This window comes from Neglectibacter sp. CSJ-5 (assembly GCF_032490475.1).
Taxonomy (GTDB): domain Bacteria; phylum Bacillota; class Clostridia; order Oscillospirales; family Acutalibacteraceae; genus Hominenteromicrobium; species Hominenteromicrobium mulieris.
Window position 1 is genome coordinate 1 of record NZ_JAVYJC010000002.1, and the last position, 56,736, is coordinate 56,736.

At 51.5% G+C, this 56,736-nt stretch carries 58 protein-coding genes, 1 tRNA gene and 1 riboswitch (1 of these 60 only partly in view); of the genes, 28 read left to right on the forward strand and 31 right to left on the reverse strand.

The annotated features are described in order from the left end of the window. The first annotated feature begins 156 nt into the window (after window positions 1-156). Window positions 157-501, forward strand: a complete 345-nt coding sequence (locus R2K26_RS04030; RefSeq protein ID WP_316518899.1) for an HNH endonuclease — start codon at window positions 157-159, stop codon at window positions 499-501. Between the two features lie 78 nt (window positions 502-579). Here R2K26_RS04030 and R2K26_RS04035 read toward each other — a convergent pair whose 3' ends face one another. Both R2K26_RS04035 and R2K26_RS04040 read right to left on the reverse strand, forming a co-directional pair. Then, window positions 580-1,416 carry a deoxyribonuclease IV gene (locus tag R2K26_RS04035; protein ID WP_308448283.1) on the reverse strand — a complete coding sequence of 279 codons (837 nt, stop codon included), beginning with the start codon at window positions 1,414-1,416 and terminating at the stop codon, window positions 580-582. Between the two features lie 3 nt (window positions 1,417-1,419). Beyond that, window positions 1,420-2,133: a nitroreductase family protein gene (locus R2K26_RS04040; protein ID WP_316518900.1), complete on the reverse strand. Its 714-nt coding sequence runs from the start codon at window positions 2,131-2,133 to the stop codon at window positions 1,420-1,422. A gap of 172 nt (window positions 2,134-2,305) precedes the next feature. Between R2K26_RS04040 and R2K26_RS04045 the strand changes: the two genes are divergently transcribed. The 14 genes from R2K26_RS04045 to R2K26_RS04115 all read left to right on the forward strand — a co-directional run bounded on the left by R2K26_RS04045 (window position 2,306) and on the right by R2K26_RS04115 (window position 13,288). Next, complete coding sequence (locus R2K26_RS04045) at window positions 2,306-2,809, forward strand: MarR family transcriptional regulator (protein ID WP_316518901.1); 504 nt, start codon at window positions 2,306-2,308, stop codon at window positions 2,807-2,809. A gap of 107 nt (window positions 2,810-2,916) precedes the next feature. Continuing rightward, on the forward strand, window positions 2,917-3,828 hold the full coding sequence (locus R2K26_RS04050; protein ID WP_308448286.1) for an AraC family transcriptional regulator: 912 nt from the start codon (window positions 2,917-2,919) through the stop codon (window positions 3,826-3,828). Between the two features lie 15 nt (window positions 3,829-3,843). Further along, the gene (locus R2K26_RS04055) at window positions 3,844-4,896 is read left to right on the forward strand and encodes a Gfo/Idh/MocA family oxidoreductase (RefSeq protein ID WP_308448287.1); all 1,053 of its coding nucleotides are present in this window, start codon (window positions 3,844-3,846) and stop codon (window positions 4,894-4,896) included. A gap of 31 nt (window positions 4,897-4,927) precedes the next feature. Further along, window positions 4,928-5,767 carry a sugar phosphate isomerase/epimerase family protein gene (locus R2K26_RS04060; protein WP_316518902.1) on the forward strand — a complete coding sequence of 280 codons (840 nt, stop codon included), beginning with the start codon at window positions 4,928-4,930 and terminating at the stop codon, window positions 5,765-5,767. A 44-nt stretch (window positions 5,768-5,811) separates the two neighbouring features. Continuing rightward, window positions 5,812-6,075 (forward strand): hypothetical protein, encoded by a 264-nt coding sequence (locus R2K26_RS04065; RefSeq protein WP_316518903.1) that lies wholly within the window; start codon window positions 5,812-5,814, stop codon window positions 6,073-6,075. A 121-nt stretch (window positions 6,076-6,196) separates the two neighbouring features. Next, window positions 6,197-7,081, forward strand: coding sequence for a YitT family protein (locus tag R2K26_RS04070; protein WP_316518904.1), 885 nt, complete (start codon window positions 6,197-6,199; stop codon window positions 7,079-7,081). A gap of 134 nt (window positions 7,082-7,215) precedes the next feature. Then, complete coding sequence (locus tag R2K26_RS15430; protein ID WP_396897221.1) at window positions 7,216-8,031, forward strand: metalloregulator ArsR/SmtB family transcription factor; 816 nt, start codon at window positions 7,216-7,218, stop codon at window positions 8,029-8,031. A gap of 136 nt (window positions 8,032-8,167) precedes the next feature. Further along, entirely contained in the window at window positions 8,168-8,752 is a 585-nt protein-coding gene (locus tag R2K26_RS04085; protein WP_308448290.1) for an HD domain-containing protein, read from the forward strand. Window positions 8,753-8,766: 14 nt separating this feature from the next. Further along, on the forward strand, window positions 8,767-9,696 hold the full coding sequence (locus R2K26_RS04090; protein ID WP_316518905.1) for an ATP-binding cassette domain-containing protein: 930 nt from the start codon (window positions 8,767-8,769) through the stop codon (window positions 9,694-9,696). Next, the gene (locus R2K26_RS04095; protein WP_316518906.1) at window positions 9,677-10,528 is read left to right on the forward strand and encodes an ABC transporter permease subunit; all 852 of its coding nucleotides are present in this window, start codon (window positions 9,677-9,679) and stop codon (window positions 10,526-10,528) included. Before R2K26_RS04090 ends, R2K26_RS04095 begins: the two co-directional genes overlap by 20 nt. Continuing rightward, window positions 10,518-11,339, forward strand: coding sequence for a PHP domain-containing protein (locus R2K26_RS04100; RefSeq protein WP_316518907.1), 822 nt, complete (start codon window positions 10,518-10,520; stop codon window positions 11,337-11,339). The genes R2K26_RS04095 and R2K26_RS04100 overlap by 11 nt, the downstream gene beginning before the upstream one ends. A gap of 14 nt (window positions 11,340-11,353) precedes the next feature. Beyond that, entirely contained in the window at window positions 11,354-11,614 is a 261-nt protein-coding gene (locus tag R2K26_RS04105) for a TIGR03905 family TSCPD domain-containing protein (RefSeq protein WP_316518908.1), read from the forward strand. Between the two features lie 109 nt (window positions 11,615-11,723). After that, window positions 11,724-11,806 (forward strand) — tRNA-Leu (locus R2K26_RS04110). A 249-nt stretch (window positions 11,807-12,055) separates the two neighbouring features. Then, window positions 12,056-13,288 carry a GNAT family N-acetyltransferase gene (locus tag R2K26_RS04115; RefSeq protein ID WP_316518909.1) on the forward strand — a complete coding sequence of 411 codons (1,233 nt, stop codon included), beginning with the start codon at window positions 12,056-12,058 and terminating at the stop codon, window positions 13,286-13,288. A 402-nt stretch (window positions 13,289-13,690) separates the two neighbouring features. Here R2K26_RS04115 and R2K26_RS04120 read toward each other — a convergent pair whose 3' ends face one another. From R2K26_RS04120 to asd, 4 genes are read right to left on the reverse strand one after another with little or no spacing between them, the layout of a single operon-like run. Further along, on the reverse strand, window positions 13,691-14,152 hold the full coding sequence (locus R2K26_RS04120; RefSeq protein ID WP_176820102.1) for an ACT domain-containing protein: 462 nt from the start codon (window positions 14,150-14,152) through the stop codon (window positions 13,691-13,693). 18 nt (window positions 14,153-14,170) lie between these two features. Then, window positions 14,171-14,926, reverse strand: a complete 756-nt coding sequence (dapB, locus tag R2K26_RS04125; RefSeq protein WP_316518910.1) for a 4-hydroxy-tetrahydrodipicolinate reductase — start codon at window positions 14,924-14,926, stop codon at window positions 14,171-14,173. A gap of 22 nt (window positions 14,927-14,948) precedes the next feature. Then, the gene (gene dapA, locus R2K26_RS04130) at window positions 14,949-15,839 is read right to left on the reverse strand and encodes a 4-hydroxy-tetrahydrodipicolinate synthase (protein ID WP_316518911.1); all 891 of its coding nucleotides are present in this window, start codon (window positions 15,837-15,839) and stop codon (window positions 14,949-14,951) included. A gap of 24 nt (window positions 15,840-15,863) precedes the next feature. After that, window positions 15,864-16,943: an aspartate-semialdehyde dehydrogenase gene (asd, locus tag R2K26_RS04135; RefSeq protein ID WP_316518913.1), complete on the reverse strand. Its 1,080-nt coding sequence runs from the start codon at window positions 16,941-16,943 to the stop codon at window positions 15,864-15,866. A 174-nt stretch (window positions 16,944-17,117) separates the two neighbouring features. Then, a riboswitch (Lysine riboswitch) is annotated at window positions 17,118-17,297 on the reverse strand. Between the two features lie 110 nt (window positions 17,298-17,407). On the opposite strand from asd, the gene queA reads away from it, so the two are divergent. From queA to R2K26_RS04175, 8 genes are all read left to right on the forward strand, one after another. Beyond that, window positions 17,408-18,454 (forward strand): tRNA preQ1(34) S-adenosylmethionine ribosyltransferase-isomerase QueA, encoded by a 1,047-nt coding sequence (gene queA / locus R2K26_RS04140; RefSeq protein WP_316518914.1) that lies wholly within the window; start codon window positions 17,408-17,410, stop codon window positions 18,452-18,454. 22 nt (window positions 18,455-18,476) lie between these two features. Then, window positions 18,477-19,607, forward strand: coding sequence for a tRNA guanosine(34) transglycosylase Tgt (tgt, locus tag R2K26_RS04145; protein WP_316518915.1), 1,131 nt, complete (start codon window positions 18,477-18,479; stop codon window positions 19,605-19,607). A 117-nt stretch (window positions 19,608-19,724) separates the two neighbouring features. Beyond that, window positions 19,725-20,060 carry a preprotein translocase subunit YajC gene (gene yajC, locus R2K26_RS04150; protein ID WP_176820096.1) on the forward strand — a complete coding sequence of 112 codons (336 nt, stop codon included), beginning with the start codon at window positions 19,725-19,727 and terminating at the stop codon, window positions 20,058-20,060. 81 nt (window positions 20,061-20,141) lie between these two features. Further along, window positions 20,142-20,522, forward strand: coding sequence for a TIGR04086 family membrane protein (locus R2K26_RS04155; RefSeq protein ID WP_316518916.1), 381 nt, complete (start codon window positions 20,142-20,144; stop codon window positions 20,520-20,522). Window positions 20,523-20,730: 208 nt separating this feature from the next. Then, a complete protein-coding gene (proC, locus tag R2K26_RS04160) occupies window positions 20,731-21,549 on the forward strand; it encodes a pyrroline-5-carboxylate reductase (protein WP_316518917.1) in 819 nt (272 codons plus the stop codon). A gap of 314 nt (window positions 21,550-21,863) precedes the next feature. Beyond that, a complete protein-coding gene (locus tag R2K26_RS04165; RefSeq protein ID WP_316518918.1) occupies window positions 21,864-22,202 on the forward strand; it encodes a hypothetical protein in 339 nt (112 codons plus the stop codon). 27 nt (window positions 22,203-22,229) lie between these two features. Further along, entirely contained in the window at window positions 22,230-23,138 is a 909-nt protein-coding gene (locus tag R2K26_RS04170) for a tyrosine recombinase (protein WP_316518919.1), read from the forward strand. 21 nt (window positions 23,139-23,159) lie between these two features. Next, on the forward strand, window positions 23,160-24,176 hold the full coding sequence (locus R2K26_RS04175) for a YesL family protein (RefSeq protein WP_316518920.1): 1,017 nt from the start codon (window positions 23,160-23,162) through the stop codon (window positions 24,174-24,176). A gap of 68 nt (window positions 24,177-24,244) precedes the next feature. Here R2K26_RS04175 and R2K26_RS04180 read toward each other — a convergent pair whose 3' ends face one another. The 15 genes from R2K26_RS04180 to R2K26_RS04250 all read right to left on the reverse strand — a co-directional run bounded on the left by R2K26_RS04180 (window position 24,245) and on the right by R2K26_RS04250 (window position 40,185). Then, window positions 24,245-25,234 (reverse strand): tyrosine recombinase XerC, encoded by a 990-nt coding sequence (locus tag R2K26_RS04180; RefSeq protein WP_316518921.1) that lies wholly within the window; start codon window positions 25,232-25,234, stop codon window positions 24,245-24,247. 534 nt (window positions 25,235-25,768) lie between these two features. Then, window positions 25,769-26,536, reverse strand: coding sequence for a DUF6873 family GME fold protein (locus R2K26_RS04185; RefSeq protein ID WP_316518923.1), 768 nt, complete (start codon window positions 26,534-26,536; stop codon window positions 25,769-25,771). Beyond that, window positions 26,524-27,909 carry a DNA repair protein RadA gene (gene radA / locus R2K26_RS04190; RefSeq protein WP_316518924.1) on the reverse strand — a complete coding sequence of 462 codons (1,386 nt, stop codon included), beginning with the start codon at window positions 27,907-27,909 and terminating at the stop codon, window positions 26,524-26,526. Before radA ends, R2K26_RS04185 begins: the two co-directional genes overlap by 13 nt. A 69-nt stretch (window positions 27,910-27,978) precedes the next feature. Next, a complete protein-coding gene (locus tag R2K26_RS04195; RefSeq protein WP_316518925.1) occupies window positions 27,979-28,689 on the reverse strand; it encodes an N-acetylmuramoyl-L-alanine amidase in 711 nt (236 codons plus the stop codon). 115 nt (window positions 28,690-28,804) lie between these two features. Next, window positions 28,805-29,344, reverse strand: coding sequence for a phosphoribosyltransferase family protein (locus R2K26_RS04200; protein ID WP_308448311.1), 540 nt, complete (start codon window positions 29,342-29,344; stop codon window positions 28,805-28,807). A gap of 49 nt (window positions 29,345-29,393) precedes the next feature. Then, on the reverse strand, window positions 29,394-29,732 hold the full coding sequence (locus R2K26_RS04205) for a histidine triad nucleotide-binding protein (RefSeq protein ID WP_176820086.1): 339 nt from the start codon (window positions 29,730-29,732) through the stop codon (window positions 29,394-29,396). 48 nt (window positions 29,733-29,780) lie between these two features. Further along, the gene (alaS, locus tag R2K26_RS04210; RefSeq protein WP_316519332.1) at window positions 29,781-32,414 is read right to left on the reverse strand and encodes an alanine--tRNA ligase; all 2,634 of its coding nucleotides are present in this window, start codon (window positions 32,412-32,414) and stop codon (window positions 29,781-29,783) included. A gap of 55 nt (window positions 32,415-32,469) precedes the next feature. Continuing rightward, window positions 32,470-33,492 (reverse strand): M42 family metallopeptidase, encoded by a 1,023-nt coding sequence (locus R2K26_RS04215; protein ID WP_316518926.1) that lies wholly within the window; start codon window positions 33,490-33,492, stop codon window positions 32,470-32,472. A 278-nt stretch (window positions 33,493-33,770) separates the two neighbouring features. Continuing rightward, the gene (locus tag R2K26_RS04220; RefSeq protein ID WP_316518927.1) at window positions 33,771-34,097 is read right to left on the reverse strand and encodes a MazG nucleotide pyrophosphohydrolase domain-containing protein; all 327 of its coding nucleotides are present in this window, start codon (window positions 34,095-34,097) and stop codon (window positions 33,771-33,773) included. Window positions 34,098-34,146: 49 nt separating this feature from the next. Next, the gene (locus tag R2K26_RS04225) at window positions 34,147-35,745 is read right to left on the reverse strand and encodes a penicillin-binding protein 2 (RefSeq protein ID WP_316518928.1); all 1,599 of its coding nucleotides are present in this window, start codon (window positions 35,743-35,745) and stop codon (window positions 34,147-34,149) included. A gap of 49 nt (window positions 35,746-35,794) precedes the next feature. After that, the gene (locus R2K26_RS04230) at window positions 35,795-37,015 is read right to left on the reverse strand and encodes a U32 family peptidase (protein ID WP_316518930.1); all 1,221 of its coding nucleotides are present in this window, start codon (window positions 37,013-37,015) and stop codon (window positions 35,795-35,797) included. A 90-nt stretch (window positions 37,016-37,105) separates the two neighbouring features. Continuing rightward, window positions 37,106-38,404, reverse strand: a complete 1,299-nt coding sequence (gene mltG / locus R2K26_RS04235; protein ID WP_316518931.1) for an endolytic transglycosylase MltG — start codon at window positions 38,402-38,404, stop codon at window positions 37,106-37,108. A 4-nt stretch (window positions 38,405-38,408) separates the two neighbouring features. Continuing rightward, complete coding sequence (locus R2K26_RS04240) at window positions 38,409-38,990, reverse strand: 5-formyltetrahydrofolate cyclo-ligase (protein ID WP_316518932.1); 582 nt, start codon at window positions 38,988-38,990, stop codon at window positions 38,409-38,411. After that, a complete protein-coding gene (locus R2K26_RS04245; protein ID WP_176820078.1) occupies window positions 38,990-39,532 on the reverse strand; it encodes a DJ-1 family glyoxalase III in 543 nt (180 codons plus the stop codon). Before R2K26_RS04245 ends, R2K26_RS04240 begins: the two co-directional genes overlap by 1 nt. Continuing rightward, window positions 39,529-40,185: a deoxynucleoside kinase gene (locus tag R2K26_RS04250; RefSeq protein WP_316518933.1), complete on the reverse strand. Its 657-nt coding sequence runs from the start codon at window positions 40,183-40,185 to the stop codon at window positions 39,529-39,531. Before R2K26_RS04250 ends, R2K26_RS04245 begins: the two co-directional genes overlap by 4 nt. A gap of 218 nt (window positions 40,186-40,403) precedes the next feature. Between R2K26_RS04250 and R2K26_RS04255 the strand changes: the two genes are divergently transcribed. After that, window positions 40,404-41,207: a hypothetical protein gene (locus tag R2K26_RS04255; protein WP_308448319.1), complete on the forward strand. Its 804-nt coding sequence runs from the start codon at window positions 40,404-40,406 to the stop codon at window positions 41,205-41,207. Between the two features lie 59 nt (window positions 41,208-41,266). Here the strand turns inward: R2K26_RS04255 and R2K26_RS04260 are convergent, their stop codons facing one another. Beyond that, window positions 41,267-43,657 carry a UvrD-helicase domain-containing protein gene (locus R2K26_RS04260; protein WP_316518934.1) on the reverse strand — a complete coding sequence of 797 codons (2,391 nt, stop codon included), beginning with the start codon at window positions 43,655-43,657 and terminating at the stop codon, window positions 41,267-41,269. Window positions 43,658-43,853: 196 nt separating this feature from the next. Further along, window positions 43,854-44,444, reverse strand: coding sequence for a TetR/AcrR family transcriptional regulator (locus R2K26_RS04265; protein ID WP_308448321.1), 591 nt, complete (start codon window positions 44,442-44,444; stop codon window positions 43,854-43,856). A gap of 246 nt (window positions 44,445-44,690) precedes the next feature. Here R2K26_RS04265 and R2K26_RS04270 point away from each other — a divergent pair, with 246 nt between their 5' ends. The 4 genes from R2K26_RS04270 to R2K26_RS04285 all read left to right on the forward strand — a co-directional run bounded on the left by R2K26_RS04270 (window position 44,691) and on the right by R2K26_RS04285 (window position 50,475). Then, window positions 44,691-46,781: an MMPL family transporter gene (locus tag R2K26_RS04270; RefSeq protein ID WP_316518935.1), complete on the forward strand. Its 2,091-nt coding sequence runs from the start codon at window positions 44,691-44,693 to the stop codon at window positions 46,779-46,781. Window positions 46,782-46,809: 28 nt separating this feature from the next. Then, window positions 46,810-49,206 carry a hypothetical protein gene (locus tag R2K26_RS04275; RefSeq protein WP_316518936.1) on the forward strand — a complete coding sequence of 799 codons (2,397 nt, stop codon included), beginning with the start codon at window positions 46,810-46,812 and terminating at the stop codon, window positions 49,204-49,206. A gap of 124 nt (window positions 49,207-49,330) precedes the next feature. Next, entirely contained in the window at window positions 49,331-49,906 is a 576-nt protein-coding gene (locus R2K26_RS04280) for a chromate transporter (protein ID WP_308448324.1), read from the forward strand. After that, the gene (locus R2K26_RS04285; RefSeq protein ID WP_308448325.1) at window positions 49,903-50,475 is read left to right on the forward strand and encodes a chromate transporter; all 573 of its coding nucleotides are present in this window, start codon (window positions 49,903-49,905) and stop codon (window positions 50,473-50,475) included. Before R2K26_RS04280 ends, R2K26_RS04285 begins: the two co-directional genes overlap by 4 nt. A 76-nt stretch (window positions 50,476-50,551) precedes the next feature. Here the strand turns inward: R2K26_RS04285 and R2K26_RS04290 are convergent, their stop codons facing one another. The 8 genes from R2K26_RS04290 to R2K26_RS04325 form a co-directional block, all read right to left on the reverse strand. Beyond that, a complete protein-coding gene (locus R2K26_RS04290) occupies window positions 50,552-51,028 on the reverse strand; it encodes an LURP-one-related family protein (protein WP_308448326.1) in 477 nt (158 codons plus the stop codon). A 10-nt stretch (window positions 51,029-51,038) separates the two neighbouring features. Then, window positions 51,039-51,206, reverse strand: a complete 168-nt coding sequence (locus R2K26_RS04295) for a hypothetical protein (RefSeq protein WP_176820918.1) — start codon at window positions 51,204-51,206, stop codon at window positions 51,039-51,041. Between the two features lie 400 nt (window positions 51,207-51,606). After that, a complete protein-coding gene (locus R2K26_RS04300; RefSeq protein WP_316518937.1) occupies window positions 51,607-51,927 on the reverse strand; it encodes a hypothetical protein in 321 nt (106 codons plus the stop codon). Between the two features lie 31 nt (window positions 51,928-51,958). Further along, on the reverse strand, window positions 51,959-53,191 hold the full coding sequence (locus tag R2K26_RS04305; RefSeq protein ID WP_316518938.1) for a hypothetical protein: 1,233 nt from the start codon (window positions 53,189-53,191) through the stop codon (window positions 51,959-51,961). An 11-nt stretch (window positions 53,192-53,202) separates the two neighbouring features. After that, window positions 53,203-53,994 (reverse strand): TPM domain-containing protein, encoded by a 792-nt coding sequence (locus R2K26_RS04310; protein WP_316518939.1) that lies wholly within the window; start codon window positions 53,992-53,994, stop codon window positions 53,203-53,205. Window positions 53,995-54,007: 13 nt separating this feature from the next. Continuing rightward, window positions 54,008-55,168, reverse strand: coding sequence for a hypothetical protein (locus tag R2K26_RS04315; RefSeq protein ID WP_316518940.1), 1,161 nt, complete (start codon window positions 55,166-55,168; stop codon window positions 54,008-54,010). Between the two features lie 98 nt (window positions 55,169-55,266). Continuing rightward, window positions 55,267-56,121: a hypothetical protein gene (locus tag R2K26_RS04320; RefSeq protein ID WP_316518941.1), complete on the reverse strand. Its 855-nt coding sequence runs from the start codon at window positions 56,119-56,121 to the stop codon at window positions 55,267-55,269. Window positions 56,122-56,189: 68 nt separating this feature from the next. After that, a protein-coding gene (locus tag R2K26_RS04325) for a DUF5067 domain-containing protein (protein WP_316518942.1) crosses the window boundary here: on the reverse strand, window positions 56,190-56,736 show its end. Its footprint extends 1,307 nt past the window's final position; 547 of the gene's 1,854 nt are visible here — the last part of the coding sequence; its start codon lies beyond the right edge, outside the window; its stop codon occupies window positions 56,190-56,192.

Here is a 56,736-nt window from a genome sequence, read left to right on the forward strand (position 1 = left end):
ATTATTGTCCGTGTCCACTTTTGAAAAAACAACTTCTGCAAAAATATTCCTCATGTCTACTTTTGAAAAAGCAAATCAAAAATAAATATTTTTCGTGTCTACTTTTCTTGACTACTACAGGTTAGAGATCAAACAAGATACAGACAGCAAAATTACGTGAAGACATCCTATAAAGTGTCCATGCTTGATTCTGAAATAGCTGTTGATTGGGACTGGCTTGTACAACGTCATAGAAAATTAGAGAGAATAGGGTTTGAAGCGACACTGAAAGAATACCACAGTCGAGATCAGCGGCGACAGATGACAAAAGAGTTACGCCAACAGATCATGAAACGGGATCACTATACATGTCAAAATTGCGGAAAGTACATGCCGGATGGAGTAGGACTCCAAATCGACCATATTATTCCGATTTCAAAAGGCGGAAAAACGGTTGCTTCTAATTTGCAGGTGCTGTGTTCAAAATGTAATGGCAGAAAAGGGAATAGAAGAACGACATAAAGAAAGAACACAAATCGTGAGCAGTTAGTTTAAAACGATTTGTGTTCTTTTTGCTTTTAAATTAAAATATAAGCTTTTTTAGCTCTCCTCAACCATCGCTCTCAAAAGTTCAATTTCGGCTTTGTAACCGGGGAGTTCGTTTGGAGTTTCGAGATAAAAGGGGAGGCGACGCAGGACAGGGTGGTTGATGATGCGGCGGAACGCTTCCGTGCCAATCTTGCCCTCGCCGATCTTTGCGTGGCGGTCTTTGTGAGAGGAAAGCCCGAAGATGCTGTCGTTAATGTGTACCGCTTTCAGGCGGTTAAGCCCGATCACGCGGTCAAACTCCGTCAACACACCGTCGAGGTCGTTTACAATGTCATACCCGGCATCGAACACGTGGCAGGTATCGAGGCACACGCCCATGAGGTCGGAGAGCGTTACGCGGTCCAGAATTTCACGGAGTTCCTCAAAATGAGAGCCGACTTCCGTGCCCTTGCCTGCCATGGTCTCGAGTAAAACCGTGGTGGTCTGTTCGGGAGATAAAATGGCGTTCAGCGTTTCGCTGATCTGTGTGACGCCGGTCTCGATGCCTTGTCCAACGTGGCTGCCGGGGTGGAAGTTATAGAGATTGTGCGGTGTGGCTTCCAGACGCTTCAAATCATCCTGCATCGTTTCGCGGGCGAATGTGCGGGTGTCTTCGTTTGCGGAGCAGGGATTGATCGTATACGGCGCGTGGGCGAGCAACACGGCAAAGTGATTTTCCGCCGCCAACTCGTTTAACTTCTGTGCGTCGTTCAGATCAAGCGGCTTTGCGCGGCTGCCGCGCGGGTTTCGCGTGAAGAACTGGAACGTATCCGCGCCGATGGAAAGTGCCGTTTTGCCCATGGCGTAGTAGCCCTTAGAGGCAGAAAGATGACAACCGATGTGCAGCATGGCTTATTCCTTGGAATTCCAGTTTTTGTAGATCTCTTTTGTGGAACGCACCATTTCCTGCGCAAAATCGGAAATATATTTGCGGTTATAGAACGCTTTTGTGCGGTTGTTTGGCATCATTTCGAGCAGCTCTTCTTCAGAAAGCTCACGATACCGGTTCTCAAACACGATGGAGCTCTTTGCAAAACGAGTTGTCTGCTTCCTTTCCTTTTGCTGCTGGGTGGGATAGCCGAAGACCAGCATGCAAAGCGGTGCGACCTGCGGGGGCAGGTTTAAAAGCTCTTTGTGAATCTCGAAGTTCTCCACAATGTCGCCGATATAGCAGGAACCAATGCCGAGGCTTTCCGCGGCGATGCAGGCTGTGTGTGCGGCGATGACGGCATCTTCCGCTGCAAGCACCATGTTGCTGAGCTCCGGCGCGGGAATGTCTTCGCAGCCCGCCATTTTGAACTTTCTGTACCAACGGTGGTAATCTGCACAGAAAATGAGCACTATTTTCGCCTGTGCAATGAACGGCTGATGATCACAGGTTTCGGCAAGCTTATCCTTAATGGACTGATCCGTCACGTCGATGATGGAGTACGGCATGCAGTTGCCGCCGGTCGGTGCGCGCATGGCAGCGGCAAGGATAATATCTTTGATTTCGGGTGAGATCTCCTTATCCTCAAAAACACGGACGGACTTGCGGTTCATCAAAACCTGAATCGTTTCATTCATTTTTAAAACCCCTTCCAAATTGTTATAATCAAGCTGCTAACAGTATAGCACAATAAAGCATCTGTGTAAAGAAAAATATAGAGCCGAAGTGCACGGGAAAACGGTACTATGGGTTGACAAATTTAACAGCGGGGTTATAATAATATCAAAGAGGCGTATGAGGAGTGCGGCTATGGAATTGCATGAACTGATGGGAAAATTACATAAGCTGGAGCTTGTGCAACAGCTTGCGCATCGGCGTGGGGCGCAGGAGCATGGTCTGTATTTCGGCCAGATGCCTGTGCTGGATTTCATTGCGGCAAATCCCGGGTGTACACAGGTGCAGGTGGCAGACCATCTGCGCGTCAGCCCGGCCTCCATTGCGCTCTCTACAAAGCGTTTGCAGAAGGCGGGGTATCTCACAAAAGAAGTGGATGCCGAAAACTTACGCTGCAAGCGGCTTTATATCTCAGAAGAAGGGCAAAGGGCCTGTGCCATGTGCCGCGAGCGGTTAGACCAGATCGACGCGGTGGCGTTTCAGGGATTTTCGGAAGAGGAGCTTGAAGCGTTTTCCTCTTTTTTGGATCGCGTGACGCTCAACATGACGGGCGAGAGCGAGAATGTTGTGAGCGGCGAATTGTTCGGCCATTTGTGCCGGGAGCTCGATGCCATTGAAAAAGAGGCGAAGAAAAGCTGATTTTCTGGTAAAGTTGTGTTTTTTACCATCTGATTTGCAAAAAATATCAAATACATTCCTGCGCTCTTTCATTATAATAAGGGCGTAAACACAGAGGCGATACCACAATGCCGGTCAATCGGGCAAAATTTCACTTCGATAATACATACGCCGGTATGGATATGCTGTACGGGCCATATGTTCTGTATCAGATTGGGGACTTAAGCTGCGAAGCAGGTTACCAGACCTTTGAGCACGAGCAGGCGGTCTATGAGATTACATACGTGCTTTCCGGCACCGGTGCATTTTATGTAGATGATACGGTGTACACCATGCAGAAGGGTGACCTGCTCCTTGTGCGCAAGGGACAGATGCACAACATCATCTCGGCGGAGATCGAACCGCTGCGTTTCTTTTATCTCGGCTTTGATTTTGTAGAGCCGATCGTAAATGAGAAGATTGCACAGCTTAAGAGTTTTTTTGATACGAACGAGCAGGTGCAGTTTCATAACGCGGTCAGCTTACAGGACACGTTCATGCGCGTGCTTTCCGAATTCATTTCGGACGACGTACTCTCGAACCTTTTGATTGAAGCGTACATGCAGGAGATCATCTGCGGCGTATACCGCATTTTCAGCCGAAAGTTCTACAAAAACTACTTACTGAGCGGCAGCAATAATTCCGATGAAAAGCTCGTCTACGATGTCATCAATTACATTGATGTGCACCTTGAGTCCATGGAAAATCTCAGCGCGCTCAGTGCGGAGTTTGGATACAGTTATACCCATATTGCGCAGAAGTTCTCTGCGTTTACGGGCGAAAGCCTGAAATCCTATCACACAAAGCGGCGCTTTGAAAAATCAAACGAGTATCTTCGCCAGGGATATTCCGTTACAAAAGTCGCCGAGTTGATGGGCTTCAAATCGATCCATGCGTTCAGCCGCGCCTACAAAAAATATGTGGGCATGGCGCCGCGTGAATATAAAAAATGGGCCGAGGAGGATAAAAAGAACCTTCCGCAGCCCGCAGAAAATTCTTAAAGGAGTTGTATTCCAATGAAAGTTGCCGTTATTGGTTGCGGTACGATCGCAAATGCAGCGCACATCCCGTCTTACATGAACAACCCGGAGGCAGAAATCAAGTATTTCTGCGACATCATCCCGGAGCGCGCACAGGCTGCCGTTGAAAAGTACGGCTGCGGCACCGCTGTTGTGGATTATCACGATGTTCTGGCAGACCCGGAAGTTGAAGCTGTTTCCGTCTGCACCCCGAACAATGTTCACCCGACCATTTCCATTGACGCATTGCGCGCAGGCAAGAATGTTCTGTGCGAGAAGCCGGCTGCAAGAACCTACAAGGAAGCCCTTGAGATGCAGAAGGTTCAGCATGAGACCGGCAAGGTGCTCAACATCGGCGTTGTCAACCGCTTCAATGACAGCGTTAACCTCATCAAAAAGTATATCGATGACGGCAAGCTCGGCGATATCTACCATGTACATGCCAGCTTCCGTGCACACCGTTCCATTCCGGGCCTCGGCGGCGCGTTCACCACAAAGGCGATTGCAGGCGGCGGTGCGCTGATTGACTGGGGCGTACATTACCTTGACATCGTTATGTACTGCTGCGGCGACCCGAAGGTTAAGACCGTTACGGGTGAAGCCTTCTGCGAGCTCGGCAAGGACATGAAGGGCTACGCATACACCGACATGTGGGCAGGTCCCCCAAAGTACGACGGCACCTACGACGTGGACGACTCCGTTGTCGGCATGATCCGTACCGAAGGCCCGGTCATCTCTCTGCACGGCGCTTGGGCGCAGAACATCGGCGAAAACGAGTGTTACATCGACTTCATGGGCGATAAGGGTGGCATCCGTCTCCAGTACGGCAAGGATTTCACCGTTTACAGCTCCGAGTACGGTGCACTCACGGAGTATAAGCCTGTCTTCAAGATGCGCGACCACTTCCAGAACGAGATTGACGCATTCATCGACTGCATCAAGACCGGCAAGAAGCTGCCGTCTCACATCGACACCGTTATCATCACGGCACAGATGATGCAGGCGATTTATGATTCCTCCGAGCAGCACAAAGAGATCACGCTGGGCTAAGCTCCCTGTGCATTAAGAAAGGAAATTGCTTATGTATCCCTTTTCTATCGGCGTTCTGATGGACGGCTTCCGCACCGATACGCTCACGGCTCTCGATAAAGCTGTTGCAGTCGGCGCGACCGGCATTCAGGTTTACGCAACAAAAGGCGAAATGGCGCCCGAGAATATGAACGCAGAAGCACGCCGCGAATTTTTGAAGCGCGTGAAGGATCACGGCCTGACGATCTCTGCGCTGTGCGGCGACCTCGGCCACGGCTTCAACGACCCGAAGCTGAACCCGGAACTCATTGAAAAGTCCAAACGCATCGTGGACCTTGCAAAGGACCTTGAGACCGATGTGATCACAACGCATATCGGCGTTGTACCGAACGACCCGAGCCACCCGCGCTATGCAATCATGCAGGATGCTTGCGGCCAGCTTGCGGCGTATGCAGACTCCATGCAGGCACACTTCGCCGTGGAGACCGGCCCGGAGATTGCAACGACGCTGAAGGGTTTCCTTGACAGCCTCCATTCCAAGGGCGTTTCCGTCAACCTTGATCCGGCAAACTTTGTTATGGTCACGGGCGACGACCCGGTGCAGGCAGTCTACACGCTGAAGGATTACATTGTGCACACACATGCAAAAGACGGCAAGCGTCTGCGTTATGTCAGCCCGGAGATCCTGTACGGCATGGAGGAATCCGACATGCTGAACGACGCTTCCTTCATTGAGCTTCCGCTCGGCGAAGGCGACGTTGATTTCCCGGCGTACTTCAAAGCGCTGAACGACATCGGCTACAAGGGCTTCCTGACGATCGAACGTGAAGTCGGCGACGACCCCGAGGGCGATATCCGCAAGGCGGCAGATTACATCCGCAGCCTGATCTGATTTTAAAAAGCAAAGAAGGAGAACGGTTTCGGCCGCTCTCCTTTTTGCATCATAACTTTTTGCTGCGTCTGACGCATGGCACAACGGTGTTTTACGTGTATGCCGCAACGGTTGAAAGCGCGGATATCCAAATCACGCTGCAGGCGAATGAAACGATCGATTACAAATTTCTGCCGTATGACAAATTCTGCGATTTCATACAGTCCGAGACGTTTGCCGACTCCATACGGGAGCGTTTTCCGGCGTATCAAAACGCGCTCGAAACGTATGTAAAGCAAGTTTTGAAAGACGCAACTTGCAAAAAATGACGGGTAAAAAATCAATTATTCATTTGTATGCTTTCCTGTTGAATTTTGGTGTTTGCTGTGTTAAAATCTCAAGCGGACTAGAAACAGGCGGCTTGCCTGCAATGAGGAAAGTTGGCGTAGTATGAATAACCCGATCCAAAACGTTAAAGAAAAGCTTACAAAACAGAATTTAAAGACGTTTATGCTCATCACGTTCGGCACCTTTGTTTTTGCCATCGGCACTTATTTCTTTAAATTTCCGAATAATTTTTCCACCGGCGGCGTGAGCGGTATCTCTATTCTGCTCGGTCATATTTTTCCGTCGTTCTCCACAGCGGGTATCATGTGGATTATCAATATCATCTTGCTCATCGTCGGTTTTATCATTTTGGGACGCGATTTCGGTGTGCTTACCGTGTATTGTAGCATGCTGCTTTCGTTTTTGACGTGGCTGCTTGAAAAGCTCGTTCCGCTTTCTAAGCCGCTTACCGACCAGCCGTTCCTCGAGCTGTGCTACGGTATGATGCTGCCGGCGGTAGGCTCGGCGATCCTCTTTAACTGCAACGCTTCGAGCGGCGGCACGGATATTGTTGCGATGATCCTCAAAAAGTACACGAGTCTTGATATCGGCAAAGCGCTGCTCGTCAGCGATACGCTCATCGCGTTTTCCGCGATGTTTGTATTCGATATCCGCACAGGCCTGTTTTCGCTGCTCGGTCTTGCTATCAAGGCGTTCATGGTCGATTCCGTGATTGAAGGTATTAACCTCTGCAAATATTTCTCCATTGTCACCACGCACCCGGAGGAGGTTTGCGATTACATCATTCACAAGATGAACCGCAGCTCGACCATTGTGGATGCCACAGGCGCGTATTCGCATGAGGGCTGCAAGGTCGTCATGGTTGCGTGCAGACGCGGTGAAGCTGTGAAGCTCCGCGCGTATGTCCGTTCCGTCGATAAAAAGGCATTTATGTTCATCACGAATACGAGCGAGATCATCGGCAAGGGCTTCCGTTCTGTTGAATGACCGTACATAAAAGTTTTTGGCAGCGCATCGTTTCGGTGTGCTGCCTTTTTACAGGCGAAAATTTAATTTAGTATTGACTTAATTAAAATTCGTGCTATAATTTAATTTAGCAAATACTTAATCAGGAGGACGCTATGGGTTCAACGGCTATGATGTTCAAAGCACTGGCAGATGAAAACCGCCTTTTGCTGCTGCGCCTTTTGCTGCGCCGCAACTGTTGCGTGCGCGCACTGGCAAGACAGCTGGATATTTCGGAAGCGGCGGTTTCACAGCATTTAAAAGTTCTGCGTGAAGCGGGGCTCATTTTCGGCGAAAAGTGCGGTTATTTCATGCACTACACCGTCAATCGCGCGGCGCTTAAAGAACTCAGCAGCCAGCTCTCTCGCATGGCGTTTTCTGCAGAGCAGTTGCCCTGCACACCGCAGCATGGCGGGTGCAGCCGTGCGGAATATGACAAATGCCGAAACGCGGCACAGCCGCAGACGGAGCATATTCTGCACGTAGCAGAAAATAGGATGTTTGATTTGAAAGGAAGCATGAACATGAAAATCGCGGTAACGTATCAGAACGGACTGGTTTTCCAGCATTTCGGCCATTCCGAAGCATTTAAGATCTATGAGATTGAGAACGGCGAAGTTAAAAATGCAAAGGTCGCGCCCACAAACGGCAGCGGCCACGGTGCACTGGCTGGCTTTTTGAAGCAGCACGGCGTGAATGCGCTCATCTGCGGCGGCATCGGCGGAGGTGCGCGCACGGCGCTTGCAGAAGCGGGCATCGAGTTGTATCCCGGTGTTTCCGGCAGCGCGGACGCGGCGGTCAATTCGCTGCTGAACGGCACACTGCTCTATAACCCGGATACTGTCTGCGCACACCATCACCACGAGGACGGTCATGACTGCGGCAGCCATAGCTGCGGGGAAGATAAGCACGGCTGCGCGGGCAATCATTGATTTACCGGAAGGGTCATCTCGGCATTTGCTGCGATGACCTTTCTTTTTCTTTACAAACCGCGAAACTGTTTGAAAATACGTGATTTCTGTGTTATACTATACGCAGAGTTTGAAATTTATCTACGGGAGGACAAGCATGTCGAATCCGTACAGAGAGGAATTTATCTCCATTTATACACAGAATATCACGCGCGAGGGCTCGCAGAAGCTTTTGGCATGGCTGGATACCACCGATTTTTACACCGCGCCGGCAAGCACAAAGTTCCACTGTGCCTGCGAAAGCGGCCTTGTGATGCACAGCCTGAATGTCTACAAGGCGATGCGCGAGCGTTGGTTTGACGAGGGCGACAGTGAAGAAAGCTTTGCGATATGTGCGCTGCTGCACGACGTGTGCAAATCGCAGTTTTATAAGACCTCCACGCGCAACGTGAAAAATGACGAGACCGGGCAGTGGGAAAAGCGTCCGTTTTACACGGTGGACGATGCATTCCCGTTCGGTCACGGTGAAAAATCCGTTTACCTCATCGAGCGTTTTATGCGTCTAAAGCCCGTGGAGGCCATGGCAATCCGCTGGCACATGGGTGGCTTTGACGACGCGGCGAAGGGCGGCAGCTTTGCCATCAGCCTGGCATTTGACCGCTATCCGCTCGCCGTGAAGCTGCACATGGCTGATTTGGAATCAACCTATCTGCGCGAAAAAGGCACCTCCGATGTGCGCTGAGAGGCGGTGAGCAGATGATCGCGATACAAACTGCAAATTTAACGAAAAAATACGGCGACATCATTGCGATAAATGGCGTGGACCTTGAAGTGGAAGCCGGGGAGATCGTTGGCTGCCTCGGCCCGGAGAGATCCGGCAAAACGACGTTGCTGCGCCTTTTAACGGGTCTTGTGCGCCCGACGCTCGGCGACAGCACAGTGCTGGGACTTTCTTCTGTGAAAGAGAGTCGCAAACTGCGCGCGAAAAGTGGTATCGTTACCGATACGGCGGCCTGCATTGGAAGCATGAGCGCTCTGGAAAACCTGCTGATGTTCGCTTCTATGTATGGCATGCGCAAGGAGCAAGCCCGTACACATGCGGCGCAGCTTTTGAAGAAGCTTGACCTTTGGAACGCGCGCGACCGCAAGGTCTACACGTTTTCCGCAGAGATGTGCCGCCGGTTATCGCTGGCACGTGCGCTTGTGCATCGCCCGCAGATCGTGTTTTCGGACGGTTTGCCCGGCGGCGAGCAAGCGGTATCGGACGCGGTGGTGCTGCGTACACTTTCGGATTACGCAAAGGAAACCGGCGCCACGGTGCTGCTTTGCACCGATCATCTTGAAAGCGCGGAGGAGATCTGCACAAGCTTTGCGGTGCTGGAGCACGGCTTTTTACGGGCGAGCGGCGACCTTTCGATGCTTACGGCCGCTTCTGAATTGACGCCTATGGCGGTAATCCGCGTGAGCGACACGCAGAAGATGCCGGAGGACTTCATACTGCATGATGGCGCGTGGGAAAAGCCAATCGAATCCGAAGCCGATATGCCGGAGCTTATTTCCGGGCTTGTGCGGGAGAATGTCGGCATTTACGAAGCATCCGTGTGTACGCCCACATTGCAGGATGTTTATTACGCGTTTGTGAAAAAGCCGGGAGAGGAGACACCGCATGAAGAAGCTGTTTTATAAGCTGTTTTCCAAAGCGGAACGTGCGCTCATGATGAAGGACCTTTCCGCTTTGTGCCGCCGCAGGCTGATCTTGACGTTGCTCATCGCACTGCCGCTCGTTTTTGCGGTGGCGTTCCCGCTTTTGTTCCTGTTCGTTTCCGCTATGGTCTCACCGAAATCCTCCGGTGTGGAGCAGTTTAAAAACCTGCTCGATAACATTCCGCAGGGGACGGACGAGCGCGCGCAGATGTTCTACATTTTCACGGCGTTTATCTCGCCGATGCTGTTCATGCTCATTCCGCTTTTATCGGCAATCATTACGGCTTCGTACACGTTTGCGGGCGAGCGGGCACACGGCACAATGGAAACGCTTCTGTTTGCGCCGTTCAGCGTGCGCCGCTTTTTGCAGGTGAAGGCGGCAAGCAGTGTTTTGGCTTCCGGGCTTGTCACGGCGGTTTCGTTTATTCTGTTCTTTGTCGTCACGGCTATCGGCGATATGGTTTTGAAAGCGCCGTTTTTCTTTGACCTTTCATGGTTCGTTCTGGTGTTTTTGCTCTCGCCGGCCATCACGGTGCTGGGCGTTACGTTTGCTGCGATGCTGACCGCGAAAGCGCGCTCCACAGCGGAATCCATTCAAATTTCCGGCTATATCGTGCTGCCGACTTTGCTCATTTTCATCGGGCAGATCATGGGTCTGTATCGCTTAAACAGTATTGCACTTTTGATTTTGACAGCGATCATCGTTGGAATCGACCTGTGTTTATTCAATTTCGGGTTCCGGCGCTTCACAGCCGAAAAGCTGCTGACGCGTCCGCCGGAAAAGCCGCGAAAGGAGAAAACCAATGTCTATTGACCTGCACTGCCACACAAGATATTCGGACGGCTCCACGCCGCTTGAGGAGCTTATACAGCTTGCTGCGCTCCGCGGCGTGACGACGTTCGCGCTCACCGACCACGATACCATGGCGGGCTGCGAATGCGCGTTGAAGCTTGGGCGGGAAGCGGGCGTGACGGTGATTCCCGGCGTGGAAATTTCTGCTGCAGACCCGAAGCGACATGGCAAAGCGCATGTTCTGTGCTATAAGCCGAAGAAGCCCGAAGTGTTGCTGCCGCTGCTGCAAAAAACGACGGACAGCCGCCATGCGGCGATGTTACGCTCCGTTGATAAAGTCTGCCGCCTGTATGCGATTCCGCGCGAGATGATTCTGCGCCGCGCGGAGGGCTCGACGAATATCTACAAGCAGCACGTTTTGCAGGCGTTAATGGACGCCGGCTACGCGAGTGAGATGTTCGGCGAGGTTTTTAAGAAGCTCTATGATTCCAAAACGGGCATCGCCTACGAGAAGGTGGATTATCCCGACATCGATACCGTGATGGATGCGGTTGACGCCGCAGAGGGCATCGCGGTCTTGGCGCACCCGAGCGAATACCACAGCATGGATCTTCTGCGCGAGCTGTGCAGAAACCACCGCATTCGCGGCATTGAAGTTTATCACCCGCGCAACACGGAGGAGGATAAAGCGGAAATGTTGCGCTTAGCCGAAAAGTATGATCTTGCCGTCACCGGCGGCACGGATTATCACGGCTTTTACACGACGAAGAAAAATCCGGTCGGCACGTTCACGACGGCCGAATCCGAATTTGATAAATTATTTTCTGAATGAAAGGGAAATGCAAAATGAAGTATGATTTCACACCGAAAGGTGTATGTTCCAGAGGCATTCATGTAGAGCTCGACGGCGACGTTATCCGCTCCGTGAAATTCGACGGCGGCTGTAGCGGCAATACGCAGGGCGTGGCAGCACTTGCGGTCGGCATGACCGTTGACGAATACGTAAAGCGCTGCAAGGGCATCAAGTGCGGCTTTAAGAACACCTCCTGCCCGGATCAGCTCGCGCTCGCACTGGAAGAAGCGCTCGCAGAGCAGAAGAAGGCATAAGTAATTTGCTCAAGAGAAATTACCCGGAGAGAAACTCTTTCCGGGTTTTTCTCTGTTTGGGCTTGATTTTTCCTCAGAATACGGTATAATAGTTTAGTCAACAAAATATGCGGGTATGGCGGAATTGGCAGACGCGCCAGATTTAGGTTCTGGTACTTCGGTGTGCAGGTTCAAGTCCTGTTACCCGCACCATCAAGAGGCTATAAAAAAGATATAGCCGGTGGAAACCCCGATTTTATCGGGGTTTCCACCGTTTTATACGGCAAAATTTTAGCGACCGATTTTGTAGATGTAAATCGGTCGTTTTCCCTTTATATAAGGTTTTGAACTCTCACACAACCGAACACCCGATACGCAGGCAGATAGAATAGAAATCAAAAATCTATAAGTAAAACAACCTTTTTTGCAGCTAAAGCACACAATGAACGGAGGTGAAATACTGTGCAGCTTCTTTATGGCGTACCTGAAGATATTGAAAAATGGATGGACTTAATAACAGAGGTTCGATGGAATTTTCCGGGGCTTGAAACACAGGAAAAGCTAAATGAGCATAAAACCAGCGTCCTGAAATTTATGGATAAGCGGCAGGCTGTTTGTGTAAAAGAAGAATCCAAAATTGCGGGAGTTATATTGTTTTCACGAGCACACAACATGATTTGCTGCCTTGCAGTTGCACCCCAATACCGCCGCCGCGGTGTGGCTACAATGCTTATGGATGAAGCACTTGCCAATTTAGACAAAACAAAAGAAATAACGGTTTCTACATTTCGGGCTGATGATGAAAAAGGAATAGCACCAAGAACATTGTATGAGAAATTCGGTTTTGTTGCAGATGAACTTATAGAGGAATTCGATTACCCAAATCAAAAATTTGTCCTTTTCCCCGTCGGCGCAGAACGAAAAGCCCGACAGATGTCTATTAACGGTATGGTTCGGGAAATCAGCCGTATTCTTGCGGACTGTGACCCTACAATATATTTGTACGGTTCGTCTGCATTGAATGATTTCAGATTGGGTTGGAGCGATATTGATATTTTAGTCCTGACGGAGAAGCAAATATCCGAGTCACAGGCAAATTTGCTTGTAAATCTCCGCCGGACTATGCTCGCAGATGAACCCGATAATCTTTATTACCGTTCTTTTGAGGGCGCTATGCTCACCAGAAGTGCCTTTCTCGCAAACGCTGATGACCGAGTGGTTTATTGGGGTACAAGCGGAGAGAGAATTACCGACAGGTATTTGCTAGATGGCTTTGGCAAAACAGAACTGATTGAGAGCAGCATTCTTTTGTACGGGAAGGATATACGAAAAGAACTGAGATATCCGGATTTACATGAGCTGTATGCCGATGTGAATCGTCACTATAAGACTATAAGAAAGTACGCACAAAGCACCGGAAGAAATTTTTATTCTTTCGGTTGGCTGTTGGATATATCTCGTTGCATATACACACTTCGCACAGGCAAGATTATTTCTAAAACAAAAGCGGCAGAATGGGCGCTTCAAAACAATCTCTGCCCGGATGTGCACGCTCTAACAACCGCATTAAATGTCCGCAAATGCCCGTTAAAGTACCGATATGATAAAGATACATTCGACTATGCTGAAACACTTGGCGAGGCTGTTCAGCATTTTGCAGATGTGTTAGAAAAAGAATTGAAAGCAATTGAATAAGAAAAGGCGAAAAAATCTATTTTATAGCCCTTCCACATAAAAACGAGTGTATTCAGCGGCTTTGGCTTTTGTGTTCACTCGTTTTTTATATGCCATACATATGACACGATCGGCCGAACGGCGAAGCGAAAATCAGAGAATACTATGAAATGGCACCGGGTATCGTTGAAGCTATCAATCAAAAATCGAACGCCCAAGAAATCTGGAACGAGGTATATAAAGATCTCGTTGAGCCGTGTGTGAACATGATTCATCAAAATAAAAACGAAAGTGCTTATACGCTTTACAAATTTTGTTCTCTGAAATTAAATTAATAATACAAAGCATGAAAATCAAAAAACAGAAGGTCAAGCCGGATAAGAGACTTGACCTTCTGTTTTCGCATTTATAGTTGTCTAAAAATTATTTCGCGTTGACCGCTTCTTCGATGGCTTCCAAAACGGTGTCGTAGTCCGCTTCCGTGACGAGGAGGGAAATCTCGACTTCGGAGGTTGTGATGAGGCGGATGTCGGCGTCGCTTGCGGCGATGGCGCTGAACACTCTGGCTGCCATGCCCGGCGTGTTTTTCATCTGCGGGTCGTAGACGGAGATTTTATGGTTCACGCTGCTGACGATAACCTTGATGCCGGTCTCGGTCTTGAGCGTATTCGCAAAAGACAGCACTTCGATGAGGTCTTGGTCAGAAATGGTAAAAGAAAGGCCGGCATTTGCACCGTGGTTCGGGGGCATGGAGATCATATCGATGTTGATATCGAGCTCCGCGATGCGCTCGAATACCTCAGCCATAAAGCCTGTGGTGGCGGGGCTGCCTTGCAGGGTGACCAGTGTGATGTTGCTGACCGTGCTGATTTCGGTTGTGCCCATGATCTGTTCCATCCTTTCTTAAACCAAAGCGGACATGTCGTAAAGGCCGGGGCCTTTGCCGCTCATGAATACCGCTGCGTTTACTGCGCCCACCGCGAACAGCTCTTTGGACTGCGCGGAATGGGAGAGCGTGATGACCTCGTTGTTGCCCGCAAAGATCACCTCATGCTCGCCGACAATGGTGCCGCCGCGCACGGAGTGAATGCCAATCTCGCTCTTTTCACGCTTTTTGCGCTGTGCGTGGCGATCGTACATATACTGCGTTTCACCGTCGCGCACGGAAGCAAGCGCATCGGCAAGCATCAAAGCCGTGCCGCTCGGCGCGTCAATCTTCTGGTTGTGGTGCTTTTCGACGATCTCAATGTCGAACTGGTCGCCGAGCACCTTTGCCGCCTTTTTTGCAAGCTCCAGCATCAGGTTAATGCCGAGTGACATGTTGCGGGAATAGAAGATTGGCTGCGTTTCGGAAGCTTTGGTAAGCTCTGCGGTCTGCTCTGCTGTGTAGCCCGTGGTGCAGAGCACAGCCGGAATGCCGCCCTTTTCCGCCGCGTAGTGCAAAATCGGCGTCAAAAGGGAGGGGTGGGAGAAGTCGATGATAACATCTGCCACTTCCGTCACCTGATCGATGGAGGTGTAAGCGGGATAAGAAGCAGTCTGTGCATTGACGTTCAGATCAACGCCGGCAACAATCTCGCAATCGGTGCGTTCGGAAACAAGCTGCGTGATGAAGTGACCCATTTTGCCGCAGCAGCCACATAAAATAATCCTTGTCATTTTACGTCCGTTCCTTTCTTAATCAGGCGAGCTGCAGATGCTTTGCCATTTCGGCCTTCAGCTTTGCAATCTGCTCATCGGACATATCGGCAAGGGGCAAGCGGCAGTGGCCGCAGTTGAAGCCCATCAGGTTCAATGCCTGCTTTACCGGGATTGGGTTGACGTCCATGAACAGTGCGTTCATGAGGTCGAGATACTTAAACGTGAGTGCCTGCGCCGTCTTGTGGTCGCCCGCAACGGAAGCGGTGGCAAGCTCGTGCATTTCTTTCGGCATGATGTTGGAGAACGTAGAGATGACGCCCTTGCCGCCGAGAGACGCGATCGGCAAAGTCTGCGTGTCTTCACCGGAGTAAACCGTGAGGTCATCACCGCAAAGCTCACGTGTTTTGATGAGCGCGGAGATGTCGTGGTTCGCTTCCTTTGTGGCAACGATGTTCTGCGTCTTCGAGAGCTCGTAGTACGTTTCCGGCAAAATGTTGAGGCCGGTGCGGCTCGGGACATTATACACAATGCACGGAATTTTTACACTGCCCGCAATGCGGTTGAAGCTTGCAACGAGGCCGCGCTGGGAAGTCTTGTTGTAGTACGGCGTGACAAGCAGAAGGCCGTTTGCGCCGAGTGCTTCTGCTTTTTGGGAGAGCTCCACGGCGTAGGCGGTATCATTGCTGCCGGTGCCTGCGATGACCGGCACGCGGCCGGCAACCTTGTTTACGGTGAACTCGATGACCTTCACGTGCTCTTCATCGGTGAGCGTTGCCGCTTCGCCGGTGGTACCGCAGGTGACAATGGCATCGGTGCCGCTTGTGATCTGAAACTCGATGAGCTTTTCAAGCTCCTCGTAGTTTACGGACATATCCGGGTTAAACGGGGTAACAAGTGCCACCGCTGCGCCGGTAAAAATGGTTTCTTTCATCTAAAAAATACCTCCTGAACGGTATCAGTCAAAATAGCCCTTCTTTGCGAGCAGCTCTGCAAGCAGAACACCGCCGCCTGCTGCGCCGCGCAGCGTGTTGTGGGAAAGGCAAACGAACTTGTAGTCATACTGGGTATCCGGGCGCAGTCTGCCGATGGAAACGGCCATACCATGCTCCAGTTCACGGTCGAGTTTTGCCTGCGGACGGTCTGCTTCCGTAAAGTAGTGCAGGAACTGCTTCGGTGCGCTCGGCAGCTCGAGCTCCTGTGCCGGGCCGCGGAACTCTGTCCAGCGGCGGATGATTTCCTCCGGTGAGACCTTCTTTTTCATGGAGACGAACACCGCAGCCGTATGGCCGTCGGAAACCGGCACGCGGAAGCACTGTGCCGTAATGGACGGGGTGGTCGCGTTGACAATCTTATCGCCCTCAATGTGGCCCCACAGCTTCATCGGCTCCTGCTCGGATTTTTCTTCCTCGCCGCCGATATACGGGATGACGTTGTCGAGAATATCGGGATACGTTTCAAAGGTTTTGCCGGCGCCGGAGATGGCCTGATATGTGCAGGCGAGCACCTTCGTGACGCCGAGGTCCATCAGCGGGTGAATAGCCGGAACGTAGCTCTGAAGGGAGCAGTTGGACTTTACGGCGATAAAGCCGCGCTTTGTGCCGAGGCGCTTTCTCTGTGCGTTGATGATTTCAATGTGGTCGGCGTTGATCTCCGGCACAACCATCGGCACATCCTCGACGCCGCGGTTTGCGCTGTTGTTGGAGACGACCGGGCACTCCTTTTTCGCATAAGCTTCTTCAAGGGCGCGGATTTCGTCTTTTTTCATATCGACGGCGCAGAATACGAAATCGACCTTGGAGACGACTTCGTCCATATCAGCAACAGCGTCTAAGATGATCATATCCGCCATACTTGTGGGAATGGGCGTTTTCATAGCCCAGCGTTTTTCAACGACGCTTTTATATGTTTTACCGGCGGAGCGGGAAGATGCCGCAAGCGCGGTCACGTTGAACCACGGATGATTTTCAAGGAGCGTTGCAAAACGCTGACCGACCATGCCTGTGCAGCCAATGATACCGACATTATACTTTTTCATTTCTTTCACCCGTCCTGTTTGCAGGACATCCTTTCAAAAATGATGAAATGTACGCTCAAAAACAAAATTAAGGTCAAATTTCATTTTTGAGCGAAAAAAAACCGGTTGAAATCCGGTCATACATACAATATAATAGAATGTGCACAGGCTTTTACGAAAGTCTCCCTGCGGAAAAGCTCTGATAGCACTCCATCCTATTGCAGATGACAGTTACGGGGCTTTCGCCACAGCAACCAGATCCAAGCGTACCACATGCGCTGAGATCTTCGGCGGTGTGTCCTTTTTCTGCGGGCCGATGCCTGTGGAGGGCCAAAACCCGCGGATACTTTTACAAACCGCGCCTCTATCCTTATTATAATACATGGAATACGGATTGTTGTCAATTTATTTATGAAAAATTCTTAGAATAATCCTGCGTAATTTGGGGGATGCGGCTATTTTAATTCAGATTGGAAGGAATATACTTGGATACGCAAACTTTACAGACAAAAGATTTTGATTTTGAGCTTCCGGAAGAACTTATCGCCCAGACGCCGATTGAACCGCGTGACGCTTCGCGCCTGATGGTGTTGGACAAAACAACCGGTGAGATCGAGCACAGACATTTTCACGACATCACGGAGTATTTGAATGAGGGCGATTGTCTTGTACTCAACAATTCCCGCGTTTTGCCTGCGCGTATTTACGGCATTAAAAACGAGACCGGTGCGCACGTTGAATTTTTGCTTCTGAAAAATTGCGGTGACGACGTATGGGAAGCACTTGCAGGTCCGGGCAAGCGTGCAAAGGTCGGCACATCGTTCACGTTCGAGGGCAGCTCCATGACCTGCGAGGTCATCGAAGTAAAGGACGACGGCAACCGCCTGATCCGCTTTCATTACGATAAGGACACAAACTTCTTCACGGAGCTCGATAAGATTGGCCAGATGCCGCTGCCGCCCTATATTAAAGAAAAGCTCAAGGATAAAGAGCGCTACCAGACGGTGTATTCCAAAGAGGAAGGTTCTGCCGCTGCGCCGACGGCCGGTCTGCACTTTACGCCGGAGTTGCTCGATGCAATTCGCACAAAAGGCGTGAAGGTCGTATTCGTCACGCTGCATGTCGGTCTTGGCACGTTCCGCCCGGTGAGCGTAGATAACATTCTCGACCACAAAATGCATAGCGAGCATTATCACATGCCGAAAGAGACTGCCGACGCCATCAACGAGACGAAGAAAAACGGTGGACGCGTGATCGCTGTCGGCACTACGAGCTGCCGCACGATTGAATCTGTCGCAAAGAAATGCGGCAAAATTTGCGAGGACGATGATTGGACAGATATTTTCATCTATCCGGGCTTTGAATTTAAGGGCCTTGATGCGCTCATCACGAATTTCCACTTGCCGGAAAGTACACTCATCATGCTGGTCTCCGCGCTTGCGGGCCGCGAACACATTTTGAATGCGTATAACACTGCCGTCAAGAAGCGCTACCGCTTCTTCAGCTTCGGCGACGCCATGTTCATCAAATAACTTTGAAAGGAATTTTCTTTACATGTACAAGCTTATCAAAAGAGAAAACCACGCGCGGCGCGGCGAGCTCCAAACCGTGCACGGTACGGTGCAGACACCGGCGTTTATGAACGTCGCGACGGCTGCGGCGATTAAGGGTGCGGTTTCTGCTTACGACCTTAAAAATATTAAATGTCAAGTGATGCTCTCCAACACGTACCACCTGCATCTGCGCCCGGGCGATGACGTGGTGCGCAAAATGGGCGGCGTACGCAAGTTTACCGGCTGGGACGGCCCTGTACTGACGGACAGCGGCGGATTTCAGGTTTTCTCTCTCGCGAAGCTGCGCAATATCAAAGAAGAAGGCGTGACGTTTGCGTCGCACATCGACGGCCATCGCATCTTCATGGGCCCGGAGGAAAGCATGCGTATTCAGTCTAACCTCGGTTCTACCATCGCTATGGCGTTTGACGAATGCGTGGAAAACCCGGCGGAATACGACTACGCGAAAAATTCCTGCGCACGCACAGCACGCTGGCTGCGCCGCTGCAAGGCGGAGATGAACAGACTGAATGCGCTGCCGGATACGATCAACCCGAACCAAATGCTGTTCGGCATCAACCAGGGTTGCACATACATCGACCTGCGCGTGAACCACATGAAGGAGATTGCGGAATTGGGGCTCGATGGTTATGCTATTGGCGGCCTTGCGGTCGGCGAGCCGGCAGAGGTCATGTATGAAGTGATTGAAGCGGTTGAAGAGCATATGCCGCAGGATAAGATCCGCTACCTGATGGGCGTGGGCACGCCGACAAATATTCTGGAAGCGGTGCACCGCGGCGTTGATCTTTTCGACTGTGTGATGCCGAGCCGCAATGCACGCCATGGCCATGCGTTTACAAATGAAGGCGTGCGCAATATGCTCAATGCGAAATACACGCTGGACGATCAACCGATCGACCCGACCTGCGACTGCCCGGTCTGCCGCAAGTTTTCCCGTGCTTATATTCACCACCTTTTCAAAGCGGGGGAGATGCTTGCCATGCGCTTGACGGTTATGCACAATCTTTATTTCTACAACAATTTGATGGAACGCATTCGTAACGCGCTCGATGAAGACCGGTTTGAAGCATTTTATCAGGAGTATTCAGAGAAATTTAACAAAAGAATTTAGAAAATCCTTGCAACCACGAAAGGCTTTTGTTATAATGTATAGAGTTAATTTGGTGACGGGTGTATTGACCGCTTTGCAGTCGAACGGAGCGCACCATGAAAGAAAGGAAAGAAAACCATGAATTTGAGTGTTTTGACAACGACAGGTGCAGCAGCCGGCGGCAACATGTCCAGCATGCTGATCATGCTCCTTGTTTACGGTGCAATCATCGCGGCTATGTACTTCATCTTCTTCCGCCCGCAGAACAAGAAGAAGAAGAAGGAAGCGGAAATGCGCAAGAACGCACAGGTCGGCGACGAGATCACGACCATCGGCGGCATTTGCGGCAGAATCATCGCTGTAAAGGATGAGACCGACAGCGTTATCATCGAGACCGGCAGCGACCGTGCAAGACTGCGCATCAAGCGTTGGGCGATCGGCAGCGTCGATACCATCCACGAGGAAGACGCGTAAGTTTCACTCTGTTTAAAAGCGAATAGTTTTGAGCCCCTTGGAATAAGTATGAAACAAAACTTATTTCAAGGGGCTTTTTCTATGCTGAATTTTAAGAAGCTGTTTTTGGGTCTCCTGTTTTCTGTGCTGTTTTCGGCTGTGTTGATCGCGGTTTGTGCCTTTATGATTTTAAAGCTCGGCTTTTTGCCGTCCGAGCCTATACTCGGTACGGCTGCTGCGGCGATCGGCGGCGTTTCCGTTTTTGCTTCCGCTTTCCTTGCGGCGCGCCTCGCGGGGGAAAAAGGCTTGCTGCACGGCCTTGTGCTTGGCACGCTCTATGCAGTTTTCTATGTTGCGATAAGCGTTATGCTGTATGCAAATATGCGGGCTGTGTCTCTTGTTATACGGAGCGTAATATTTGCAATATGCAGCGTATGCGGTGGAGTAATGGGTGTGAATAGAGATGAAAAAATCAGATTTTAAGCCATAATTTGTAGCTGCTAATCAAGAGCATAAGAACGATTTTGCATATTTATTCACAATAACTTGTAGCAGAGCAGAACCGCATATTCATAAGTTTACATAAGATTATAGACATAAATTTGTGCAGATGCAAAAATATTCACGGAAGCTCTTGCAAATTTGGCTAAAAAGTATTATAGTATATAAGACAGAAGTGAGGTGGCGTATCATGAAAAACGGCAAATTGGGCTTTATCGGCATAGGAAACATGGCGTCCGCGATTATTGGCGGCATCTTATCTTCCGGCACTTTCCCGGTCGGGGATATTTATATGTACAATCCGCACGCGGAAAAAATGCAGCGCTTTACAGAATCCGGCTGCGTAGCCTGTACTTCTGCCGAAGAAGTTGCCGAGCTTTGTGATACGGTGTTCCTTTGCGTAAAGCCACAGATTTTCCCGGAGGTGCTGCGCGTTATTGCGCCGACCGTTGCGAAGAAGAATGCTGACGATGTTGTCATCGTTTCAATCGCTGCGGGCGTAACGTTTAAAAATTTGCAGGACGCGCTCGGCGCAGACCACCGCTACGTGCGTGCCATGCCGAACACGCCGCTGCTGCTCGGTGAGGGCGCTACGGCGCTGTGCCGGACAAGCAATGTGTCGGAAGAGGATTTTGCGCGCGTGCGTTCCGCTTTCTCCTGCTGCGGTGTCACGCAGGAGATTGACGAAGCGCAGATGAATGCGGTGATTGCGGTCAGCGGCAGCTCGCCTGCGTATTTGTATCTGCTTGCAAAGCTCACTTGTGATTATGCAGCGCAGCAGGGCATTGACCCGAAGACCGCGCTTACACTGTTCTGCCAGACCATGAAAGGCAGCGCCGATATGCTTTTAAACAGCGGCAAAGACCCACAGGCGCTTATCGATATGGTCACGTCAAAGGGCGGCACAACATTTGCTTTGCTGAATGTCTTGAAAGAACAGGGTTTTAATGAGGCGATGATCAGCTCGTTTGAAGCCTGCACGCACCGCGCCGAAGAACTTTCCATGTGAGTGTGCAAGGCATAACACGGCGATGCTTCACATATAGATTGACCATCTTTTATAGGTGGTGAACGAAAATGGAAGCAAAGCCGAAATATGCAAAACCACGTAGTTTATCTGTTTTAATGGCTTTGCGCATTTTGTTCCTGCTCGGCTTTTTGTTTGGCTGCTTATTCGCACGGACATCGCAAATAGCTATGGCGCCGGTTTCCGGCTCTGTGTGGTTTAGGGGGCCGTTTGAAACGGGAACGGACTTTCCGTTTGTGTTTTCCGCATTTTTGTTTGATTCGCTTTTTTACGCATTGCCGATTTTTTTATTTGGCATGACGTTTTTAGGTGTGCTTGTGATTCCCGCTGCGATAATCCTGAAGGGCTTCACGCTTGGCACATCGCTTACGGCACTGATCCGGCTTGAGGGTATCGGATTGTATTTTCGGCGGTGCTTTGATTATCTGCCGATGACAATGCTGTGCATCACGGTGCTTTTGCTGCTTGCGGCGGAAGCGCTTTGCACGGCGAGGCGCAGCTGTCGGGTGTTTTTCGGAAACGGAGAACCGCTTTCCGTAAAAAACTGCACCGTGCGGTTTTTGCTTGCGTTTGCGGCGCTGGTTTTCATTTCGATTTTATACGCTGCATTGCACTTTTTGATTTTGCAAGTTTAGATTTTAAAGCAAAGGAGGCCGAAATGAATGAACATGGATAAATACTTCGTGCTGTTTCGCGAGTACATGCTCGTGCAGAAACCGAGTTCCGTAAATACGCGGGATTCTTATCTGCGCGATGTTTCGGCTTTCCTGCGCTATTTAGCGGATGAGAATATAGCATCTCCGCTTGAAGTAGAAACAGAGACGGTGGAAGCGTATGTGCAGCATTTGCATAGTTTAAACCGCACAAATTCCACGATCTCCCGCAATATTGCCTCTGTGCGTTGCTTTTATAAGTTTCTTATCCTGCGCGGGGATATGCAGGTGAACCCGGCGAAATCCGTAAAGCTTGAAAAAGAGCCGAAAAAGCTGCCGCAGACGCTGACAAGCGAGGAGATAGACCTGCTGCTTTCCCAGCCGAATGTCACGGAAGCTAAGGGTTGCCGCGATAAAGCGATGCTGGAGCTTCTTTATGCCACCGGTATTCGCGTCAGTGAGCTCATCAACCTCAACGTGCAGGATATCAACCTGCGCACGGGAAAGCTGTTCTGCCGCGGCACCAAGGGCGTGCGCACCATTCCGATTTATGCGAAAGCAGTCGTTGCTGTATCCGATTATCTTTACCGTATGCGCGATCTGATCGTGGACCCGGACAACAGCGGAGACGCGCTGTTTGTCAATCTGAACGGCTCGCGTTTGACGCGCCAGGGTTTCTGGAAAATTATCAAGGCGTATACGGCGGAGGCCGGCATTACGAAGGAGATTACGCCGCACACGCTGCGTCATTCGTTTGCCATGCACCTTTTGCAGGGCGGTGCTTCCGTAAAAGACATTCAAACCATGATGGGACATGCAGATATTTCGTCCACACAGGTATATGTTCATTTATTAGACCTTGATAATCACGTGAAAAGCGTGTATAATGAGTGTCATCCTCGTGCAAAAACGAGTTAATCTAATTCTGGAGTTGATTTTGTGGCATTTTTAGGACTTTTCGGTAATTATGATAAGCCGGGTCCGGGCGTTGACAAAGATGAACCGAAAAAGGCAGCGCCGGTACGTTTTTTTGAGATCTTATGGCGAAAGCTGTCTAAACTGGTGCAGTTGAATCTGACATTTATGATCCCATTTATTGTGGTCATCGCGTTGATGGTGGGCGTATTTCTTTTACCGATTCCGCACTTTCTTTATGTAACGTCGTTCTTCGGTGTGCTTGACCTGTACATTCTGTATGCGGTTACACTGCCGCTCATCCTGCTTTCGCCGTTCACATGCGGCTTAGCGTATGTAACGCGAAACTTCGCAAGGGAAGAGCATGCGTTCGTTTGGTCGGATTTCTGGGACGCTGTGAAAAATAACTGGAAGCCGGCACTTTTGAACGGCGTGATCGTGTATCTCGCATATGTAATCTTGAGCTTCTCAATCTTCTTTTATTCCACACGTGTATCGGACAACTGGATGTTTATGATTCCGCTTGCAGTTTGCTGCATCCTGTCGATTCTAATGCTGTTTGCGCAGTATTACATTCCGGTTATGATCGTCACGTTTGACTTGAAGCTGCGCCACATTTACAGAAACGCGTTTATTTTCTCTATTATGGGCTTATTGCGCAACCTGATGATTACGGCAATCCTTGCGGGTTTATTCATTGCGTTTTTGTTCTGCCCGGCGGCATTTGCGGTGATCCCGCTGCTGCTCGTAATCATTTTTCTGTGTGCGTTCATCAGCTATCTGACGAGCTTTGCGACGTATTCGTTGCTCGATACGTACCTGATCCAGCCGTTCTACAAAAAGGAAGCGGAAGCGAAGGACGCTGAAATTCGCGTAGCCAAAGACGGTGATACGTTCAATTTCGACAATGATGAGTTGGACGACGATGATGACGATAAGCCGCAGTATGTGTACGTGAACGGCCGCTTGATCGACCGTAAGATCATGGAGCAGGAATCTCTGTTCTCGGATAAAACGGATACTTCCGATCATTTACAGTAATTTAAAACAAACATAAAAGCCTCTATCGAACTGAAATCGATAGAGGCTTTTATGTTGCTCAATTTTAATTATTTCTCATTCTTATCAGCCTTTTCACGCATTTTGGAAAGTGGGTTGGCGTTTACGGCTTCCTCCATTTGCTTGCTGGAGGTGTGCGTGTAGATCTCTGTCGTGCCGAGATTTTCGTGGCCCAGAATATCCTGCAAAACGCGAATATCCACGTTGCCGTATTGGTACATCAGCGTCGCCGCCGTGTGCCGCAGCTTGTGTACGGAGTATCCCGCGCCGCCAAGCCCGATTTTCGTGAGGTATTTATTGACCATGGCCTGTACGGTCTTAGGACTGATGCGTGTGCCGCGGTTACTGATGAACAGCGCGTTTTTATCCTTCACGTCGTCCTTTGGGCGCACACGCACGTAGGCATCGATAGAAGCTAAGCAAGCGTCATTTAAGTATACGATGCGTTCTTTGCTGCCTTTACCGACGATGCGCAGGGTGGAGTTGTTGTGGATCACGTCGCTCATGTTGATGGAAACAAGCTCGGAAAGGCGCATGCCGCAGTTTAAAAACAGCGTCAAAATGCAATAGTCACGCTCTTTATCCGGCCCGTCCACGGCGTTTAAAAGCTCGCGGCTTTGCTCTAACGTGAGGTAGCGGGGGAGGGTTTTGGCTTTTTTCGGCGGGGTCAGATTCTCTGTGGGGTTAGAATTCAAAAGACCTTCGTGCACGGTCAGGTAGTTAAAAAAGCTTTTGAGGCTCGAAGATTTTCGCTGACGCGTGGAGCTCATGTTGCTGCGTCCGTCGGCAGCGTAGTTCATGAATTCAAAAATGTCCATCGTCGTGATGGAACGGATAAATTCAAGGTCAATATCGTCGATTGGGATTTCTTCCATAGGCGTATCTTGTGAAACATATCCGCGAAAATGTTTCATGAAGCGAAAGAATGTCCGCAGGTCAGAGCAGTATTCGTTTACAGTCTTCGGCGCGCGGCCTTTGATGTTGCGGTAATATAAAGCATATTGCCGCACAATCTCCGGCATTTCAGGCAAAATATCCATAACGGGTACACCTCACAAATTTTGAATTTTAAAGCTGCAGCTTGGTGTTCGGCTCCGTTGGCTTCAAAGCTTTCGGGCTTAGCCTAATCGGTGCATGAATTACTCTTGGATCATCATTATAATTCGGAACGAGACGTATAGACATGCCGTGGTACTTAAACAGACAGCTGAATAAACGGAGCCGAGGTAATTAAAAACAATCTAATTGAGAAACGCACGGATTTCCGCAGCCGAGATTTACATAGAATCAACGCACACAATCACGATTCATAATGAATGCGTTTATTTAAGCAAGTTGCAATCGCAAAACATTGAGTTTGGCTGAAAAAGGATGATCTCGCAGGTTTTACGAAAATCCGCTTGAAAAGCCAGCTATTCGTAAAATGCTACTCCCCAAATTATACAAAATATCTATTTTGTATAATTTGGGATTTTTTAGATTCAAGCCCCTTTGTATGCTTCCGTGTGAATCTGTTTTGAAATGTGCGTGTTTGGGTGCTTGTACATGAATACACAGGCGTATAGAATTAAGAATTATGCATCAAGCTCCATCAGCGGTAAAATGCCGCCGATGTCAATCATCTGGTTTTGCGTCAGCTCAATGTACTGTACGCAGTGCTTTTCGAGAAACGCACGAATCTCCACCGCGCACTCTAAAGAATCGAGCTTGCCTGTGAACGCCAACACATTTTTGTCGATCAGGCCACAGCAGCCGCCTAAGAAGCCGTAATCGTAGCCATCCAGAAAAACGTTTTCTTCGTGCACAAGCAGCACGTCGATGCCAAAAAATTGCGCCAGTGCGCGAATGCCGAGATCCATCGTGATGATCGCGTCTTTCGCCACAACAGCCGTCGCACAGCGCGTGTAGCCTTGGTTGACATGCCTCATTTTAAGACCGGCGTCTTCCAGACAGGTGTAAATGTTCGGATCCATAACACCGAGGTTTGCAAGCACCGTGCCGTTCAGGTTTAACATGTTGCAAAGAACATCTTTCGGATATTTCGGCTCCGGAGTCATGGCAGTCTCCGCTACCTGATAGCCGATATCCGTAAGCTGCTTTTTAAGTGTCTCTTCTCCGCGCAGAACAAACGTGCGCCCCTTATCCAAATGAAACATCTGCATATCTGCATGGTACGCGATCGGATCCGGCAGACGCGTATCAAACTCCGTTGTGACGCACCGAATACCATGCGCCTTTAAAGCTTCCAAAATTTCCGGATATGCGCCGGAGACCGCCGCTGTCGTGACCTTGCTTTCCGGCAGATTCGGCTTTTCAACAAATCGTTCTTTTACTGCACACATGCGTCAAACGCCTCCCTCACGTTGTGGACGCCAATGAGCTCCACCCCGCTGAATCTTTTTGAATCAATGCTTTTCATGCTGTGGTACGGCAGTACACAGCGCGTGAATCCCAGTCGATATGCTTCCGAAACGCGGGACTCGATATGACTGACCGACCGCAGCTCGCCTGCAAGGCCAATCTCGCCGAACACGACGGTATCATCGCGGATTGGCGTGTCTTTCAGGCTTGATACGAGTGCCATTGCAACGGCCAGATCGACCGCCGGCTCATCAATGCGCAGGCCGCCGACGACGTTCAAATACGCGTCTAAATTGGAAAAATAGAAACCTGCACGCTTTTCCAGAACGGCCAAAATCAGCGCCATGCGCGCATAATCAAAGCCCGTGGACATGCGGCGCGGCGTACCAAAGCCGCTTGTCGTTGCAAGACCCTGAATCTCCGCGAGCAGCGGACGTGTACCCTCCATTACGGCGGTTACGCATGTGCCGGAAGCGTTCGTCGGGCGGCCGGAAAGCATCGCCTGCGAGGGGTTTTCGATCTGCCGCAGCCCCGCTTCCCCCATATCGAATACGCCAATCTCGTTTGTGGAGCCATAGCGGTTTTTTACGGCGCGCAGAATGCGGTACGTCATCTGGCGGTCGCCCTCGAAGTACAGCACGGCATCCACAATGTGCTCCAACACCTTTGGACCCGCGATGGCGCCGTCTTTGTTGACGTGACCGACGAGAATCGCCGGAATATCGAGCGATTTGGAGCAACGCATAATCGCGTTCGTGCATTCGCGTACCTGTGTGACGCTGCCGGGCGACGAATTGAGATCGGTAAAGTTCATCGTTTGGATGGAGTCGATCATCACGATATCCGGTTTTTCGGTGCGAATGTGCTCCACCACAAGCTGCACGTCCGTTTCCGCCAAAATGCGCAGGTTGGGGCTGGAAACACCGAGACGCCCTGCGCGCAGCTTGATCTGCCGTGCAGATTCTTCGCCGGAAACATATAAAATACGCAGCTTTTGCCCGAGGTATTCGCAGATCTGCAAAAGAATGGTTGATTTGCCGATACCCGGGTCGCCGCTGATGAGCACGAGCGAGCCTTTTACAAGGCCGCCGCCAAGCACGCGGTCAAGCTCCGAAAGTCCGGTGTGATAACGGTGCTCGTCCTCCGTATCGATCTCTGAAATTGCAAGCGGGCGCGTCAGCAGCGTAGAAGCTGAAGAAGTATACCCGGAAGCGGCGGATTTTGCGGAAACAGCCGTTTTGACGGATTCCTCCATGGTGTTCCACTCGCCGCAATCCGGGCACTTTCCTGCCCACTTTGCGGATTCAAACCCGCAGTTTGAGCAGATGTAGACGATTTTATTTTTAGCCGCCATAACGCGCACCGCCCTTATTTTGTATAATTCTAAGCTTATTTTACCACGGAACAGATGTTTTGTAAAGAGTTATTCCGCTTTGCAAAAGGCGATAATGCCATCCGCGATAGCCGCAGCCAATTTCTTTTGGTAGTTTTCGTCGCACAGCTTTTCAGCTTCTTCCGGGTTTGAGAGGAACCCGCATTCCGCAAACACGGCGGGTACGTCTACGTGGCTCAAAATATACACGCGGCTTTCTGCCTGCTTGCAGGCGCGCGTGTTATCCGGCTGCACCTGCTCGATGACTGCACGGCGGATGGTTTCGGCAAGGTCGGCGCTTTTAGCATTATTTGCTGAGTAAAACATCTGTGCGCCGCTGTATTGACTTTGCTCAAAAAAGTTTTGATGGATGCTCACAAAAATACAGTTCTCAGTCTCGGTTACGATCTGTGTGCGGTATAAAATATCAGACCGCTTTCGTTCGTTTAATGTGCTCAGTGTGGTATCGCCGACGGCAGTGTCCGTTTCGCGAATCATTTTCACGGGGTAGCCCGCAGCTTCGAGCTTTTCCCGCACAAACAGTGCAATGGCAAGGTTTACCGTTTTCTCTTCCACACCGTTTACACCTACGGCCCCGCCGTCTTCCCCACCGTGCCCTGCGTCTAGAACGATCACGGGGCGGTTTTCGGTCTGTGCTGCGGCTACAGATACCGCATGTACCGCACCCAAAACAGAGCACACAAAAAATGTCAGAGCACCGAGGAAAAACACCACAGGAATATACGCGATTTTAAAAGACAAATACCGTTTCAAGCCGCATCACCCATAGATTTTTATGCATTGAAGCTGCCGGAAATACCCTATAAAAAGCAAAAAGCTGCCCGCCGAAGCGAACAGCTTTTTAGCTTTTATGAAATTACTTGAAGAACAGCGGGAGCGGCTCCAGATAGATGATATCCGTACGATCCTTTGCATCGCCCTCGGCGAGCACAGCCGCCTTGCCGACGACGTTACCGCCGATCTCATGCACGAGATCTTCCAACGCGCTCAGCGATTCACCGGTGCTGATGACGTCGTCTACGATGAGAATACGCTTACCCTTCAGCATTGCGCAGTCTTCTTCGGAGAGGTACAGCGTCTGGATGTGGTCGGTCGTGATGGATTTCACCTCGACCTTGATCGGGTTCGTCATGTACGCCTTGATGCCCTTACGTGCAACAACGTACTGACGGCAGCCGATACGCGCCATCTCGTAAGCCAGCGGAATGCCCTTAGACTCCGCCGTGATGATGATGTCGTGCTCCGGGCACTTTTCCATCAGCGCTTTTGCGGCCTTCTCGGTGATCTCTACATCGCCGAACATAACAAAACCGGCAATATCCAGCGTATCGCTGATCGGGCAAATCGGCAGCTCGCGTTCGCAGCCGGCGATCGTCATCTTATAAACTTCACCCATTGTAAAAACCTACCTTCAAAAATTATCGATTTTCGTTATATGCGGGGAATCAGCCCGGAGGCCACGCCATAGAGCGTCCGCCGAGCAGGTGGAAATGCAGGTGCTTTACGGTCTGTCCGCCGTCTTCGCCGCAGTTGTTGACGATGCGGTAGCCGTTCGTGAGACCTTCTGCCGCCGCAATCTTCTTTGCGACCGTGAAGATATGTGCGACGATCTGCGCGTTTTCTTCCGTAAGGTCATCTGCGGAAGCGATGTGCTCCTTTGGAATCATCAGAATGTGCACCGGCGCCTGCGGGTCGAGGTCGCGGAATGCGAGCATTTTGTCGTCTTCGTAGACCTTCGTGCTCGGAATCTCGCCGTTGGCAATCTTGCAGAAAATGCAGTCCATTTGCCTTTCTCCTTTCTTGAGATTTTATATAGAACGTATAGAGAGAACTTAGATCTGTTCGCCGAGAATCTTTTCAACGGCTGCAAGGGCTTCGTCGATCTTCGTCTGATCCTTGATGCCTGCCATAGCGAAGTCCGGCTTACCGCCGCCGTTGCCGCCGGTGAGCTGTGCAACTGCCTTTACAAGCACGCCGGCTTTGACACCCTTTGCCTGTGCCGCTTTCGTTGCGGTTGCAGCAAGCGTTGCCTTTCCGTCCAGAACGCCTGCGAGCACGGCTACAATGGCCGTATCGCTCTTTTCGTCGCGGATCTTATCGCACATGGTGCGCAGTGCGTCGCTGCCTGTGCCGGAGAGCATCGCCGTAACGATCTTGACACCCTTAACTTCCACGGCGTTATCCAGAATGGAGCCGAGGTTCATGGATGCAATCTTGGAGCGCATGGATTCGATCTCTCTGTCCTTCTCCTTGAGGTCGGCGTTGACCTGTGCAGCTTTTGCCGGGAGGTCGGACGGGTTATTGACCTTCATCGCAACAGCGGTATCCTTGAGCAGCGTGTTCGTTGCGTAGATCATCTTAATGACGTTGAGACCTGTGACCGCTTCGATACGGCGCACACCGGCTGCAACGGAGGATTCGCTGACGAGCTTGAAGAGACCGAGCTTAGCGGTGGAATCGATATGCGTGCCGCCGCAGAATTCCTTAGAGAATTCGCCTACCGTTACAACGCGCACGACGTCGCCGTATTTTTCGCCGAACAACGCCATAGCACCGAGCTTCTTTGCTTCTTCGATCGGCATTTCGCGGCACTCAACCTTGATGTCTTCGAGAATCTTCTCGTTGACGAGGTTCTCAACCGCGAGCAGCTCTTCATCCGTCAGGGCGGAGAAGTGCGTGAAGTCGAAACGAACGGCATTCTCGTTGACGAGCTGACCGGCCTGCTCAACATGGTCGCCGAGCACGGAGCGCAGAGCAGCCTGCAGGAGGTGAGCTGCCGTGTGGTTGCGCATGATCGCTCTGCGCCTCTCAACATCTACAACAGCCTCAACGGTGTCGCCTTCGCGGAGGAAGCCTTCCTCCACAACAGCCTTGTGGATAAACACACCCGCTGCATTCTTCGTGGTATCCAGAACGCGGATGGTGCAGGAATCGTTCGTGATGACGCCGGTATCGCCGACCTGACCGCCGCTTTCCGCATAGAAAGAGGTGCGGTCGAGTGTGAACACGATGTCGTCACCGGTCTCGACAGCTTCAACGCGTGCGCCGTCTTTCACGATAGCCGTGACCTTTGCGGTTGCTTTCATATCGGTGTAGCCGACAAATTCGGTCTTGGCAATGTCGTCAAGCACAGCGGAGTCGCCTGCCCATGCGTCTGCACCGGCATTCTTGCGGCTTGCGCGAGCCGTCTCACGCTGCTGGAGTACCAGTGCGCGGAAGCGGTCTTCGTCAACGCTCATGCCTTTTTCGGAAAGGATTTCCTTGGTCAGGTCAATCGGGAAGCCGAACGTATCGCTGAGCAGGAACGCGTCTTCGCCGGAAAGCACCTTTGCATCGGTGCGGTCGATGATGTCGTTGAGCAGCGCGAAGCCCTTATCAATGGTCTTATAGAAGTTTTCTTCCTCAAACGCGATGACCTTTTTGATCATAGCGCTCTTTTCACGCAGCTCCGGGTAAGCGCATTCGTTCTCATGAATGACGGTATCTACAACGTCCGCGAGGAACGGGTGGTTGATGCCGAGAAGTCTGCCATGGCGTGCCGCGCGGCGGAGCAGACGGCGGAGCACATAGCCGCGGCCTTCGTTGGACGGCATAACACCATCGCTGATCATAAACGTCGTGCTGCGGATGTGGTCCGTAATGACGCGCAGAGAAACATCGGACTTTTCGTCCGCACCGTACTGCACATTTGCAATGCGGGAGATATGCTTCATGATGTTCTGCACGGTATCGACAAGGAACAGGTTGTCCACGCCTTGCATCACACATGCCAAACGTTCAAGACCCATGCCGGTATCGATGTTCGGGTGGTCAAGCGGCGTGTAGTTGTTGTTGCCGTCGTTCTCAAACTGTGTGAAAACGAGGTTCCAAACCTCAACGTAACGGTCGCAGTCGCAACCCACGCCGCAGGTGGGCTTGCCGCAGCCGTACTTTTCGCCGCGGTCAAAATAAATTTCGGAACACGGACCGCACGGACCGGAGCCATGCTCCCAGAAGTTATCTTCTCTGCCGAGGCGTACCATGTGCGACGGGTCTACGCCGTTTTGCTTTGTCCAGATGTCAAACGCTTCATCGTCGTCCTGATAAATGGAGATATAAAGCCTATCTGCCGGCATCTCGAGAACTTTTGTAAAGAACTCCCAAGCCCAGGCGGTCGCTTCCTTTTTGAAGTAATCGCCAAAGGAGAAGTTGCCAAGCATCTCGAAGAATGTACCGTGGCGTGCCGTGATGCCCACGCGCTCGATATCCGGGGTACGGATGCACTTCTGGCAGGTGGTAACGCGCTTTCTCGGCGGGGTCACTTCACCCGTAAAATACTTTTTCATCGGGGCCATGCCGGAGTTGATCAGAAGAAGGCTATTGTCATCCTTCGGAATCAGCGGGAAGCTCGGCAGGCGCAGATGTCCCTTAGACTCAAAGAAAGAAAGATACTTTTCTCTGAGATCATTTAATCCTGTCCACTGCATTGTATTCACCATTCCTTCTATAATTTGCAGATAGAATAATATAAAAAGCCTAAGCTCAGTCTAAAACGTAAGCCTCAAGCAGCTTTAACGTATTTTCGACGCCTTCAATGTGGGAGCGCTCGTAGCCGTGTGAAGCGTAAACGCCTGCGCCGATGAGGCCGTGACGCACGTCCCAGCCGGAACGCAGCGATGCCTCTACGTCGGAGCCGTAGTGCGGATAAACGTCCACGGCATACTTTGCACCGACGGACTTCGCCGCTTCCACAAGCGCGGTTGTCACGGCATAATTGTACGGGCCGCCGGAATCCTTCGCGCAGATGGAAACTTCGCGCTCCGTGCAGGTGAGTCCGTCGCCCACGCAGCCCATGTCTACGCTGATGAGCTCTTCGGCATCGCTCGGCACGGAAGCGGAAGCACCGTGTCCGACCTCCTCATACACCGTAAAGTGCAGATAGACCTTGCGCTTCAAAGTGCGGTTGTTGTCTTTGATCTCCTTTGCGAGCGCAAGCAGCATGGCGGCGCTGAGCTTATCATCGAGGAAACGGCTCTTGATATAGCCGCTTTCCGTGATGACGGTGCGCGGGTCAAAGCAGACGAAATCGCCCGCTTCAATGCCAAGTGCGCGCACATCATCGGCGGATTTTACCGGCTCGTCGAGCACGACCTCGGTCGTTTCAAATGTGCGCAGCTTTTCACCGTAGGAGCCGTTCACGTGGATCGACGCATTGCAAAGCTGCAAGGTGCCGCTGTAAACGCCGGAGAAGCGCGAGTAAATGCGGCAGTTCTCCGCTTCGCAGTTTTCGGCGCGCAGGCCGCCGATTGGTGTGATCGTGATGCGGCCGTTCGGCTTGATTGTGGAAATCATGCCGCCGAGCGTGTCTACGTGTGCCATCAGCACAAGCGGGCTGCCCTCGCCGCCGAGGCAGCAGAAAACGCCGCCCTTTCTTGTTTTTTCCGGAGCGTAGCCGAGTGCTGCCAGTTCACCGATAAGATAGTCCGCCGCTTTATCCGTAAAGCCGGACGGAGAATCGATGGAAAGCAGGGCTTTGAGCTCGGAAAGGCAATAGTCCATATTCATGTTTTGCCACTCCTTACAAAAAAATAAGAACTGTCCTCCGCAATGGGACGGACAGTTCCGTGGTACCACCCAAATTGTGCATGAAGCTTTTCTTCATACACCACTTTAAACTCCTTAACGCGGAAAACGGCACAGCTCATCACTGTGCGGCAGTCATACGGGTTGGCCTGTACATGGTGTTTTCCGAGGATCTTCCAGCCTGTGGATCCGCTCTCTGTTCGGTACAGCTATGTGCATTTGCCCGTGCCTTTTGCTATAAAACAAATTAAAATCTAAAATCACCAGCGGCTCATGTTGCGCTTGTGCTTTTCGAGATATACGTTCTCGACTTCATTCGGCGTGATGCCGTAGCACAGCAGAACATCGTTTAAATACATGAGCACATCACATATTTCTTCCGTGAAGTGGTGTCTGGTCTCGGGGTCGTTCAAAATCGCATCGTCACCCTTTTTCTTGATGATGTCGGCAACTTCACCGGCTTCGATCATCATCCAAAGGAGCTTATCGCGACCGATTTTCGGAGAAAGGCCTCCCCACTTTTCGAGATATTTAGCTTGCAGTTCTTTTTGAATCTGCTGCATATCTTCAAGATTCAGGCTTGCCATATCTCCACCCCTTATACGTATCTCATTATAATGCTTTTTTACCGGCTTGTCAATTAAAATCGACAAGAGCTTCGCCGATTTTGCGGAAAGCCTGCGGCACATGCATTTCGCCGGCTGTCTCCTCCAACACGACGAGGGTATAAAGCGGCTCTTCCTGTGCATTGCAGATGTAGCCTGCATACCAATAATTCTCGATTTCTTCCCCGTTTTCGTCATATACACCTGTCTGCGCCGTGCCGGTCTTGATGCCGGAAACACAGTTTTGCGGCGCGCCGATCCGTGCTGTACCGAATCGTGCTGTGCTTTCCATATAGGCACGTAAGCGTGCGGCGGTCGTCGGCTCCATGACTTTTTCACCGGTGTTTTCTTCGGTTTCCTGTACGGATAGATTTGTATCGACCGTGCCATATACGAGCCGCGGCGTCATATAAACGCCGTCAGCGGTAATGGCGTTTACGGCAGCGGCCAAATTCAGCGGTGAGACAGTCGTTTCACCCTGGCCGAACGAAAACAGCGCCAGCGCACGGGCGTTTTTAAGGGCTTGCGCGTTCGAAAGCGAGCCTGCGGCCGTTTCTAAATTGTCTGCAAGCGAAACAGATGTACCAAAGCCGAGCTTTTCCGCCATACTTAAAATCTTTTCCGCGCCGAGTTTCTGCGCGAGCTGTATGAAATACCCGTTGCACGAGCTGCGCAACGCCGTGTGGAGATTCACTTCCCCATGTGCTTTGCCGCCGTAGCAAGTGATCGTGAGGCCGTCAACAACAATGCTTCCGGTGCAGGTATACACCTCCTTGTAATCGATGCCGCATTCGAGCGCTGAGGCGGCGCAGATGAGCTTAAAGACCGAACCGGGCGTATACGCGCACAGGGCACGGTTCACAAACGGTGCATCTTCATTTTCCATGCACGCAGCAAGGTCGTTCGGGTCTACGGCCGGGAAGCTTGCGGAAGCCAGAATTTCGCCGGTTTTGCAGTCTAAAATGACGGCGGCGCCTTTTTTGATTTCCGTGCAGGCATTTTCCACACACTGCTGTATGCGCTTATCCAGCGTCAGCATTACGCCACCGTCCGCAATGCGGTATGTGTTTTCCACGTGCATTGTTTCGCCGGAGATGGCATTGCCGAGCGCATCAATGGCGAAGGTAACGTCGATTTCCCCGTGGTTTTCCGCAAGCAGTGCGTCGAAGCTTTTTTCCACACCGTCCGCGCCGTTATAGTCGCTGTCGAGATACCCGAGCAGATTCGCCGCCGGTTGCGGGTTTGCATACCGTTTTGTGACGGAAAATGTCTGGATGCCGTCGTCGCTGACGGGTGTTGTGACTTCGATCAGAAACGGCTTTCCGCTTTCAAGCGCCGTGCGCAGGACTTCGCGTTTTTCTTCCGGTACAGCGCGGTTTAATTTGGCAAGCGTTTCCCGCGAAGGAATTACCGCAGCGACATAAACACGCTCGGCGTTTGTGAGCGGCTGCAAATTGCGGTCGTAGATCGTGCCGCGCGCCTTGGCGGCCGTTAAGGTATATAAACTCTGCCGCCCGGCGGCCTCCGTATAGCTCGTGCCGCCGAAAGCGGCGGTCACGGTGCCGAGCAGTGCGATGACGAGAAAGAACATCACAAACGCATACGTTGCGATGATCCTGCGTGTAGACATAAAAACACCTCCGTATAGGAAAAGTATGGGTCCTAAACGGAGGTGTTATTCAGCCGCGCTTCACTCTTAGAAACGCGCCCTCTTTGATTTTTCGGTCGGTCTTGAGGTAGACCGTCATCGTCGCGTGCGGTGCGGATTCGATTGGCTCCATATCCTCGTTGTAGATTTCACTAAGTGTGAGGTCATACGGCACTTCGCCCGGCTCCAGTACGCTGACAGTCTCGCCGCGAAAGAAGCGGTTGCGCTGTGAAAGGCGCATCATGCCGTTTTCTTCGCCGGTGCACACGGCCGCAACATCCCAGCCGCGGATATATCCGCCGCTGTTTACGGTCTGCCCCGGCTCGTGACCGCTGTAAAACCCGGTGCTGTACGCGCGATGGCTGATCTTCTCTGTCTCGTCCACGACCCACTGCGGAAGCGGCTCACCGTTCATGACAGCATCGATGCCGTGGCGGTACGCATTCGTCACGCAGGCAACGTAATACGCGGACTTTGCGCGGCCCTCAATTTTGAGGCTCGAAATGCCGCATTCGATGAGCTGCGGAATGTGCTCGATCATGCACATATCGCGGGAATTGAAGACATACGTTGATTTCTGATCCTGTTCGATCGTGAACACCTGATCCGGACGCGTGCGCTCGATGAGGTAATAATCCCAGCGGCACGGCTGCGCGCAATCGCCGTGGTTTGCGTCTCTGCCGGTCATGTAGTTTGAAAGCAGGCAGCGGCCTGAGAACGAAACGCACATTGCACCGTGCACAAATGCTTCAATTTCGAGCGCCTTCGGCGTTTTCGCGCGGATCTCCGCGATTTCTTCAAACGAGAGCTCGCGTGCCAGCACGACGCGCTCTGCGCCCATGTTATAAAATGCGTTTGCGGTCTCATAATTCACAACGCCGGCCTGCGTGGAAATGTGTATCGCGACATTCGGCGCGTATTTTTTTGCCATGGACATCACGCCGAGGTCGGTCATGATGAACGCGTCTACACCGATTGTCTGGCAAAACTCGAGAAACGCCGGCAGCGCGGCAAGTTCTGCGTTATGCGGCAGAATATTACAGGTGACATAGACCTTCACGCCCTGCGCGTGGCAGTATTTTACAGCTTCTTCAAGTTCCTCGTTTGTAAAATTGGAAGGCGCAGAGCGCATGCCGAAGGATTTACCGGCAAGATACACCGCGTCCGCACCGTAGCGCACGGCAGAAATAAGGCGCTCCATATCGCCGACCGGCGCCAGAAGCTCCGGCGCGTTATATCGTTTTTGTTCCATGAAATTCATTCCTTTACTGCATTTGTGCCTTCCCGGACAAAATTCGCCGGAAAGGCACAGGTAGCTTTGTTATCGTAAATGTTGTGTCGGTTACAGCAGACCGGCTTCCGCCATGTTCATCAAATGCTCGTCCATTGTGGAAGCATAGTACGGGGTGCCGTCACTGTCATGGCAGAAGAAGTAATACTCGTTGCCCTCTTCGGACGGATAGATTGCCGCCTTAATAGCTTCAAGACCCGGGTTGCAAATCGGGCCTGCCGGCAGTCCGCTGTTGTCATACGTGGAGTACGAGCTTACGAAGCCCTCCGGCGCGTCATTCGCGGTTTTGTACGGATAATAAACTGTGGAGTCGCAGTCCAGCGTGTGGATGTCATGCTCCGCGCCGTTTTCCAGTCGGTTGCGCAAAATAGCGGAGATCATATACATGTCGTCCGTATTTGCGGCTTCTGCCTGAATGATGGAAGCGAGCGTGATGATCTGATCCGTGGTATAGCCGGATTTCGCAATGTCATCGCGCATTTCGTCGGTGAGTTTATTTTCAAAGTTATTGAGGAAGCGGTCAAGGATCGATTCTACCGTATCGTTTTCAAAGAACTGGTACGTATCCGGGAACAGATAGCCCTCGAGCTTATAGTAGCGGTCACTTGTGTTCGTGATGGCTGCAACATCCGAGTAGCTGTCGTAATCCGAAGAGTTGCAGGCTTCAAGGATCTCGTCTGCAGTGTGCAGGCCGTTTTCTTCCAGCAAAGCGGCAAGCTGCTGCACCGTGATGCCCTCACGGAACATGACGGTGATCTCTTCGCCGAGATCCGGGCCGGACTGCAGCGTGTTGACGAGCTGCTTATAATCGTAGTTTGTTTTAATCGTATACGTGCCGGGTTCAAAATACTCCATTTCTGTGGTGAATTTGCAGAAAAGGGAGAAAAACTCCGGCTTATCGATCGCGTGGCTCTTGTAAAGAATGTCTGTCAGCTGCTCCTGCGTCACGTTTTCGGGGATTGTGACCTCCACTTCGGAATCCATGCGGTCTACACCGAGAAAATCGTTGGAGCCGCCAATCAGGTACGAAGCGAGGGTCAGAGAGACCAGAATAACCATGGCAAGCCACGTGAACGCGAAAATGCGCTTGTTTTTTCTGGCCTTTACACGGTTTCTTTTCTTGTGTTCCTTCGCTTCCTTTTTCTGATTGCGTTCCGCGCGGGCGGAGCGTGCACCGGCAGAGCTTTCTTCCACGCGCTGTGGTGCGCGGCTGCCGGCATAGCCCTGCAAGTCCTCCAGTTCGTCTGTGTGATTGAGCTGATCTTCGGAAAGATTCAGCTTGAATTCGCGCGAATTCTGGCTGCGCGGTGTCGCGTCCTTTGGGGCGTAGCGCCTGCCGTTATCACTCATATTTTCATTCCATCCTTTCTTCATCTGCCGTCAAAACGAGCCGCTTGTCGGTCAAAATACCGTCCATGCGCACATCATGCGGCTGCGCCGGCACTTGCGGCACGAGCTGAAAATCGTAGCATAGGCCGAGCTTTAAAACCGGATGCCGTGCAAAAAACGTATCGTAATACCCTTTGCCGTACCCGAGCCGTGCGCCGTCTGCTGAAAACGCCAGTCCCGGCACAAGGCACAGTGCATTTGCCTCATCTTGATATGCCTCTGCTTCTTTCGGCTCCAAAATGCCGTAAGCGCCCGGCGAAAGATCGCGTAAAGCCGAGATGCGGTAAAACACCATGCGGTTCGTGTTTGGTACGCATTTCGGTACGTAAAGCGCTTTGCCGTCTGCAAGTACACGATCGAGAATTCTGAGCGTATCCGCTTCCGTGCCGAAGCTTACGTAGCTCAAAACACACGATGCCTTTTGGTACACCGAAAGTGCCATGAGCCGCTGCAAAAGGCAGTCATCCCGTGTAGCGCGATCCGTGCAGGCTTTGCGTGCCGCACGCATTTTTCGGCGCAGTGCGTTTTTTTCGGTTATATCGGTCATCAATCCGTGCACTGAATGCCGTCGTGGATCTTCTTTTCGACGTCCTTGTCGGTCAGCAGTCCAGCAAGCGTCAAGCCAAATTGCACAGCAACGCCCATGCCTTTTGCCGTGACGATCTTGCCGTCTACGCAGACCGGCTTTTCGGAGATTGTGGCGCCCTTTAATTCGCCTTCAAAGCCCGGGAAGCAGATGGCTTCCTTACCGTTCAGGAGGCCGAGATGGCCGAGAACGCTCGGTGCGGCGCAGATTGCCGCAAGGTAAATGTCGTTCTTTGCGCAGTATTCCGCGCAGGTTGTGACGATCGGCGATTTTTCGAGGTTCAGTGTGCCGGGCATGCCGCCGGGCAGGATCATCAGCTCCATATCGTCCGTTGTAACGTCTTTTTCTTCGATGTCAGCTGTTACGGTGATGCCGTGGGAGCCGGTGATCGTTTTGCCGCCGACGCCGACGGTCTTTACTTCAAGCTCTGCGCGGCGCAGAATATCCACGGGCGCGAGCGCTTCGATCTCTTCAAATCCGTTTGCAAGAAATACATAGATCATAATAAATCCTCCAGCTTTTCCTTGATCTCGTGATGAATATCTTCAATGCTGCGCAAGGTGTCGCCCTCGGCGCAGTTTAATACGGTCCAGTTTAAATGCTCTGCGGCGTACAGTGCACAATCCCTGCAATGTAGCAGATAATGTATGTCGCTTTCGTGAATGTCTTTTTTGGTGGTGTCGCCTGCGTAGCGCTCTGTGAGCAGCCTTTGGGAAATTTTCGGCGGCACATCCAGATAAATCACACGATCCGGCCTCGGCAGCCCGAATTTTTCGTATTCCAGGTCTTCAAGCCACGAAACGAACGCTTTCCACTCCGTTTTTGGCAGCTTACTTAATTGATATACAATGTTGGACGTCACATAGCGGTCGGAGATGATCGGCACACTACTTGCATAATCGTCTTTCCACTTCATGCGGTAGCTTGCAAAACGATCCACAGCGTAAAATGCGCTTGCGGCGTAGGCGTTCACGTCTCCCGCCTCTTTTCCGAAATCGCCTTTCAGATACATTTTTACAAGCGATGAAGACGGAGAGTCATAATCCGGGAACGTTACCTGCCGTGCGCGGCCGCGCGATAAGGCGTAATCATACAAAAGCTTTGCCTGCGTGCCTTTGCCGCTGCCGTCCAAACCTTCAATTACAATCAATGCCATAAGTTTCATTTACTGCTTTCTGCGTAAATTTGCCGGCCTTTGCCGACTTTTTGCACCGCAGCGCGGTACATTCTTATTCATTATAGCAAACTGCGGCGAAATATACAACCGAAAAATTTCTTACAATGCGAAAAAACCGAGCAAAGCGGCGGGACAGGCACAATACCCGCCCTTTTCCGTACAATGGCATTGAGAAACCACAAAGGAGGTTTACAAATATGGCTGAAAATGAGCGGACACCCGATTGCGAAAACGGCGCAGCGTTAAAAGAAGCCGTCTGCATAGATGCCATGCGCATTTACGATTCCTGTTCAGATAAAGACTGCTTAGAGGATTTACGTGTGCTGTTTCCCGCCTCGGTGCAGCCCGTTGTGGACGCTTCCGCTAATGTGCGGGTGCGGGACGTTGATGTAATCTCTGTGTACATTGATATGCAGCCGATCCCCTTTAACCGCGGGTATTATTCCATTGATCTCACGTTTTTCTTTGACGTATCTTTGGAGCTGTACGGCGGCGCGACAGTGGGCTGCGAACGCGTGAGCGGTATTTCAATTTTCAATAAGAAGGTCATTCTCTACGGCAGTGAGGGCAACGTGAAGATGTTTACAAGCGAGAGCTGCCGTGACGAAGCCGATTTACAGGGCAATAAGGTCTTACCCAAGGCGACTGTGCAGGTCGCGCAGCCGGTGGCGCTTTCCGCAAAGCTTTGCGAGCACTGCCGCTGCGGCTGCGAGCCCTGCTGCGTGATCCCGGACTGCATTGCAAGCCGTTACGGCGGCGCGTTTGAAACGGTAGAGCAGAAAAACACCGTATACGTGACGATCGGCCTGTTTACCATCGTGCAGATTGTGCGGAATGTGCAGATGCTCATTCCTGCGTTTGATTTCTGCATTCCGGATAAGGAATGCGTCACCTCCGGCGACAACCCCTGCGAGCTGTTCCGCAAGATTGATTTCCCGACTGACGAATTTTTCCCGCCGAAAGCGAGCGACTGCGGCTGTGGCTGCGGCAGACAAAATTAGAACCGCATTTGAATAATATAAGCCGTGCACTTTGAAAACAGGTGCACGGCTTACTCTTTTTATACTTTTGTCAGTCTTGCGAAGTTTGCAAACAGCTTTTTGGTGCCGACTTTATCAAACGCGACTTCGAGCAGCGTATCGTTCGCCATCGGCGTGGCGGAAACGATGAGACCCGTGCCGAACGCCTTGTGCAGGACAGTATCGCCTACGCGGTATGTACCGGCAGGCGCGGGCTTTACGCGCGGCTTCGGCGTGAATCCGCCGGCTTCCGCAACGGATTTTGTTTTCGGTGTTTTCCCGAACGGCTTCGTGCCGCCGAAGCTTGGCATAGAGACCGGGCGCGCGCTGTAATCGCGGGAGCGGGTGTGCTCGACGAGCGTCTCCGGGATTTCTTCCACAAAGCGCGAAACGCGGTTGCGGTTCGTCATGCCGAAGATCATGCGGGATTCCGCGTGGAAAATGTACAGCTCCTCTTTTGCACGTGTGATGGCAACATACGCTAAACGGCGTTCCTCCTCCACTTCGGACGGTACATATACGCTCGCCATGCCCGGGAAAATGTTTTCCTCCATGCCCGGCAGGAACACCACCGGGAATTCGAGACCTTTTGCGGAGTGCACCGTCATGAGCACGACGGAATCGGCGTTATTATCGTAATTATCGATGTCCGTAATGAGCGAAACTTCTTCGAGAAAATCCGAAAGCGTACCTTCTGGGTTTTCCTCCTCAAAACGGCGCAGGTTGGAAGCAAGCTCCTGCACGTTCGCGGCGCGGTCTTCTGCGGATTCCGGGTCGTCGGTCTTAAGAAAATTCAGGTAATCGATGCGCTCCACAAGCTCGTCATAAAGCTCGCCGAGCGTGACTTTTTCGTCGTTGTTGAGCTCGATGAGTCCCTGCATCTGTGCGGCGAAAAGCGTCATTTTGTTTGCGGCACGAGACAGTGCGGGATAGTCTTTCGCGTGCGAGACGACCTCAAACAGTGTCTCACCCGTCTGCTGACCGATCTGCGCCGCGACTTCGACCGAGCGGTCGCCAATGCTGCGCTTCGGCGTGTTGATGATGCGGCGCAGGCGCATTTCATCACTCGGATTGTTGATAACGCTCAAATATGCGATCATCTCGCGGATCTCACGGCGCTCATAGAAGCGCGTGCCGCCTATAATTCTATGCGGTACGCCGGATTTTGCAAAATTGCGTTCAAATGTCAGCGACTGAGAGTTCATGCGGTACAAAACAGCGTAATCAGAGAATTTCCGCCCCGCAGCAACGCCGTCTAAGATGATCTTCGTGATGCGTTCGGCTTCATCCGTTTCGTTTTCCGCCGTGTGCAGGTGGATCATGGCGCCGGTGCCGTTCTGCGTCCACAGCGTTTTGCCTTTTCGCTCGGTGTTATGCTCAATGACGGCGTTCGCAGCGTCTAGAATATTCTGCGTCGAGCGATAATTCTGCTCCAAACGAATGACCGTCGCATTCTGAAACGTATTTTCAAAGCTCAGAATGTTTTCGATCGTCGCACCGCGGAATTTGTAGATGCTCTGGTCGTCGTCGCCGACCACGCAGAGGTTGCCGCTTTTTTCGGCCAGCATGCGCACAAATGTGTACTGCGCATGGTTTGTGTCCTGATACTCGTCAACCATTAGGTAGCGGAAACGGTTCTGGTAGTATTCCAGAACGTCCGGGCACTTTTTGAAGAGCTCCACTACTTTGTTGATGAGGTCGTCAAAGTCCATAGCATCGGCGTCTTCCAAACGCTTTTGGTACGTTGTATACGCGCGGGAGATAATCTTTAATCTGAAATCGTCGCCGACCGTGAGGGCGTACTCAGCAGGCGAGATTAAAGAATCCTTTGCCCGGGAAATCTCGTTCAAAATCGATTTTGGCGTGATGTTTTTTTCCGAAATATCGAGCTCTTTTAAGATGCTTTTCATCAAGCGGCGCTGGTCGTCGGTATCGTACACCGTAAAGTGTGAGGAATACCCGATGCGTTCGCCGTCGCGGCGCAAAATACGCGCGCAGGTGGAATGGAACGTCGATGCCCAAATGTCGTTGGCGGTCTCGCCCAGCATGGCACACAGACGGTCTTTCAGCTCGCCTGCAGCTTTGTTTGTGAAGGTAATAGCCATGATGCGCCACGGTGCGCATGCGGAAACACTCAAATGCTCCTGTGTTTCCGTTGTGAGCGGCGTGCCGTTTTCAATATAAGCTTTGCACGCAGCAATATCGTTTTCATCGAGATCGTCACGCAGATAGGTGCTGTTGTACGCGTCGCCGTAGCGCAGGATATTCGCGATGCGGTTGATGAGCACCGTTGTTTTTCCGCTGCCTGCGCCTGCCAAAATGAGCAGCGGGCCGTTTACGGTGAACACGGCTTGCTTTTGGCGGTCATTCATGCGCGCAAAGTCTTTTTCCAGCATTGCGCGGCGCAGTGCAAGAATTTCCGATTTATCCATAGGTTCAAATGATCTCCGTTCTGTTGGTTCTGTGTTTTCTCATTTTTCGGTTTCTATTTTACTATATCTTGCGAAAAAGTTCAATCGAACATAGAAAATTCCCGGGGCGATCTTTAAATCAGCCCCGGAGGGGTTATGTGTAAGTTAATATAACTTTACAAAGCAGCTCAACTTTGCAAAGTCGATACGCTTTACATTACGCAAGCATCTTACGTACCATGTCGTAAAGCACGGGTTTCATGTTGTCTATTGTATCCGGCTTATTTTCAATCATCGTGGCAAAGCAAGTGGAACCGATGAGCTCAACCACCAAAAACACGCGCTTATATAAGACATCTTCTGTGCAGCCCACGGCGAGCGAGCTGCTCTCAATGGCAGTGACAAGCTTGTCCCACAACGGGTCTTCTCTTAGATCAAGCTGCTTTTCAATCATCGGCCAAGAGAAATTGCGCTCTAAAAGCCGCAGTGTCAGACGGCTTCTTTTAAAGTATTCCACGATGTAATCGACCATGAGGATGATGTCTTCTACAAAAACGCCGGTCTTATGCTCTTCCGCATATTCATAGGCCTCACTCAAAACACGCGCGGAAATGCGGTATGTGAGCTGCTGCAGAAGCTGGGTTTTATCGTGAAAATACAGATAAAACGTGCCCTTTGCGACGTTCGCTTTCTTTACGATCTCATCGACTGAGGTCTTGTTAACGCCCTTTTCAAGGAAAAGCTGATAGGCCGCCTCGAGCAGCCCCTCCTTTTTCTGTTCTTTTTTTTGTTCAACACCGCCGCGCATGGCTGTGGCCTCCCAACATTCAGATCTAACTGTGTAATCACTTTATTTGTCTTATAGTATAAGACGGATACACCGTAAAAAGCAAGCCAAAAACAACATTTTGTACAGATTTGAATAAAATGACTAATAGTCAATTTATTTTGCCCATACAGTTCGTCGTTTTTAATATTGACTATTGGTCATTTTTGGACTAAACTACATAACGAAATAAACGGGATGGTTCCCGAATGAAAGGAGCGGTGCTAAATGGAGCACTTTGCACGATGGATCGTGAAGCGCAGAAAGCTGATTCTTGTTTTAGCGGTTCTGCTTTTGATCCCCTCGGTGTTCGGTACGCTCGGCACCTACATTAACTACGATATTTTGACCTACCTGCCGAAAGATCTGGATTCCATGATCGGCGAGACGTATTTGGAGGATGACTTCAATATGGCATCGGTTTCCATGATTACGGTTGAAAACATGTCTACGCCTGATACCTTAAAACTGAAAAGCGATCTTGAAGGGGTCGAAGGCGTACAGAAGGTCATGTGGACGAGCGATTTTATCGACGTGACGACGCCGAAGGAAATGCTTCCGAGCGATATTCAGAAGTTCTTCTATAACGATTCCGGTGCAACGATGCTCATCGTTCAGTTCGATGCCCCGAGCGCAGATGCCAGAACGATGAACGCGCAGAAGCAAATCAAGAACATCTTGAATAAAGATTGCTTCATCGGTGGTATGTCGGCTATTTTGGAAGATACCAAGAGCCTCATCAATAAAGAAATGCCCTTGTATATCCTTTGCGCTGTGGGCGCTTCGTTGCTGATTCTGTTCCTCAGCCTGAAAGAAACGATTGTGCCGCTCATCTTTATGCTTGGCATGCTGTTCCCGATTGCCTATAACTTCGGCACGAACATCTTCCTCGGCCAGATCAGCTATATTACGGAAGCATTGGCAACGGTCCTGCAGCTCGGCGTTACGATGGACTTCTCCATCTTCCTGCTGCACCGTTACGAAGAAGAAAAGCTGACGGTGGCATCCGATGAGGACGCCATGGTGGCGGCTATTAAAAAGACGTTTTCCTCTATTACCGGTAGCTCCCTTACAACGATTGCAGGCTTCCTTGCCATGTGCACCATGCAGCTTACGCTCGGCGAAGACATCGGCGTCGTCATGGCAAAGGGTGTTCTGCTCGGCGTTATCTGCACCATCACGGTTTTACCGTCCCTTATCATGACGTTCCGCCGTGCCATTGAAAAGCACACGCATCGCACGTTCATCCCGAAGCTCAAGCGTACCTCGAACTTCGTCGTGAAGCACCGTGTGCCGATTTTGATTGCGTTTATCATAATCTTCATTCCGTTCTTCATTGCACAGTCAAAGACTTCCGTTTACTACACGATCTTTGATGCGCTTCCGCAGGATCTTCCCGGCATTGCGGGTACGAACCGCCTGAAGGAAGACTTCGATATGACAACGTCCCACTTCATCATTGTGGACGATACCCTTTCCGAAAAAAGCCTCTCCGATCTTTCCGATGAGTTGAGCGGCGTGGACGGCATTCACCAGGTTTTGAGCTATGAAAAATTCGTCGGCGGCGCGATCCCGGAAATGTTTATTCCTGACGACGTGCGAGACATCTTCGAGGCCGGCGGCCACAAGATGATCCTTGCAAACTCCTCTTATAAGAGCGGCAGTGACGAGCAAAATAACCAGCTCTCCGAAATGATCGATATTGTGAAAAAGTACGATCCGAACGGCGTCATCACCGGCGAAGGCGCGATGACGAAAGATTTGATCGAGGTTGCGGATGTCGACTTCAATAACGTCAACATCACAAGTATCATCGTCGTGTTCGTCATTATCGCCATCGTGTTCCGCTCCGCTTCTGTTCCGGTGCTGCTCGTTGCGGCGATTGAAAGCGCCATCATGATCAACCTCGGCATTCCGTACTTCACCGGCACGACGCTGCCGTTTATCACAAGCATCGTTATCGGCACCATTCAGCTTGGTGCAACGGTCGACTATGCGATCCTCATGACCACGCGTTTCCGCGAAGAGCGTAACGCGGGTCACACTGCAAAGGAAGCGGCTCAAATTGCCGTTGAACAGTGCAGTCAGAGCATTTTAACAAGCGGTCTCACCTTCTTCGCGGCAACGTTCAGCGTGTCCCTCGTCTCCCGTATGGAGCTCATCGGCGTGTTGTGTAAGCTCATCAGCCGCGGCGCACTCATCAGTATGGCAGTTATCCTGCTTGTGTTGCCGGCACTGCTCGTCATCACGGAGCCAATCCTCAGAAAGACCACGTTCCATTGGCTGAAAAAGCCCGAAATCACCGAGAAAAAGGCATAATCGATTCAGAGAAAGGATCTCGATCAATATGAGTAAGTATCTTACAAAATCCGTTGCGGCTACGATTTCCGCACTTCTCCTCCTCGGCTGCGCTGCCCCGGCCTTCGCGGCGGATGCTACCGTTGAGAAAAAAGAAACCTCTTATCTCATCCTGAACGCAGACGGTTCCGTGCAGGAGCAGATCACCAGCGATTGGCTGCACAGCGATGACGGTTTTGATGCCGTTACCGACGAAAGCGGCCTTTCCGATATCCAGAACCTCAAGAGCGACGTGATGCCGGAACAGTCCGGCAATACGCTCAAGTGGACGACGGACGAAACCGATATTTATTATCAGGGCAAGAACAGCGCACAGGCGCCGGTCGGCGTTTCCATCGAGTATACGCTGGACGGCAAGGCGGTTACGGCCGATGAACTCAAGGGTCAGAGTGGCCACCTTGTCGCAACCGTTAAGCTGACGAACAACACCGGCGAAGAAGTGACTGTAAACGGTAAAAAGCGCACCGTCTATACCCCGTTCTTCACCGTTGCAGCGGCTGTGCTGCCGAGCGAAAACTTCAAGAACATCACGACAGAGCACGGTCTTGTGGAGTCTGATTCCAAAACGCAGGTTGCCTGCTACCTTGCGATGCCGGGCATGAAGGAAGCCGTCAGCGACCTGCTCCCCGACAGCTTTGATAAGCTCGACGACCTGATGCTCGATACCCTTACCCTCGAAGCGGATGTTACGGACTGCACCGTCCCGACGTTTCTCTTCGCCGCGGCTCCGAGCCTTTCCGACCTCGACCTCGATGAGGCTTCCGACGAGCTTGGCGACACGATGGATGAGTTGACCGATGCAATCGATCAGCTGAAGGATGGTTCCGGCGCACTGGATGACGCTGTGGGCACACTTGTCGAAAGCCTTGACACGTTTGCTTCGAGTTACAGCCAGTTCGATGCCGGCGTGGGCAGCGCTTTGAGCGGCACGCAGACGCTTGCAAACGGCACGGAGAATCTGCTTGAAAACGCACAGCTCTTGGCAACAAAGACCGGCGAGCTTTCCCTCGGCGCTATTCAGCTGCAGAACAGTACCGCACAGCTTGCGGGCGTCATGAATCAGCAGCTTGTCCCGGGCCTTGTAGAGGCTTCCGAAAAGAAGACTGCGCTTGAAGACAAAATGACCGAGCTTTCCGGCAAGCTGGAGACCGTTGAAATCCCGGATATGACAGCGCTCAAAGCACAGCTCGGCGCAGGCGCTGAACAGGTTTTCGATGGCGCGGCGAGCGGCGCAGCGAAAGCGGCTTCCGAGGCTGCCGCAAGCAACGCGGCAACAGTTGCTTCTCAGAAGACGGCGGAAGAGATCAAGGGCAACGTGCAGGCGGCTTCTTCCTCTGAAGATGTCACAAATGCAGCCGCAGCCCTTACGACACAGCTTTATCAGGACGGTTATTCCGCAGGTTATCAGGCTTCAAAAACTTGTGTGGAGATGGCTTTAAATGAACTTGGCCTCGATGACGCGCAGAAAAAGGCTATTTTAAATGCTCTTGCACAGGATTCTACCTCTACCCCGAGCGCCGAAGTCATCAGTAACGGAACCGCGCAGGTTTCTGGCATGGTCGAGAAGATTGCTTCCGACATCGATCCCAACGCCATCGCATCGGCCGTCGGCCCGAAGGTTGCTGAACAGGTTGCCCCGGCTGTTACGGAAAAAGTAACGTCTTCCGATGACCTTGCGGCGGCAAAGCAGAGCGCTGTGCAGCAGGTTGCAGCGGCAATTCCGGACATTAACACCGATGAGCTCAAGAGTTTGATGGGTGAATTCAAAGACCTCTCCTCGCAGGCAGGCGAAATGATGGACAGTGTTGATACGCTGACCGGCGCGCTGTATAACGCAGAGAATCCGGCAGATACCAACACGGTTGTCGGTGCGGCCAACGCGATCTCCGACGGTGCTGCAAAGCTTGGCAACGGTGCTTCTCAGCTTGCAACCGGCACCTCTGCATTCGCAACCGGCGTAGGCACGCTCGATGCAGGCACCGACCAACTGCTCAGCGGCATGGAGACGCTCTCTTCCTCCAGCAAGACCGTATCGAATGCGATCGGTCAGTTCCAGTCCGGCGGCGCAGAACTTAAAGACGGCACGTCTGAACTCAGCGACGGCATGACGGAGTTCTCCGATACAATCAATGATAAGCTCGACGGCCTCAGCGAAATTACCGACCCGGATTCCACGCTGGCACGCGTGATGGACATCATGAAGGATCGTGCGGACAGCTTCAAGGGCTCCGGCCGCGCAGACGGTACGGATATGACCGTAAGCTATGTAATGCGCACCGCAACGGACTCGAGCAGCAACAGCACGAGCACCACGGAAGAAACCACGACCGAGACTGAAACCAAAGACAGCTTCTGGAACCGTGTGGCAAACCTCTTCTCTAAGTAATTTAAAATAAAGCAAAGGAAGCAGGAACACATCGAAAGGTGCGCCTGCTTCCTTTTTTATTGCTTTTTTCGGTGAAACGGTGTATGATTATCGTGTTTAAATCTGCAGAAAATGGGGTTGAAAAATGAAAAAACTATGCACGCTGTTCCTCACATTTTTGAAGATCGGCGCTTTCACGTTCGGCGGCGGCTATGCGATGGTTGCCTTGCTGGAAAATGAATTTATCGCAAAGAAAAAGTGGATCGATAAAAAAGAGTTCCTCAACATGATCGCGATTGCGGAGTCTACGCCGGGCCCGATAGCGATTAACAGCGCAACGTATATCGGTTATCACATTGCCGGTGTGCCCGGCGCGGCGACGGCCACGCTTGGGGTGTGTATCCCTTCGTTTGTCATCATCTACCTCATTTCCCTATTCTTTGACCAGTTTTTGAGCTTGAAATTCGTTTCCTGCGCGTTCCGCGGAATTCAGGTGTGCGTTGTGTACCTCATCTTTTCCGCCGGTGTGCGCATGCTGAAAAGTCTTGAAAAGACGGCGTTCAATACCGTGCTTGTCACAGGCGTAGCGGTTTGCATGATAGCGTTTTCCGTTTTCGCTGTTTCGTTTTCGTCCATCTACTTTATTTTGCTTAGCGGTGTGGTTGGTCTTGCGGCCTACTTCATACAGCGCCTGCGTGGAAAAGGCGGTGACGTGAAATGATCTATTTTAAATTATTCCTGACCTTCCTTGAGATTGGCGCAGTGTCGTTCGGTGGCGGCTACGGCATGATCTCCCTCATCCGCGAAGCCGTGCTCTCGAATCACTGGCTCACGGAAAGCGAGTTCATCAACTTCATTGCGGTGTCCGAATCGACCCCCGGCCCACTTGCCGTCAACATGGCGACGTTCATCGGCTCTTCGCAAGGCGGCGTGTTGGGCAGTCTGCTCGCGACTTTGGGCGTGGTGCTCCCCTCGTTCGTCATTATTTTGCTCATTGCGGCAGTGTTGAGTAATCTGCTGAAATACGCCGGTGTGCAGGCATTCCTCTCCGGCGTGCGTCCGTGCGTGGTGGCGCTCATTTTGGCTACGGCGCTGACGATGGGTCTCAGCACGCTATTCGGCTTTACGACCATACGAAGCGCCCCCGAGATCGATCTGCGCGGTGTTGTGATTTTGCTGCTGCTGATTATTCTGCACTTTGGCTATAAGCACTTTAAAAAGAAAGCACCCTCGCCCATTTTGATGATCGTGCTTTCCGCCGGTCTCGGCATTTTGTTCTATGCATTTTAAATTTTGGGAAAAGAAAAGACCTCTGCTCGGGCCAAACAGTCTTGAGCGGAAGTCTTTTCTTTACAGAAAATAGCGTTTAGCCGTTATTTCGGCTGCACTTTTCGGCGTCGATCGCAAGCACGATCATCAAAACGCACAGTGCGTCTGCGGGGTCGTATATGTTCAAAAGGTACGTGTCCGTCCAGTTGAACAGCTCTTTGGAGATGCTTGCCACATCGTGACCGCTTCCGGAAACAACGGTATAATCCCACTCCAAAACGTTGCCCTCCACATTCCAGCCGTTGCATTCTACGTTGTATTTCGGCTTAAAAAGTGCAAATTCGCGGCTGATGCAACCGACATATTGGTTTTTAAAATACATTTCGAATTTCGGCATGAACGTGAAGATGCGTTCTTTTACCGTGCCGACCTCTTCGCCGTAAGCGTCAAAAATTTTCAGGCAGTGTCCCCAGGAGAACTGCCCTTTGACGACATACACCGTGTTGCCGTTCTCATCGTAAATATCGTAGCTGTCGAACCATGAAAAAAAGCGCTGTTTAAACCGTAAAATCATAAAAAACCCCCTACTTCTTGCCACTGTTTTCAATCGTATAGATCACACAGACGAACCCTGCGATGACCGCGAGCAGTATGGAGCCGCTTAACCCGTCGTTCATGGCAGCGCCGAGAAATAGCCCGACTATGGCGGCCAAGATGATTACAACGGCGGAACCGATTGTTTTCATGTTCACGACAAAATCTCCTCCACGTACTTCTTTAAGCCGATTGTACCACGCTGCGTGTCGGTTTGCAATAGACTTCTGCAAAGATAAAAGAAAAGAATACGTTAAAAACAGGTTAAAAACATGAAAAATATCCACGTTTTTTCGAATTTTCTATTGACATTTCCTTTGCGGTTTTATATAATCCAATTGTAAATCTGTCAAGCGCCCCGCGGTCACCCATCCTTCGGCCCGGGGTGCTATTTTTCTGAAAATAAAAAAGGCGCAGAGCTCGCTCGGAAATCCCGGCAGCCCTGCGCCTTTTGCAACTCGGTCTTCCCTGCTTCTTCCGCCGCGTCAAACTTCGCCGCTTTCGCTTTCAGCGTTTCATAGTACGGACATAAAGCAGAAAATATTTGAAAAACATCGTTTATTGATACATTAGCCCCGGCATTTTGACTTTATCTCTTCCGTCTGTGGGCATTTTTAAATCGCCCATGAGGCAGGCGTAAGAGATGGCACTTTTGCCAAAGCGACCACGAATCTCCTCCACAGCATCCTGTACTTTCTCCATTGCCATGCGGTGCTGGACATTATCAAACAGCGTGAGCTGCTCGACGCTGTCTTTGGGCGAGAGTTCAATGGAACGGACGGTGACCGCTCTGACCTTCGTGTTCCAAGAATACCGCTCTTTAAAACTCCGAAATGCGGCAGCGGCGATCTCCGAGGGAAGCTGTGTCTTGAAATGCAAACCTCAAAGCAGTTTGCTTCCTGCAGGCTTTCTATCCTGCGGCCTGTGTCAGCACACATGTTGTTGTGCTTTGCGACATGAACGGCAGACAAACGCCGCTCTCACCTGCGCCGACCAGCAGCTCCGTGCCGCTCGGGCTGATCAGGAGAGGATACGTCTCACACAGATACACCGGGCCGTCCGTGACACCGTAGCTGTTACCGCCCACAAGCGACAAGCTGAGCGTCACATAGCTCGGCCCGTCCGGAATCGTTTGAATCGCCCAGAAACCGCTCCACATCTCCTCCATGTCGTCGCTGTCTTCGTATGTCCACTCCAGATCGACTGTCCCCCCCGTCTCATCCTCGCGATAGAAGCGCAGCGAGAAATAGGCATAGCGGCCGGTTTCCTCTACCATGGTTTCTGTGATCCAGCCCATGCCTGTACTCTGCGATCCGGCAAGGCCAAGCGCGGTCATGCCTGTCCAGCCGTCAGAAAGCCAATCGGAAAATTCGGATGGGATATCATACCAGGCATATTCCGTAAAATCGAACGAAAGATAGTCACCGGCTTCCGATGTACACGGTGCAAGATGGCTCATCGCATCAAGCGAGGGATACCATTGGCAGGTGTTCCCCCTGTTGTCGGTGATAAAGACCTGGGTGTCGGCCTCATGCGCAATGCCGTCAAGATTTGCAAAGAGCAGCACCGGTTCGCCGCTCTCTGACCGGTAGAGAACCTCTGTGACCTCATCGGTCTGTGTTTTTTCGTTCCACTGCACACGGTTGACTGCAACCGTCGCGTTCTCGTCGACCGGCACAATGCAGTACAGATGCCCCGCGCCGCCGATGATGTGCGCATCGTTGATCTCTGTGATAAAGGGGTATTCGAGGAGCATTGCCTCATTGGTTTCCTGCAGCCACGCAGGGAAACCCGCCTCGAAACCCTCATCAAACAGACCGCCGACATAGCCGAGATACGCCGCACCAAACATTGTCGTCGGAAAATCAATTCTGTCGCGCAACCCTCCAAGCGATGTCTCTGCCTCCTGTGAAAACGCGTATTGCACCGGCGGTGTGTCCACGGTCTTATCCTGTGATACAAAATCGTTCCCGTCGCTCTGTAATACAGCTTCCTCCTGTTGGCTTTCCGGAGTTTTTTTGTGGGCAGTATTTATTTTGGGTTCGTCAGGCTCCGTTTGCGTCTTCTGTGTACAGGCGCAGAGCGACAATAACAGAACCAGTGCCAGCAATAGCGCGAACACGCGTCTGGGTGTTGTTTTCATAGCCACTCCTTTCAGAATTTTCCGCTTCGGCCGGAACCGCCTCCGCCGGATTCGCTGTGGCTGCTCCCGCCGCCGGAAGAGCTGCGCTCAATCTTCCGGCTGGAGGTCGTCTTATGGGTAAAATGATCTGTTTGCTCTGTAAGCTGAAGCCCCGCGGAAACATAGGCGTTAGCGGTTGCTTTTTTCGATACATTCTCCATTTTCTGCCATATCACAGTGACGATCACGGCTGCTGCCAGTAGGGAAAGACCGATCACGATAAGGATCGGAATAAACAAACTCGCTCGAACCGGCTTTCCTGAGGCTGCTTTTTCCAGATAGACGCTGCATTCTTTGATGTAATCCTCAAAGCCGCCGTACCAGTCGTTTTCACCGAAGTTATCAAGGAATACCTTTTCCAGTTTCTGCTGACCATAGCTGTTGAACGCATACTCGCAGCGTGAGCCGTAGCAGAACATCGCCCAGTCGCGATCATCCATGCTGAGCAGGAGCATGATCCCGTCGCGGTCCGGTCCTTCGCCCATCGTGTATTCGTGATAGATGGTATAGGTCGCCTTATAGACACCTCCAGAATGGAAGTCACGATAATCCTCCACGGTTACGATATATACACCGATGCCGTATTTTTGGGAGACGGTTTCCGCCATCTTTTCCAGCATCATATTTTCGTTTTCGCTGAGAAGTCCAGCCTCATCCGTCACATAATAAAGCTGTGCACCTGTCTGCTCGGTTGCGGATACATTCACGCAGAATACAAGCGCGATTATAAACGTCAGCAGGAGACAGCGTATTCTCTCTTTCATTTTTCCGCCCTCCCTAGTGTGCCAAAAGCAGCAGCGCAGACACGCCGATGGCAATGAGCGGCGCCGCGATTGCTGCAAACAAACCGACAACCCGCTTCGTGCTGACAGGAAGGTTGCCTACCAGCTTACCTGTCTGACCATTCATGGCAAAAAGGAAATCTTTTCCTTCCCACTTTGTATTCAAAATCCAGACGGGAAGCAACGCGTAATGCACTTTGCCGCGCTTCAAACGGATGTCTCGGCTCGTTTCATTGCAGGTGGTGTAATTCGAAACCGTGCTTTCCAGCGCAGACACCAGCGAACCCGCGCAGCGCTTGTCTGCCCGCTCCCGGCTGTTTTCAACGCTCACATCATATTTGTCTGCCAGAAATCCGGGCAGATATGCCGTGGAAAACGGTTTTAGGTCTGTATAGTCATACGGTTCGATGGAATCCATGTAGTCGTCCGGCATTTTGCTCGACGCATCCACCGGGATTTTCTCAAAGCCAATAGAACCGGCGCGGCGCACGTCATAGTGGCTTGTCTCCGTGATTTCATAATCTCCCGAGGTGTACTTATGTACAGCGGTAGCATGGAACTGCACGCTTCCGCTGGCCGCACCGTCATACATCCAGAAGGGTACATACACGCCTTTGACCTCCTCAAGATGATTGGACTTGGAGAACGTTGACGGCAACAGCGGCTTTTTGCGATAGTGTTTCTTCAGCGCCTTGATGGCATCCTCCTTGCTCAGCTTAAAAGGAAGCACAAAATCAGGTTTCAAAACGCCGACGAACTGACCCGGAAGCACCGACGGATTTCCGCAGTATGGGCAGGACGTAGCCGCAGTCGTTGCGTCGCAGAGCAGCTCCGCACCGCACGACGGGCAGCTGTAAGCCTTCATGTCAGCCGCGTCCGTGCCCCAGTCCTCGTTCAGGCCGGAAGTGTCCCAGTCAGAGCCGCCTGCGGCGGCCTTTTGTTTTTCCGCTTCGGCAGATTTTTGAGCCGCTTCTGTTTCTTCCTGCTTCTGCGCCGCTTCCGCTGCTTTTGTTTCTTTTTCCGCATAGAGCGCTTCAATTTCTGCGACATCGAAGCTTGAGCCGCAGTAATCGCACTCCAGCCTGCCGGATTCTCCTACAAAATGGAGTGGTCCCGTACAGGCGGGACATTGATAATTTGTGATTTGTGTTGCCATCTAAGTTCCTCACTTCCCAGTTGGCGTTACAGCCCGCAAGCGCAGTCCGTAGTGCCGAACACAGTTATAACCGCATTTTCCGGATATGTCCCGCAAACTCACTGTTTGTGATAAATTGCATCCGTGTCCTTTATGACGTTTTCTTCCGAATCGTACAAGATGCGCATATCAGCCGCTGTACGGTCACTGTTGACAAGTATAACGGTAATCAGCTTTTCAGCCTTTTCTGCAATTTCGTCGTAAACGCAATCTGCATCGCAAACAAAGTCAAAGCTCTTTGTCCGGAACGCGGACTCGACAAAAATGCTCCAGCTGTACCATTCTTGTGTCTCGTTGTTCCACCACATAGTACAACAGTTCATACCGCTTTTGTCCTCATTTGCGACAAACTCATATTTTTGCAGGCCGTCCTCCGTAACCCACGTGCCTTCCAGCAACGCAAAGACCTCCTGTGCTTCCTTTTGGCTTTCGGCTTTTCTGTCGGCTTCCGCTTGCAGCTCGGCTGCACTGTAATACGCTTCGCGGTCTCCCGTTTCGCTCCAGCCTTCATCGTACCAGAACACGTCTGCCAGCCATGCAAACTGCGAGGAGTCCAGATAACGCAGACGATAGATGATATCGTGCGCCCTGTCCTCGATTGTCAGCCCGCTGATCTTTTCGGCAAAATCCGCCTGAACGGTCAGAACGCCGTTTCGGAACGTATGGTCAAACTGATCGCCCAAATCCTCAAAATTCGCGTCGTAGCAGCGGATGGGATTGTCTTTGAACTGCCCGCCGCGGTAATAGAGCCTCATCGTCCCTTGGCTGTAAATGGTTTTTGTAACGTGGAAATCGTCAAAAAGGACCGATGTTTCCGGGTACTGATAGGTGCATCCGTCGACCTGACCGCAGGAGGTCAGACCGAGCAGGCTCATACCCAGACCTGCTGCGATGAGGAGCGCTTTGAACTTCACCGCATCACCCCCCGTTTTTTCGCGAATAACCGGATTCTCCCGCTCCAAATTGGAGCGGGAGCCGTTTTTTATTGGAACGTCATATTGTTGAGAATGATATCCGGCATCGTGCCCGGGACGCACTCCAATTTCGTCAGTCCGATGGAAAGGGCGCGGCCGTCGTCAAGCTGCGCGACATACTGGATCCAATTGTAGCCGATGTGCTTGTAGGTGCGGCCGCGGAAGGTGATGCCGCCGATCACGCGGTCTTCGATATCCTTGTAGTTTTCAAAGTCGTCCTTGTAGTAGTCGAAGTCCTCCACATTGGTTCTTACCTCGAATCTGATGGCGCCTGCGCCGAAGGCTGTGGGATCGTCGTTTTCCACCAGGCAGCGCCCACTATCATCGAACGACCAGCCGGATACCGGGATCTTCGTCATGATTTTGACCTTAACATCGTCTTTTGCAAACTGGGCGATTTCCGCGGAGAAGTCCTTCATCTCGGCGTTTGCGGATGCTGCCTTGTTCGCCTCGGCGGCCTCGGCCTTTACGATGTCCAGATACCTTTCTATGGCTTCTGTGCCGGAGAAGCCGCTGGTGTTGTACGCACTCACCGTATAAACGCCCGGAGTCTTT

Excerpts from the sequence above, each read along its gene's own strand:
- R2K26_RS04275 (WP_316518936.1), top strand. The coding sequence starts at position 46,810 with ATGAGTAAGTATCTTACAAAATCCGTTGCGGCTACGATTTCCGCACTT.
- R2K26_RS04215 (WP_316518926.1), bottom strand. The coding sequence starts at position 33,492 with ATGAATATGGACTATTGCCTTTCCGAGCTCAAAGCCCTGCTTTCCATC.
- R2K26_RS04250 (WP_316518933.1), bottom strand. The coding sequence starts at position 40,185 with ATGGCATTGATTGTAATTGAAGGTTTGGACGGCAGCGGCAAAGGCACG.
- R2K26_RS04265 (WP_308448321.1), bottom strand. The coding sequence starts at position 44,444 with ATGCGCGGCGGTGTTGAACAAAAAAAAGAACAGAAAAAGGAGGGGCTG.
- R2K26_RS04260 (WP_316518934.1), bottom strand. The coding sequence starts at position 43,657 with ATGGATAAATCGGAAATTCTTGCACTGCGCCGCGCAATGCTGGAAAAA.
- R2K26_RS04290 (WP_308448326.1), bottom strand. The coding sequence starts at position 51,028 with ATGATTTTACGGTTTAAACAGCGCTTTTTTTCATGGTTCGACAGCTAC.
- R2K26_RS04270 (WP_316518935.1), top strand. The coding sequence starts at position 44,691 with ATGGAGCACTTTGCACGATGGATCGTGAAGCGCAGAAAGCTGATTCTT.
- R2K26_RS04200 (WP_308448311.1), bottom strand. The coding sequence starts at position 29,344 with ATGGGTGAAGTTTATAAGATGACGATCGCCGGCTGCGAACGCGAGCTG.
- R2K26_RS04060 (WP_316518902.1), top strand. The coding sequence starts at position 4,928 with ATGTATCCCTTTTCTATCGGCGTTCTGATGGACGGCTTCCGCACCGAT.
- R2K26_RS04085 (WP_308448290.1), top strand. The coding sequence starts at position 8,168 with ATGTCGAATCCGTACAGAGAGGAATTTATCTCCATTTATACACAGAAT.
- yajC (WP_176820096.1), top strand. The coding sequence starts at position 19,725 with ATGAATTTGAGTGTTTTGACAACGACAGGTGCAGCAGCCGGCGGCAAC.
- R2K26_RS04045 (WP_316518901.1), top strand. The coding sequence starts at position 2,306 with ATGGAATTGCATGAACTGATGGGAAAATTACATAAGCTGGAGCTTGTG.
- R2K26_RS04280 (WP_308448324.1), top strand. The coding sequence starts at position 49,331 with ATGAAAAAACTATGCACGCTGTTCCTCACATTTTTGAAGATCGGCGCT.
- R2K26_RS04050 (WP_308448286.1), top strand. The coding sequence starts at position 2,917 with ATGCCGGTCAATCGGGCAAAATTTCACTTCGATAATACATACGCCGGT.
- R2K26_RS04185 (WP_316518923.1), bottom strand. The coding sequence starts at position 26,536 with ATGTGTGCAGTAAAAGAACGATTTGTTGAAAAGCCGAATCTGCCGGAA.
- R2K26_RS04155 (WP_316518916.1), top strand. The coding sequence starts at position 20,142 with ATGCTGAATTTTAAGAAGCTGTTTTTGGGTCTCCTGTTTTCTGTGCTG.
- R2K26_RS04245 (WP_176820078.1), bottom strand. The coding sequence starts at position 39,532 with ATGATCTATGTATTTCTTGCAAACGGATTTGAAGAGATCGAAGCGCTC.
- asd (WP_316518913.1), bottom strand. The coding sequence starts at position 16,943 with ATGAAAAAGTATAATGTCGGTATCATTGGCTGCACAGGCATGGTCGGT.
- R2K26_RS04305 (WP_316518938.1), bottom strand. The coding sequence starts at position 53,191 with ATGAAAACAACACCCAGACGCGTGTTCGCGCTATTGCTGGCACTGGTT.
- R2K26_RS04310 (WP_316518939.1), bottom strand. The coding sequence starts at position 53,994 with ATGAAAGAGAGAATACGCTGTCTCCTGCTGACGTTTATAATCGCGCTT.
- R2K26_RS04240 (WP_316518932.1), bottom strand. The coding sequence starts at position 38,990 with ATGACCGATATAACCGAAAAAAACGCACTGCGCCGAAAAATGCGTGCG.
- dapA (WP_316518911.1), bottom strand. The coding sequence starts at position 15,839 with ATGAAAGAAACCATTTTTACCGGCGCAGCGGTGGCACTTGTTACCCCG.
- alaS (WP_316519332.1), bottom strand. The coding sequence starts at position 32,414 with ATGCAGTGGACAGGATTAAATGATCTCAGAGAAAAGTATCTTTCTTTC.
- R2K26_RS04105 (WP_316518908.1), top strand. The coding sequence starts at position 11,354 with ATGAAGTATGATTTCACACCGAAAGGTGTATGTTCCAGAGGCATTCAT.
- R2K26_RS04100 (WP_316518907.1), top strand. The coding sequence starts at position 10,518 with ATGTCTATTGACCTGCACTGCCACACAAGATATTCGGACGGCTCCACG.
- dapB (WP_316518910.1), bottom strand. The coding sequence starts at position 14,926 with ATGACAAGGATTATTTTATGTGGCTGCTGCGGCAAAATGGGTCACTTC.
- R2K26_RS04095 (WP_316518906.1), top strand. The coding sequence starts at position 9,677 with ATGAAGAAGCTGTTTTATAAGCTGTTTTCCAAAGCGGAACGTGCGCTC.
- radA (WP_316518924.1), bottom strand. The coding sequence starts at position 27,909 with ATGGCGGCTAAAAATAAAATCGTCTACATCTGCTCAAACTGCGGGTTT.
- R2K26_RS04285 (WP_308448325.1), top strand. The coding sequence starts at position 49,903 with ATGATCTATTTTAAATTATTCCTGACCTTCCTTGAGATTGGCGCAGTG.
- R2K26_RS04040 (WP_316518900.1), bottom strand. The coding sequence starts at position 2,133 with ATGAATGAAACGATTCAGGTTTTGATGAACCGCAAGTCCGTCCGTGTT.
- R2K26_RS04120 (WP_176820102.1), bottom strand. The coding sequence starts at position 14,152 with ATGGGCACAACCGAAATCAGCACGGTCAGCAACATCACACTGGTCACC.
- R2K26_RS04070 (WP_316518904.1), top strand. The coding sequence starts at position 6,197 with ATGAATAACCCGATCCAAAACGTTAAAGAAAAGCTTACAAAACAGAAT.
- R2K26_RS04205 (WP_176820086.1), bottom strand. The coding sequence starts at position 29,732 with ATGGACTGCATTTTCTGCAAGATTGCCAACGGCGAGATTCCGAGCACG.
- R2K26_RS04230 (WP_316518930.1), bottom strand. The coding sequence starts at position 37,015 with ATGGAACAAAAACGATATAACGCGCCGGAGCTTCTGGCGCCGGTCGGC.
- R2K26_RS04055 (WP_308448287.1), top strand. The coding sequence starts at position 3,844 with ATGAAAGTTGCCGTTATTGGTTGCGGTACGATCGCAAATGCAGCGCAC.
- R2K26_RS15430 (WP_396897221.1), top strand. The coding sequence starts at position 7,216 with ATGGGTTCAACGGCTATGATGTTCAAAGCACTGGCAGATGAAAACCGC.
- R2K26_RS04255 (WP_308448319.1), top strand. The coding sequence starts at position 40,404 with ATGGCTGAAAATGAGCGGACACCCGATTGCGAAAACGGCGCAGCGTTA.
- R2K26_RS04090 (WP_316518905.1), top strand. The coding sequence starts at position 8,767 with ATGATCGCGATACAAACTGCAAATTTAACGAAAAAATACGGCGACATC.
- mltG (WP_316518931.1), bottom strand. The coding sequence starts at position 38,404 with ATGAGTGATAACGGCAGGCGCTACGCCCCAAAGGACGCGACACCGCGC.
- R2K26_RS04165 (WP_316518918.1), top strand. The coding sequence starts at position 21,864 with ATGACGTTTTTAGGTGTGCTTGTGATTCCCGCTGCGATAATCCTGAAG.
- R2K26_RS04315 (WP_316518940.1), bottom strand. The coding sequence starts at position 55,168 with ATGGCAACACAAATCACAAATTATCAATGTCCCGCCTGTACGGGACCA.
- R2K26_RS04225 (WP_316518928.1), bottom strand. The coding sequence starts at position 35,745 with ATGTCTACACGCAGGATCATCGCAACGTATGCGTTTGTGATGTTCTTT.
- R2K26_RS04170 (WP_316518919.1), top strand. The coding sequence starts at position 22,230 with ATGAACATGGATAAATACTTCGTGCTGTTTCGCGAGTACATGCTCGTG.
- R2K26_RS04035 (WP_308448283.1), bottom strand. The coding sequence starts at position 1,416 with ATGCTGCACATCGGTTGTCATCTTTCTGCCTCTAAGGGCTACTACGCC.
- R2K26_RS04220 (WP_316518927.1), bottom strand. The coding sequence starts at position 34,097 with ATGGCAAGCCTGAATCTTGAAGATATGCAGCAGATTCAAAAAGAACTG.
- proC (WP_316518917.1), top strand. The coding sequence starts at position 20,731 with ATGAAAAACGGCAAATTGGGCTTTATCGGCATAGGAAACATGGCGTCC.
- tgt (WP_316518915.1), top strand. The coding sequence starts at position 18,477 with ATGTACAAGCTTATCAAAAGAGAAAACCACGCGCGGCGCGGCGAGCTC.
- R2K26_RS04180 (WP_316518921.1), bottom strand. The coding sequence starts at position 25,234 with ATGGATATTTTGCCTGAAATGCCGGAGATTGTGCGGCAATATGCTTTA.